This window comes from Methanoregula sp., assembly GCF_023227875.1.
Lineage (GTDB): Archaea > Halobacteriota > Methanomicrobia > Methanomicrobiales > Methanospirillaceae > Methanoregula.
This window is the reverse complement of the sequence record NZ_JALOCH010000010.1, coordinates 1-57671: the sequence shown is the minus strand read 5'-3', so window position 1 is coordinate 57671 and position 57671 is coordinate 1. Positions and strand designations below refer to the sequence as shown.

General features: G+C 53.9%; 53 protein-coding genes (1 of these 53 running past the window's edge). 30 read left to right on the top strand and 23 right to left on the bottom strand.

The features are described from left to right. The 4 genes from M0R30_RS10975 to M0R30_RS10960 form a co-directional block, all read left to right on the top strand. On the top strand, positions 1 to 316 hold the 3' portion of the coding sequence (locus M0R30_RS10975; protein WP_292546806.1) for an alpha/beta fold hydrolase. 479 nt of this gene lie to the left of the window's left edge; 316 of the gene's 795 nt are visible here — the last part of the coding sequence; the start codon falls outside the window, past its left edge; the stop codon is at positions 314 to 316. A gap of 134 nt (positions 317 to 450) precedes the next feature. Beyond that, complete coding sequence (gene ercA / locus M0R30_RS10970; protein WP_292546804.1) at positions 451 to 1614, top strand: alcohol dehydrogenase-like regulatory protein ErcA; 1164 nt, start codon at positions 451 to 453, stop codon at positions 1612 to 1614. After that, positions 1598 to 4117, top strand: coding sequence for a PAS domain S-box protein (locus M0R30_RS10965; RefSeq protein WP_292546802.1), 2520 nt, complete (start codon positions 1598 to 1600; stop codon positions 4115 to 4117). Before ercA ends, M0R30_RS10965 begins: the two co-directional genes overlap by 17 nt. 95 nt (positions 4118 to 4212) lie before the next feature. Then, complete coding sequence (locus M0R30_RS10960; RefSeq protein WP_292546800.1) at positions 4213 to 4698, top strand: TspO/MBR family protein; 486 nt, start codon at positions 4213 to 4215, stop codon at positions 4696 to 4698. Positions 4699 to 4738: 40 nt separating this feature from the next. Here the strand turns inward: M0R30_RS10960 and M0R30_RS10955 are convergent, their stop codons facing one another. Beyond that, positions 4739 to 5134 (bottom strand): YkgJ family cysteine cluster protein, encoded by a 396-nt coding sequence (locus tag M0R30_RS10955; RefSeq protein WP_292546798.1) that lies wholly within the window; start codon positions 5132 to 5134, stop codon positions 4739 to 4741. A gap of 141 nt (positions 5135 to 5275) precedes the next feature. Between M0R30_RS10955 and M0R30_RS10950 the strand changes: the two genes are divergently transcribed. From M0R30_RS10950 to M0R30_RS10920, 7 genes are all read left to right on the top strand, one after another. Continuing rightward, positions 5276 to 6454, top strand: a complete 1179-nt coding sequence (locus tag M0R30_RS10950) for a response regulator (protein WP_292546796.1) — start codon at positions 5276 to 5278, stop codon at positions 6452 to 6454. Positions 6455 to 6544: 90 nt separating this feature from the next. Beyond that, positions 6545 to 8461, top strand: a complete 1917-nt coding sequence (locus tag M0R30_RS10945) for a hybrid sensor histidine kinase/response regulator (RefSeq protein ID WP_292546794.1) — start codon at positions 6545 to 6547, stop codon at positions 8459 to 8461. Next, positions 8458 to 8850 (top strand): response regulator, encoded by a 393-nt coding sequence (locus tag M0R30_RS10940; protein WP_292546792.1) that lies wholly within the window; start codon positions 8458 to 8460, stop codon positions 8848 to 8850. Before M0R30_RS10945 ends, M0R30_RS10940 begins: the two co-directional genes overlap by 4 nt. Continuing rightward, the gene (locus M0R30_RS10935; RefSeq protein WP_292546790.1) at positions 8847 to 11630 is read left to right on the top strand and encodes a PAS domain S-box protein; all 2784 of its coding nucleotides are present in this window, start codon (positions 8847 to 8849) and stop codon (positions 11628 to 11630) included. The genes M0R30_RS10940 and M0R30_RS10935 overlap by 4 nt, the downstream gene beginning before the upstream one ends. A gap of 12 nt (positions 11631 to 11642) precedes the next feature. Further along, on the top strand, positions 11643 to 17114 hold the full coding sequence (locus M0R30_RS10930) for a PAS domain S-box protein (protein ID WP_292546787.1): 5472 nt from the start codon (positions 11643 to 11645) through the stop codon (positions 17112 to 17114). Then, a complete protein-coding gene (locus M0R30_RS10925; RefSeq protein ID WP_292546786.1) occupies positions 17111 to 18049 on the top strand; it encodes a response regulator in 939 nt (312 codons plus the stop codon). The genes M0R30_RS10930 and M0R30_RS10925 overlap by 4 nt, the downstream gene beginning before the upstream one ends. A 505-nt stretch (positions 18050 to 18554) precedes the next feature. After that, positions 18555 to 19628 (top strand): AI-2E family transporter, encoded by a 1074-nt coding sequence (locus M0R30_RS10920; RefSeq protein ID WP_292546784.1) that lies wholly within the window; start codon positions 18555 to 18557, stop codon positions 19626 to 19628. Positions 19629 to 19658: 30 nt separating this feature from the next. Here the strand turns inward: M0R30_RS10920 and M0R30_RS10915 are convergent, their stop codons facing one another. Then, positions 19659 to 20246: a hypothetical protein gene (locus tag M0R30_RS10915; RefSeq protein WP_292546782.1), complete on the bottom strand. Its 588-nt coding sequence runs from the start codon at positions 20244 to 20246 to the stop codon at positions 19659 to 19661. A gap of 102 nt (positions 20247 to 20348) precedes the next feature. Here M0R30_RS10915 and M0R30_RS10910 point away from each other — a divergent pair, with 102 nt between their 5' ends. Both M0R30_RS10910 and M0R30_RS10905 read left to right on the top strand, forming a co-directional pair. Further along, a complete protein-coding gene (locus M0R30_RS10910; protein WP_292546780.1) occupies positions 20349 to 20864 on the top strand; it encodes a protease inhibitor I42 family protein in 516 nt (171 codons plus the stop codon). A 125-nt stretch (positions 20865 to 20989) separates the two neighbouring features. Beyond that, positions 20990 to 21388 carry a hypothetical protein gene (locus M0R30_RS10905; RefSeq protein WP_292546778.1) on the top strand — a complete coding sequence of 133 codons (399 nt, stop codon included), beginning with the start codon at positions 20990 to 20992 and terminating at the stop codon, positions 21386 to 21388. 41 nt (positions 21389 to 21429) lie between these two features. On the opposite strand, the gene uvrC is transcribed toward M0R30_RS10905, so the two are convergent. Then, positions 21430 to 23025 carry an excinuclease ABC subunit UvrC gene (gene uvrC, locus M0R30_RS10900; protein ID WP_292546776.1) on the bottom strand — a complete coding sequence of 532 codons (1596 nt, stop codon included), beginning with the start codon at positions 23023 to 23025 and terminating at the stop codon, positions 21430 to 21432. A 234-nt stretch (positions 23026 to 23259) separates the two neighbouring features. Between uvrC and M0R30_RS10895 the strand changes: the two genes are divergently transcribed. Continuing rightward, complete coding sequence (locus M0R30_RS10895; protein ID WP_292546774.1) at positions 23260 to 23511, top strand: tetratricopeptide repeat protein; 252 nt, start codon at positions 23260 to 23262, stop codon at positions 23509 to 23511. A 38-nt stretch (positions 23512 to 23549) separates the two neighbouring features. Here the strand turns inward: M0R30_RS10895 and uvrA are convergent, their stop codons facing one another. The 3 genes from uvrA to M0R30_RS10880 form a co-directional block, all read right to left on the bottom strand. After that, positions 23550 to 26372 (bottom strand): excinuclease ABC subunit UvrA, encoded by a 2823-nt coding sequence (gene uvrA / locus M0R30_RS10890; RefSeq protein ID WP_292546771.1) that lies wholly within the window; start codon positions 26370 to 26372, stop codon positions 23550 to 23552. A gap of 633 nt (positions 26373 to 27005) precedes the next feature. Beyond that, positions 27006 to 28112, bottom strand: a complete 1107-nt coding sequence (locus M0R30_RS10885; RefSeq protein ID WP_292546769.1) for a Fic/DOC family N-terminal domain-containing protein — start codon at positions 28110 to 28112, stop codon at positions 27006 to 27008. A gap of 304 nt (positions 28113 to 28416) precedes the next feature. Continuing rightward, on the bottom strand, positions 28417 to 28626 hold the full coding sequence (locus tag M0R30_RS10880) for a hypothetical protein (protein ID WP_292546884.1): 210 nt from the start codon (positions 28624 to 28626) through the stop codon (positions 28417 to 28419). A 243-nt stretch (positions 28627 to 28869) separates the two neighbouring features. On the opposite strand from M0R30_RS10880, the gene M0R30_RS10875 reads away from it, so the two are divergent. Together M0R30_RS10875 and M0R30_RS10870 are read left to right on the top strand one after the other, a co-directional pair. Then, positions 28870 to 29016 carry a hypothetical protein gene (locus M0R30_RS10875; RefSeq protein ID WP_292546767.1) on the top strand — a complete coding sequence of 49 codons (147 nt, stop codon included), beginning with the start codon at positions 28870 to 28872 and terminating at the stop codon, positions 29014 to 29016. A 74-nt stretch (positions 29017 to 29090) separates the two neighbouring features. After that, positions 29091 to 29588 (top strand): GNAT family N-acetyltransferase, encoded by a 498-nt coding sequence (locus M0R30_RS10870; RefSeq protein WP_292546765.1) that lies wholly within the window; start codon positions 29091 to 29093, stop codon positions 29586 to 29588. A gap of 74 nt (positions 29589 to 29662) precedes the next feature. Here the strand turns inward: M0R30_RS10870 and M0R30_RS10865 are convergent, their stop codons facing one another. The 3 genes from M0R30_RS10865 to M0R30_RS10855 form a co-directional block, all read right to left on the bottom strand. Further along, positions 29663 to 30523, bottom strand: coding sequence for a hypothetical protein (locus M0R30_RS10865; protein WP_292546763.1), 861 nt, complete (start codon positions 30521 to 30523; stop codon positions 29663 to 29665). A 270-nt stretch (positions 30524 to 30793) separates the two neighbouring features. After that, positions 30794 to 31141 (bottom strand): DUF86 domain-containing protein, encoded by a 348-nt coding sequence (locus M0R30_RS10860; RefSeq protein ID WP_292546761.1) that lies wholly within the window; start codon positions 31139 to 31141, stop codon positions 30794 to 30796. Next, positions 31138 to 31428 (bottom strand): nucleotidyltransferase family protein, encoded by a 291-nt coding sequence (locus tag M0R30_RS10855; RefSeq protein WP_292546743.1) that lies wholly within the window; start codon positions 31426 to 31428, stop codon positions 31138 to 31140. The genes M0R30_RS10860 and M0R30_RS10855 overlap by 4 nt, the downstream gene beginning before the upstream one ends. A 972-nt stretch (positions 31429 to 32400) precedes the next feature. On the opposite strand from M0R30_RS10855, the gene M0R30_RS10850 reads away from it, so the two are divergent. The 3 genes from M0R30_RS10850 to M0R30_RS10840 all read left to right on the top strand — a co-directional run bounded on the left by M0R30_RS10850 (position 32401) and on the right by M0R30_RS10840 (position 34405). Next, positions 32401 to 33159, top strand: coding sequence for a type IV toxin-antitoxin system AbiEi family antitoxin (locus M0R30_RS10850; RefSeq protein ID WP_292546741.1), 759 nt, complete (start codon positions 32401 to 32403; stop codon positions 33157 to 33159). Beyond that, a complete protein-coding gene (locus tag M0R30_RS10845) occupies positions 33156 to 33938 on the top strand; it encodes a nucleotidyl transferase AbiEii/AbiGii toxin family protein (RefSeq protein WP_292546739.1) in 783 nt (260 codons plus the stop codon). The genes M0R30_RS10850 and M0R30_RS10845 overlap by 4 nt, the downstream gene beginning before the upstream one ends. A gap of 302 nt (positions 33939 to 34240) precedes the next feature. Then, the gene (locus tag M0R30_RS10840) at positions 34241 to 34405 is read left to right on the top strand and encodes a hypothetical protein (protein WP_292546737.1); all 165 of its coding nucleotides are present in this window, start codon (positions 34241 to 34243) and stop codon (positions 34403 to 34405) included. A gap of 196 nt (positions 34406 to 34601) precedes the next feature. On the opposite strand, the gene M0R30_RS10835 is transcribed toward M0R30_RS10840, so the two are convergent. Next, positions 34602 to 36041: an MDR family MFS transporter gene (locus M0R30_RS10835; protein ID WP_292546735.1), complete on the bottom strand. Its 1440-nt coding sequence runs from the start codon at positions 36039 to 36041 to the stop codon at positions 34602 to 34604. Between the two features lie 135 nt (positions 36042 to 36176). Between M0R30_RS10835 and M0R30_RS10830 the strand changes: the two genes are divergently transcribed. Continuing rightward, positions 36177 to 36824 carry a TetR/AcrR family transcriptional regulator gene (locus M0R30_RS10830; RefSeq protein ID WP_292546733.1) on the top strand — a complete coding sequence of 216 codons (648 nt, stop codon included), beginning with the start codon at positions 36177 to 36179 and terminating at the stop codon, positions 36822 to 36824. 231 nt (positions 36825 to 37055) lie between these two features. Here the strand turns inward: M0R30_RS10830 and M0R30_RS10825 are convergent, their stop codons facing one another. From M0R30_RS10825 to M0R30_RS10810, 4 genes are all read right to left on the bottom strand, one after another. Beyond that, positions 37056 to 37262, bottom strand: a complete 207-nt coding sequence (locus M0R30_RS10825; protein WP_292546731.1) for a hypothetical protein — start codon at positions 37260 to 37262, stop codon at positions 37056 to 37058. Between the two features lie 5 nt (positions 37263 to 37267). After that, on the bottom strand, positions 37268 to 37615 hold the full coding sequence (locus M0R30_RS10820) for a hypothetical protein (RefSeq protein ID WP_292546728.1): 348 nt from the start codon (positions 37613 to 37615) through the stop codon (positions 37268 to 37270). Beyond that, positions 37608 to 37910: a winged helix-turn-helix domain-containing protein gene (locus tag M0R30_RS10815; RefSeq protein WP_292546726.1), complete on the bottom strand. Its 303-nt coding sequence runs from the start codon at positions 37908 to 37910 to the stop codon at positions 37608 to 37610. The genes M0R30_RS10820 and M0R30_RS10815 overlap by 8 nt, the downstream gene beginning before the upstream one ends. A 373-nt stretch (positions 37911 to 38283) precedes the next feature. Then, the gene (locus M0R30_RS10810; RefSeq protein WP_292546724.1) at positions 38284 to 39195 is read right to left on the bottom strand and encodes a class I SAM-dependent methyltransferase; all 912 of its coding nucleotides are present in this window, start codon (positions 39193 to 39195) and stop codon (positions 38284 to 38286) included. Positions 39196 to 40452: 1257 nt separating this feature from the next. On the opposite strand from M0R30_RS10810, the gene M0R30_RS10805 reads away from it, so the two are divergent. Next, complete coding sequence (locus M0R30_RS10805) at positions 40453 to 40824, top strand: hypothetical protein (protein ID WP_292546722.1); 372 nt, start codon at positions 40453 to 40455, stop codon at positions 40822 to 40824. 268 nt (positions 40825 to 41092) lie between these two features. Then, the gene (locus M0R30_RS10800; protein ID WP_292546720.1) at positions 41093 to 41923 is read left to right on the top strand and encodes a DUF3821 domain-containing protein; all 831 of its coding nucleotides are present in this window, start codon (positions 41093 to 41095) and stop codon (positions 41921 to 41923) included. Positions 41924 to 41927: 4 nt separating this feature from the next. Here M0R30_RS10800 and M0R30_RS10795 read toward each other — a convergent pair whose 3' ends face one another. The 5 genes from M0R30_RS10795 to M0R30_RS10775 form a co-directional block, all read right to left on the bottom strand. Beyond that, positions 41928 to 42653 carry a hypothetical protein gene (locus tag M0R30_RS10795; RefSeq protein WP_292546717.1) on the bottom strand — a complete coding sequence of 242 codons (726 nt, stop codon included), beginning with the start codon at positions 42651 to 42653 and terminating at the stop codon, positions 41928 to 41930. Positions 42654 to 42771: 118 nt separating this feature from the next. Beyond that, positions 42772 to 43557: a hypothetical protein gene (locus tag M0R30_RS10790; RefSeq protein WP_292546714.1), complete on the bottom strand. Its 786-nt coding sequence runs from the start codon at positions 43555 to 43557 to the stop codon at positions 42772 to 42774. 256 nt (positions 43558 to 43813) lie between these two features. Further along, positions 43814 to 44521: a hypothetical protein gene (locus tag M0R30_RS10785; RefSeq protein ID WP_292546712.1), complete on the bottom strand. Its 708-nt coding sequence runs from the start codon at positions 44519 to 44521 to the stop codon at positions 43814 to 43816. 336 nt (positions 44522 to 44857) lie between these two features. Continuing rightward, on the bottom strand, positions 44858 to 45274 hold the full coding sequence (locus M0R30_RS10780; RefSeq protein ID WP_292546710.1) for a hypothetical protein: 417 nt from the start codon (positions 45272 to 45274) through the stop codon (positions 44858 to 44860). Positions 45275 to 45695: 421 nt separating this feature from the next. Next, entirely contained in the window at positions 45696 to 46133 is a 438-nt protein-coding gene (locus tag M0R30_RS10775; protein WP_292546708.1) for a hypothetical protein, read from the bottom strand. Between the two features lie 290 nt (positions 46134 to 46423). Here M0R30_RS10775 and M0R30_RS10770 point away from each other — a divergent pair, with 290 nt between their 5' ends. After that, on the top strand, positions 46424 to 46639 hold the full coding sequence (locus M0R30_RS10770) for a type II toxin-antitoxin system HicB family antitoxin (RefSeq protein ID WP_292546707.1): 216 nt from the start codon (positions 46424 to 46426) through the stop codon (positions 46637 to 46639). A 110-nt stretch (positions 46640 to 46749) separates the two neighbouring features. Continuing rightward, positions 46750 to 46971 carry a type II toxin-antitoxin system HicA family toxin gene (locus M0R30_RS10765; protein WP_292546705.1) on the top strand — a complete coding sequence of 74 codons (222 nt, stop codon included), beginning with the start codon at positions 46750 to 46752 and terminating at the stop codon, positions 46969 to 46971. 166 nt (positions 46972 to 47137) lie between these two features. Here M0R30_RS10765 and M0R30_RS10760 read toward each other — a convergent pair whose 3' ends face one another. Next, positions 47138 to 47533, bottom strand: a complete 396-nt coding sequence (locus tag M0R30_RS10760) for a helix-turn-helix domain-containing protein (protein ID WP_292546703.1) — start codon at positions 47531 to 47533, stop codon at positions 47138 to 47140. A 97-nt stretch (positions 47534 to 47630) separates the two neighbouring features. On the opposite strand from M0R30_RS10760, the gene M0R30_RS10755 reads away from it, so the two are divergent. The 3 genes from M0R30_RS10755 (at position 47631) to M0R30_RS10745 (ending at position 49312) form a co-directional block, all read left to right on the top strand. Next, positions 47631 to 48617 carry a cation diffusion facilitator family transporter gene (locus M0R30_RS10755; RefSeq protein WP_292546701.1) on the top strand — a complete coding sequence of 329 codons (987 nt, stop codon included), beginning with the start codon at positions 47631 to 47633 and terminating at the stop codon, positions 48615 to 48617. Positions 48618 to 48824: 207 nt separating this feature from the next. After that, complete coding sequence (locus M0R30_RS10750; RefSeq protein WP_292546699.1) at positions 48825 to 49025, top strand: hypothetical protein; 201 nt, start codon at positions 48825 to 48827, stop codon at positions 49023 to 49025. After that, complete coding sequence (locus tag M0R30_RS10745; protein ID WP_292546697.1) at positions 49022 to 49312, top strand: type II toxin-antitoxin system RelE/ParE family toxin; 291 nt, start codon at positions 49022 to 49024, stop codon at positions 49310 to 49312. The genes M0R30_RS10750 and M0R30_RS10745 overlap by 4 nt, the downstream gene beginning before the upstream one ends. Positions 49313 to 49561: 249 nt before the next feature. On the opposite strand, the gene M0R30_RS10740 is transcribed toward M0R30_RS10745, so the two are convergent. Next, a complete protein-coding gene (locus M0R30_RS10740) occupies positions 49562 to 50896 on the bottom strand; it encodes an agmatine/peptidylarginine deiminase (RefSeq protein ID WP_292546695.1) in 1335 nt (444 codons plus the stop codon). Between the two features lie 414 nt (positions 50897 to 51310). Here M0R30_RS10740 and M0R30_RS10735 point away from each other — a divergent pair, with 414 nt between their 5' ends. Continuing rightward, positions 51311 to 52162 (top strand): type II CAAX endopeptidase family protein, encoded by an 852-nt coding sequence (locus M0R30_RS10735; protein WP_292546693.1) that lies wholly within the window; start codon positions 51311 to 51313, stop codon positions 52160 to 52162. Between the two features lie 32 nt (positions 52163 to 52194). Here the strand turns inward: M0R30_RS10735 and M0R30_RS10730 are convergent, their stop codons facing one another. Together M0R30_RS10730 and M0R30_RS10725 are read right to left on the bottom strand one after the other, a co-directional pair. Next, positions 52195 to 53757, bottom strand: coding sequence for a serine hydrolase (locus M0R30_RS10730; RefSeq protein WP_292546691.1), 1563 nt, complete (start codon positions 53755 to 53757; stop codon positions 52195 to 52197). A 338-nt stretch (positions 53758 to 54095) separates the two neighbouring features. After that, positions 54096 to 55301, bottom strand: coding sequence for a C45 family peptidase (locus M0R30_RS10725; RefSeq protein WP_292546689.1), 1206 nt, complete (start codon positions 55299 to 55301; stop codon positions 54096 to 54098). Positions 55302 to 55916: 615 nt separating this feature from the next. Between M0R30_RS10725 and M0R30_RS10720 the strand changes: the two genes are divergently transcribed. Together M0R30_RS10720 and M0R30_RS10715 are read left to right on the top strand one after the other, a co-directional pair. Beyond that, on the top strand, positions 55917 to 56735 hold the full coding sequence (locus tag M0R30_RS10720; RefSeq protein WP_292546687.1) for an EFR1 family ferrodoxin: 819 nt from the start codon (positions 55917 to 55919) through the stop codon (positions 56733 to 56735). A gap of 24 nt (positions 56736 to 56759) precedes the next feature. Continuing rightward, positions 56760 to 57491 (top strand): TetR/AcrR family transcriptional regulator, encoded by a 732-nt coding sequence (locus tag M0R30_RS10715; protein ID WP_292546685.1) that lies wholly within the window; start codon positions 56760 to 56762, stop codon positions 57489 to 57491. Positions 57492 to 57671 lie beyond the last annotated feature (180 nt).

The window sequence follows — 57671 nt, the reverse complement described above, 5'->3', positions numbered from 1 at the left end:
CCGGCCGGACATCACGTACCGGATCATCGTGACCGCAAATCCCGGCGAAGACCCGGCATTCTTCCCCCTCTTTGAGGGCAGGACCTGGGAGCAGGACCCGGACGGCCGGTACCGGACCACCTTTGAAGGAGACGGGATCGTGACCCACGGGGAATCCGCTCTCCCGGGTATTTCCCTTGACATCATCCCGGCAGTGCAGGAAAACGGCACCCCCCTCCCGGAAGCCGGCCAATACTGCCACATCAACCTGCCCCGGAACCCGGTGGTCATGGAACGCGTCCTCCGTTACCTTACCCTGCCCTGCGGGAAATCCTGAACACATTTTTTTCCGGGCCCATGTGGTCCGGTGTACAAACGGACGTACAGCCTTTTTTCGTTTCAACGGCTATCGTCCAAATCTTAAAATATAATGATACCGTGTTAAGACTTGTAATAAAAAGGGATAATATCGTGACCGGAGACAGGTTCGAGCTCAGGAAATTCGTTGCTCCTGAATTTGTGATCGGGTCGGATGCCCGCCTCCTTACCGGGCGGTACGCGAAAAATTTTGGTGCACGGCACGTGCTGGTCGTGACCGGGCCCAATATCATCCGCGAGGGATGGGTCAGGGACGTGACTGCCAGCCTCAATGAGGAGGGGATCGCTCACACGGTCTTTTCCAGCGTATCACCAAACCCGCGGGACACGGAAGTCATGGCAGGGGCAGCGATATACGCGGAATCCGGCTGTGACTCCATCGTTGCAGTGGGCGGGGGCAGCCCGATGGACTGCGCAAAGGGCATCGGGATCGTCTCGTCGAACACAAAGAACATCCTGGAATTCGAGGGCGTGGACAGGATCGCTGTCCCCCCGCCCCCGGTGATCTGTATCCCGACAACGGCCGGGACCGGGGCTGATGTCTCGCAGTTCGCCATCATCAACGACACAAACAGGCGGGTGAAGATTGCGATCATCAGTAAGAAGATCGTGCCCGACATTGCCCTCATCGACCCCCTGCCCCTCACCACCCTGACACCGGAACTGACCGCTTATACCGGCATGGACGCGATCACCCACAGCGTGGAGGCTTATGTCTCCAATGCCAGTTCCCCGGTAACGGACATCCATGCGCTCGAATCGATCCGGCTGATGCAGGCCCACCTCCTGCCGGCCTGCAAGAACCCCAAGAATACCGGGCACCGGTACCAGACCATGCTCGGCAGCCTCTGTGCCGGACTCGCCTTCTCCAACGCAAGCCTCGGGGCCGTCCACGCGATGGCCCACAGCCTCGGCGGGTTCTCGGACCTCCCCCACGGCGAATGCAATGCCCTGCTGCTCGAACACGTGATGGCATTCAATTTCCCGTCATGCCCGGGCCGGTACGAGGCGATCGGGCACGCGATGGGTGCGGACCTTTCGGGACTCCACTCAAACGAGAGGAAAGAGAAGGTCATCGCAGGCATCAGGAGCCTGCGGGAGACCCTCGGTATTACTGAAACGCTCGGCGACCTGGGCGTGACAAAAGAGAAGATCCCGACACTTGCCAGAAATGCGCTGCAGGATCCCTGCATGGCAACAAACCCCCGTCAGCCGACAGCACACGATATCGAACGGATCTATGAAGAAGCACTCTGACGAAAAGCCCGACTGGCAGGAGCAGCGGGACAAGATCATCGGTCTTGGAGAGACATCGCTCCGCAAGAGTTACTATCCCGAACTCCGGGAAAAAGTCCTGGAACTTGAGAGAAAGAATGAGGAACTCCATGCCGCAAATGAACAGCTTGCTTCAAGCGAAGAAGAACTGCGGCAGAACTACGAAGACCTGAGTGCCAAGGAGCATGATCTGCGGGAGAGTGAAGAGAAGTACCGGAACCTCATGGAGAATACCTTTGATGCTGTGGTGATCCATAAGAACCGTGTCATCGTGTACGCAAACCAGACCGCGGTCAGGGTGTTTGGCTGCACCAGCGCATCCGATCTGACGGGACGGTCCATATTCGACTGGGTCCACCCGGACTACCGGAATGTTGCAGCAGACCGGTCAGCCGGCGCACTGGAATCAGCCCAGATGCCCCGGCACGAAACGTTCCTGCACCGTGACGGAACCATGTTCGATGTCGAAGTGGCCGCAATTCCGACCATATGGGAGGGATCGCCTGCCGTCCAGGTGGCGATCCGTGACATCACGGATCGGAGGAAGGCGGAGCAGGCCCTCCGTGAATCCGAGATGTTTTACCGGACGGTCTTCAACACGACCGGTTCGGCATCGGTCATCATTGAAAATGATACCACCCTCAGCCGGGCCAATGAAGGTTTTGCCCGGTTGTCGGGATATCCTGTAAGCGAGATTGAAGGAAAACACCGCTGGACCGAGTTCGTTGTTCCGGACGACCTCAAACGCATGAAGGAGTATCATGACGACCGCCGTAACGCTCCCGCACATGCACCCGACACCTATGAATTCCGGTTCATTGACCGTAAGGGGGAGGTCAGGCACTGTATCAGTTACGTGGCAATGATCCCCGGGACAACCCGGAGCATTGCATCGCTTGTCGATATCACGGACCGTGTTACCGCAGAGCAGGCGCTTGAAGAGAAGAACCGGGAAATTCACGCAGCCTACGAGGACCTGTTCCGGAACGACGAGGAACTGAGACAAAACTACGAGGAGATCCGCACCAATGAACAGAAACTGAGGGAGAGCGAGCACCGTAATGCAACGCTGCTCAACGCCATCCCGGACATGATGTTCGTCATCTCGCGGGACGGGGTGTACCGTGATTTCAATGTACCGGACCCCGGCATCCTTGCCCTGCCCGTGGACCAGATCGTTGGTAAAAATATCCGGGACACGGGGTTTGGGGAAGAGCCGGCAGCGGCGATCATGGAGCATATCGGGCTGGCGCTGGAAACGGGAGCACTCCAGCAGTTCGAATATGAACTTTCCCACCCTCATGGCACGCGCCAGTACGAGGCACGGATGGTGGCGCTCCATGAAGATGCGGTGCTGGGCATTGTCAGGGATATCACCGAACGGAAATGGGCTGAAGAGGAACTGCAGCGCAATTACGATGAACTGAAACGAACGGAGCAGGAGCTCCGGATTACGAAAACGCATCTTGAAGCGATCTACGAGGGATCACCGGATTTGATCTTTGTCCATGCCAGGGACGGACGTATTATCGATATAAATGAAAATGTCCTCAGGGCCTTTGGGATTACCCGCGAGGAAGCACTGTCGGCAGACCCCGAGACGATGAGTGGCCGGGGATATGGGCCTGACAGGGCTATGGGACACATACGGACAGCACTTGAGACAGGTAAAGCGGACTTTGAATGGGTCAGCAGGAGGAAGAACGGCGAGGAATTCCCGGTTGAAGTCCGCCTGCGCAGGATCGAGTCGGTAAATGAACGCGGGGAAACGGAGCCCCATGTCCTTGCCATTGTCCGGGATATCAGCGAGACCCAGATGGCCCAAAGAGCGCTCGAGCAGGCCCGGAAAAAACTCGGCCTCCTGAACACGGTCATCTTCCAGGACATCCAGAGCACGGTCTTCGCGCTCTCGGCATACCTCCAGCTGGCAAACAACAACCGGGACGAGACAAAAGTAACATCCTATGCAGAGAAAGAGGCGTTCCTCATCCACAAAATCGTCAGTTCGTTAAACTTCACCAGGAACTACCAGGACATGGGGGTGCATCCCCCTCGCTGGCAGGGGGTCAACCAGGTCTTCCTGTACGCGATCTCCCACCTTGATTCGCTGAAAGTCACGCGGGATATCCGGGTGGATAACCTCGAGATCTTTGCCGATCCGCTCCTTGAAAAGGCGTTTTTCAACCTGAGTGAGAACACCTTCATCCATGGCCAGGGCGCGACCGGCATCTCGCTCCATTACGAAGAGGCGGACAACGGTCTCCTGATCATCTATTCGGACAACGGGATTGGCATTGCTGCTGAAGAGAAACAGAAGATCTTTGAGCGGGGGTACGGGAAGAACACCGGCCTCGGCCTGTTTCTTACGCGTGAAATCCTCTCCATTACGGGAATTACCCTGCAGGAGACCGGAGAGGAAGGGAAGGGCGTACGCTTCGAGATGTTCGTGCCGAAAGGTACGTACCGGTTCGCTGAGAGAAAGTGACCGTACGTATACCATCCTACCGCCATTCCGCGGAGGATGAAATGATACCATCCCAACCTTCATCACCTCCCGCGCCCCTCATTTCCTGATCATCGATGCAATTCCCTTCTGCCCGTTCCACGGGACTGGTCATCCTCTGTATCGCCATCCCGCTTGGTATCGGGATCATTGGTTCTTTTTTCACCATGCCGGATATCGCCGGCTGGTATGCCGGGCTCCAGAAACCTTCGTTCAACCCGCCCGCATGGATCTTCGGGCCGGCCTGGACACTCCTCTACATCCTGATGGGGGCATCGCTCTGGCTTGTCGTAAAGGATGGTATTGCTGATCGGTCGGTACAGTACGCCGTGATCCTGTTTGGGGCCCAGCTTGCGGCGAACCTCGCCTGGTCGATCATCTTCTTTGGCATGCACCTGATATTCGTGGCATTCGTGGAGGTTCTCGTGCTGTTCGCGCTCATCGCAGCAACAGCATTCGCATTCAGGAGGATCAACCCGGCTGCGGCCTGGCTTCTCGTGCCCTACCTCTGCTGGACCGCCTTTGCATCGGTCCTGACCGGGACGATCTGGCTCCTCAACTGAATTCTTTTTTTACCGCAAGGGCATACAGGGCGAACCCGCTCTACGGCGCAGTGTCCCGGCACGCCGGGCAGTTCAGGGCATAGTCGCGGATGCCCTCGTTCCATGGCGTAAAGCCGATGCAGACGGCAGGCTTGGCCAGGTGGATGCGGCAGTACACCTTGCCGTCCTCTGCCCGGAAAAAGAACGGGCAGTGCGTCAGCTTCCTTCCCTGCGGGTCAACCCAGTAATAGATGCGGGCGACCCGGGGCAGGTCGGCAGCAGTAAGATCCCGTCCGGTCGAGCGGCTCCCGTCACGGAACGTGACCGAGACATGCTGCAGGATGTCGGTGCGGCTCTCGGCAATCCACGGGACGAGATCCTCCGGTATCCCCGACTGGTCCCACCCCCACTTCTCGCAGCACTTCCCGCACTGCCGGCAGTCCTGTTCATCCGGCATGTATCTTCCGGATAGTATTTGGCCCGGGGGTTTTTAGGTATTGGTTTCATTGGATTGGACCCTTACATTTTTTATAAATCCGAAACATTTACCGTACAATTCAGTAAACAGGAGGTGTTGGCCATTTCCGGTGTGGAGTGCATGTCGCGAATCCTGATCGTTGATGATAATCCGCAGAACCTGTACCTGCTGGAGTCCATTCTCAAAGGGAACCATTTCCTGGTGGAGTCCGCCCGCAATGGCGCCGAAGCACTGGATGCGGCACGGGACAGGCCGCCTGACCTGATCATCGCCGATATCCTGATGCCGGTGATGGACGGGTTCGAGCTCTGCCGGCAGTGGAAGGCGGACGAGCGGCTGAAACATATCCCGTTCATATTCTATACCGCAACCTATACCGATCCAAAAGACGAGCAGTTTGCCCTGAGCCTCGGGGCAGACCGGTTTATTCTCAAACCGCAGAAACCCGAAGACATGAGCCGGATTGTCGGTGAAGTGATCGAGGAATTCGGGCAGGGCCGGCCCGATGCCAGGGAACCTACCCTTGATGAGATGGAAAGCCTGCGGCAGTATAACGAGGTGTTGTTCCGCAAGCTGGAGGCAAAAGTGAAGGCCCTGGAAGACGAGATCGCTCTCCACAGGGAGGCAGAAGAAAAGATCCTCCTGGCAAACCGTAAACTCGCCCTCATGACAGAGGTCACGTACCAGGATATCCAGAATAAGGTAACGGCACTCCGGGGATATATCGAGTTATCCCGGAGGCCAGAAAATGAAAGAAAACAGATCGACTTCATGGGAAAACAGCTGGAGATCCTCGGGACGATCCAGAACCTGATCAAAAACACCAAGGATTACCAGCAGATGGGGATGGTCCGCTCCCGCTGGATTGCACTGGAAGAGACCATCCGGGTGCAGATGGCGCTCCAGAGCCAGGAACACACCGTACCGCCAGCCTGCGATCTGTCCGGGCTTGAAATTGATGCCGATCCCCTGATCGCCCGTGTCTTTTACAACCTTATCCATAATTCCATCAGGTACGGGGGGACGCACACCCGCATCTCCATCTCCTGCAGGGAGGACCCCACCGGATTGTGTATCATCTTTACGGATACCGGCGGGGGAATTCCCCTTGATCAGAAGTCCCGGATCTTTGACCGTATCGCCGGGGGAGAGGGGAAATTCGGGCTGTTCTTTGCCCGGGAATTTCTCACCTTATCCGGCATGACGATCGTTGAAAACGGCACACCCGGCCAGGGCGCACGTTTCGAGATCACGGTACCCAAGGGGGCTTATCGGTTTACCAAAAAAACCGTAGCCTGATCTTTTTTTGCGCACTCGTTTTTATACATCCCTCTTACCTCCAAGAATGGGGAAACGCTTATCATACCAAAAAGGATACTCCCCATACCCATGAAACTCCAGTCACGGGTCCTGATCCTGTACCTTTGCATAGCAGTACTGGTACTGGTGCTGATTGGCGGGGTGTTGCCCTCGACCCTGCACAAGCAGAACCTTGACACGATTTCCGGGGATTCCATCAACCAGCTCAGGCATATCGAGTTTGCCCTCTCCAACTTCATCAGCGCTGCGAAATATGATGTCCTTGCACTGTCGCTCGATGACCGTGTCCAGACACGGGATGATGAAGGATTCACGAATTTCCTGAATGCCACAGAAGAGACATTCCGGTATTCCATCAGAGAAGAGGAACAGCAGGTCATCGATATACTGAGAGATTACCAGACCTCGCACCCGTTTGTCAGCTCGGTATACATGGGCAGGGAGAACGGAGCGTCTGTCCGGTCATATCCACGGGCGCGGCCTACCGCATATGATCCCCGTGAACGGCCCTGGTATATCCTTGCAAAGGAACACCCGGGCACAGTCTCCGTAACCGATCCCTACAAGGCGGTCACCACGGACGATGTGAACATCGGGATTGTAACACCGGTCCTTGACCACAACGGGACGATGATCGGGGTCGTTGGTGCCGATATCACCCTTGCCAACCTGACCAGTTACATCTCCACGGTTGGCAGTGTGGATGGCAGTGAGATGATCCTTGTCGACCGGCAGGGCACGATCCTTGCCAGCCACGATTCATCCCTCCTGTACAGAAATATCAGCCTTCTCCTTGGCGACCAGACCCCGGTGTTCCTTACAACACAGGAAGGCATGCTGGTACTCAACGGGACGTACCTGATGTACTATACGTCCCCGGAACTCGGGTGGAAGATCGGTACCTTTGTCCCGTTCAGTACCATCGAGCAAGCCATCAACGACTCCATCCTGCCGATTCTCCTCTTTGTCCTCTTGGCCCTCGTGCTGCTCAGCGTAATTACCCTTATCGCCCTCAACCTTACCGTCATCCGGCCACTCACCAGCCTGACGGAAGTGAGCCGGAGGATTGCCGAGACCGGTGACCTTGACCAGACCATCGAAGCCGGGGGGGCCGGGGAGATCGGGAGCCTTGCCCGTTCGTTCAAGGCGATGGTCGGGAAGATCCATGAAGAAAAGCAGGGACGGGAGCAGGCACTTCTCGAGCTGGAGGCGTACCGGGACCATCTCGAAGATCTCGTTGCCGAGCGCACCCGCGAACTCGCCCAGGCAAAGGAAGCCGCAGAATCTGCGGACCGGCTCAAGTCCGCGTTCCTTGCCACGATGTCCCACGAACTCCGGACACCGCTCAACTCCATCATCGGGTTCTCGGGGATCCTCCTGCAGGAGATGGCCGGGCCCCTGAACGAGGAACAGAAGAAACAGCTCACCATGGTCTCGGACAGCTCCGAGCACCTGCTCGCCCTGATCAACGACGTGCTGGACCTCTCCAGGATCGAGGCCGGGCAGCTGAAGATCGCAAGCGAACGGTTCGAGATCAGGCCGGTGATCGATAAAACCGTCCGGACCATCCGGCCCCTGGCGGAAGCAAAGCACCTTGCCCTCGTTCTCGAAGTTGCACCGGAGGTGGGGATGGTCACGGCGGACAGCCGCAGGGTCGAGCAGGTCCTCTTAAACCTGCTCTCCAATGCGATCAAGTTTACCGAACAGGGAGAGATCCGTATCACCTGCTCGCTGCAGGAAACATTTGTCCGGATCAGTGTTGCCGATTCGGGCATCGGGATCAAAAAGGAAGATCTGGAGAAGTTATTCCGGCCGTTCACGCAAGTCGAGACTGGCCTGACCCGGAAGTACGAAGGCACCGGCCTCGGGCTCTCGATCTCGAAACGGCTCGTCAGCCTGATGGGCGGAACTGTTGACGTGGAGAGCGAACCGGGCAGGGGCAGCATGTTCAGTTTCACAGTCCCGGCTTACAGGAGTGAATCATGACGATCAAAGTGCTCTATATCGAGGACAATGACCAGAACTACTACCTGGTGAACTTCATCCTGAATGCAAAGGGATATGCAGTGGTACGGGCGCATGACGGCAGGGAGGGTATCGGCATGGCAACAAAGGAGATGCCTGACCTGATCCTGCTCGATATCCAGCTCCCGGTCATGGACGGGTACGCAACCGCACGCGAACTGAAGAAAATTCCTCACGTGGGCATGATACCCATTGTTGCCCTCACCTCCTACGCAATGGCCGGGGACCGGGAGAAAGCACTTGCCGCAGGATGCTCCGGGTATATCGAGAAGCCGATCAACCCGAAGACCTTTTCCGACCAGATCGCCCGGTTCATTCCTGCCGATAGTTCCCGGGGTGCCGGTGGATGACCCGGATCCTGGTCGTGGATGACATCGAGCAGAACCGCTACCTGCTGGAATCGATCCTGAAAGGAAACGGTTTTCTCGTAACTTCTGTAAAAAATGGTGAAGAGGCCCTTGCTGCAGCAAAACGCGATCTGCCGGATCTCATCATCACCGATATCCTGATGCCGGTGATGGACGGGTTCGAGCTCTGCCGGCAGTGGAAGGCCGATGACCGGCTGAAACATATCCCGTTCATATTCTACACGGCCACCTATACCGATCCCGAAGCCGAACGGCTGGCATACAACCTCGGGGCTGACCGGTTCATGGTCAAGCCGCAGAGACCGGATGTCCTCGTAAAGGAGATACGCGAGGTCCTTTCGGAATACCGGCAGCAACCGGCAAAATCACCCGCAGCCCCCCGGAAGGATGAGAAGGAGATCCTGGTGCAGTATAACGAGGTACTGTTTAAAAAACTCGAAAAGAAAGTGATGGAACTCGAAGCCGATATCGCCAGGAGCAAAGCGGCCGAAAAGGCGCTCAGGGACGAACAGGAATTCACTCACCTGTTACTGGATACGTTGCCAACGTTTTATGTTGCCATCGGGACGGATGGCAGGACGATCACGATGAACCGTGCCCTGCTCGATGCGATGGAATACACACTGGAAGAAGTGCAGGGGAAGGATTACCTGACGACCTTTGTCCCGGCGGAAGACCGGGAAGACCTGACCAGGGTATTTGAGGAGATCACCGGTGAAGGGAAGGCAACCACCAGCGTGAACCGGGTCATCGGCAAATCCGGGAACAGTTTTATCGTCGAATGGCATGGCAGGCCCGTGAAGCAGGGGGCCGGGAAACCAGACTTTTTTGTCGGCATCGGGATTAACGTTACGGAATGCCGGCGGGCAGAAGACGCGTTGAAGAAGAGCGAGGAGCGGTACAGGAATATCGTCCAGAGCCAGACCGAGTTCATCTGCCGGTTCCTTCCTGACGGCACGCACCTCTTTGCCAATGAAGCGTATTGCTCCTATTTCAACAAACGCTGCAGCGAGATCATCGGGAACCGTTTCCGGCCGGAGATACCTCCTGAAGACACGCGGGCACTCACGCAGTTCTTTGCATCGATCACCCCCGATAACCCGGTAGGCACGATCCAGCACCGGATTATCATGCCGGGCGGGGAGATCCGGTGGCAGCAGTGGACGGACCGGGGAATATTTGATCGCCGGGGAGTGTTGACCGAATACCAGTCCGTGGGCAGAGATATCACCGAGCGCATGAAAGCCGAGGAGGCACTGCGCGAGAGCGAGGCGAAATACCGCGAGTTCTTTACCACGTCCCGGGACTGCGTCTTTATCACTTCACCGGACGGCCGGTGGATTGATTTCAACAATGCAGCCCTGGAGATGTTTGGCTATGGCAGCAGGGATGAGCTCATGCCGGTCCCCATCTCCAGCCTCTACGAGCGGAGTGAGGAGCGTCCGGTCTTTCTCAAAAAGATTATACAGGGAGGATATATCAAAGAATTCTCGGTCCGGCTCCGGAAAAAAGATGGCACCATCATTGATACCCTGATTACCGCGATCCCCGTACGCGAAGCGGATGGTTCGGTCAAGACACTGGTTGGCACGATCCGGGACGTCACTGACCGCAAGAAGGCGGAGGAGGAACTCAGGAGGAGCGAGGCACAGCTGAGACTCGCTCTCGAAGGAGCGGATGCGGCACTCTGGGACCTGCACCTTCCCGAGGGAAAAGGATTTTTTAGCGACCGTTTCTTCACGATGTGCGGGTACCAGCCGGGGGAATTTCCCCCCACCTACGACGCATGGCTTGACCGTGTCCATCCCGATGACCAGGATCAAATGATTGCGGGCCAGATGCAGCAGATCGCGGAGAAAGTCCCGGTCCTGGAACTCGAATTCCGTTTCCGGGCAAAGGACCGGACATGGAGATGGATTCTCGCCCGGGGCAAGGTCGTTGACACGGACGCAGAAGGGCATGCGGTGCATGTGACCGGTGTTGCTCTGGACATTACCGGCCGGAAGCAGATGGAATCTGAGATCCGGGCGCTGAACGCAACCCTTGAGGAACGGGTGAAAGAGCGGACTCTGGAACTCCAGAAAACAAATGAGTCCCTGCAGGAGGAGGTCAACCAGCGCCTCAAGGCCGAGAATAAACTCCGGGCATCGCTTGACGAGAAGGTCATGCTCGTAAAGGAGATCCACCACCGGGTCAAGAACAACCTCCAGATCATCGTGAGCCTGCTGAACCTCCAGGCCCGCTCCATTACGGATGAGGCTACCCTTTCGGTGATCCGTGACAGCCAGAGCCGGGTCAAGGCAATGGCGCTTGTCCACGAAAAACTCTACAAAGCGGAGAACATCGAGAGGATCGATCTCAGGGATTATCTCCGGTTCCTTGGCACGGGCCTCTTCCAGTCTTATGGGGCAAAAGCGCAGGGGGTTACCTTCAAAACGGATATCGTTGGCGTGGAAGTGGGTATCAGTAGTGCAATCCCGCTGGGTCTGATCGTGAATGAGTTAATTACCAATTCACTGAAATATGCATTTCCTGGCGGGAGACCGGGCGAAATTGAGGTCAGTGTAAGGAAAGATGCCCACCTCCTGAACGTCCGGTTCCGGGACAATGGCATCGGGATACCGGAGACCCTGGACTGGCGGAATGCCCCGTCGCTTGGACTCCGCCTGGTCAACACGCTCGTGGACCAGCTCGACGGGACAATCGAACTCGACCGGACGGCCGGGACACAATTTACCATGGTGCTGCATGAGAAGAAATGACGTGAAGGTAGTATGACCGTTTGCAGGCTGACAGGATTCGTGATAACCGAGCGCATGTGGCGGGTGTCGATACTATCCCTGTCGGCTATTGTCATTATTCTCACGATCTGGTGCCTGACGCACGGGATCACCACCATCTTCATGCACCTGTACTATTTCCCGATCGTCCTTCTTGCGTACCGTTACCGCTGGAAAGGATTCGGTCCTGCCACGCTCCTTGCCCTTGTCTACCTCGGTCTGGTCATTGTTTTCGATACCGGCCAGCCGGATATTATTCTCGGGGCAGGGTACCGGGTCCTGGTCTTTATCGGGGTTGCGGCGGTGATTGCAAATCTCTCGGGGCGACTTGCCCTTGAAAAGAGATCTGCACAGGAATCCACTGAGATCCGGGAACGGTACCTCTCCCTTGCGCCAGCAATTATTCTCGCGCTCGATCGAAACGGCGCAATAACATACCTCAACAGGAAAGGCGGGGAGATCCTTGAATGCAACCCTGAGGAGGTTGCAGGTATATCCTGGTTTGACCATTTTCTGCCGGAAAAAGACCGTGAACGGGTGAAAGAGGTATATTCACAGCTGATGGCCGGGCAGGTCGAACCAAACAGGGTTGTTGAAAACCCGGTACTGGCCCGTGGCGGGACAGAGAAGATCATACGGTGGTATAACACCGTGCTGCACGACGAGGACGGGGCGGTTGCAGGCACGCTCGGATTCGGGGCTGATATCACCGAGGAGAAACGGGCACAGGACGCTCTCCAGAAGATGCAGCAGTTCCAGGAGAGCGTGATCGCCAACGCCAATGTCTGGATCTCGGTCCTTGCATCTGATGGCAGCACCATCCTCGTCTGGAACGATGCTGCCGAGGCCATCAGCGGTTATAAAAAAAGCGATGTTGCAGGGAAAAACACCATCTGGAAACAACTCTACCCGGACAAGGAATACCGCAGGAACGTGACCGGTGAGATCCAGCGGGTATTAAGGAAGGATGACTTTCTCCAAAATTTTGAAACAGAGATCCGGTGTGCGGACGGGACAAAAAAGACGATTGTCTGGAATACCCGTGCCCTGCGGGATGAACGGGGACTTGTCACCGGATTTATCGCAATCGGGCGCGATGTAACGGCCCAGAAATCCGCCGAGTTCCAGGCCGGGGAAAGCTCGCGGTTCCTTGGCACCATGATCGACACCCTCCCCATGCCGATCTTCTTCAAGGATACGGACGGGAAGTACCTGGGGTGCAATCCTCCGTTTGAAGCGTATATCGGGATAAAACGGGGGGACCTTACGGGGAAGACCGTGTATGATATTTCCCCCAGGGACCTCGCCGACAGATACGCTGCTGCCGACCAGCAGCTCTTTGACAACCCGGTTCCCCAGCAGTACGAGACGCAGGTGCAGTATGCCGACGGCACCCGCCATGATGTAATCTTTTACAAGGCGCCGTTTTTTAATCGTGACGGTAAAATTGCCGGCCTGATCGGGGCATTTATAGATATCACGGACCGCAAGCTGGCGGAAGAGGTACTGCGGGAGAGCGAGGAAAAATTCCGCCTTCTCTTCAGGTACATGACCGCGGGGAGCGCACTCCACGAGATGATGTATGATCCCGCTCAAAACCCCGTTGATTACCGGATTCTTGATGTAAATCCCGCATTCGGGCGCATCCTCGGGCTGAAACGGGAGGATATTATCGGAAAAACCAGCCGCGAGGCGTACCATGCTGATATACCCCCGTTCCTTGATGCGTATGCCCGGGTTGTGTCTACCGGTAAGCCGGAAGAGTTTGAAGCGTATTTTGCACTCATGAAAAAGCACTTTGCAATCTCGGTATACTCTCCCGGCGCAGGAAAGTTTGCCACAATATTTGAAGACATCACGGAACGGAAGGTGGCGGAAGAAGGGATCCGGCTCTCCAATGTGATCCTGAGCACCCAGCAGGAGGCCTCACCCGACGGTATCCTGATCGTTGACGAATCCGGAAAAATTCTCTCGTTCAACCGGAGGTTCACTGAAATCTGGGGCATCCCTTCAGACGTCATCACCTCCCGGATTGACGAGCGTGTTCTTTCGTTCGTTCTGGAAAAGCTCATCAACCCGGAAGAATTCCTTGCCCGGGTCCGGTATCTTTATGATCACCGGGAGGAGAAAAGCCGGGAAGAGGTCCTGTTAAAAGACGGAAGGGTGGTTGACCGGTATTCCGCCCCGATGTTTGGTGAGAATAACCGGTATTTCGGCCGGGTCTGGTACTTTCACGATATCACCGAACGCAAGAGCAGTGAAAAGACCCTGCGGGAAAGCGAGGAGAAGTTCCGGGCGTTCTTTACCACGTCCCGGGACTGTGTTTTCATCACAACCGTTGATGGCAGCTGGCTGGATTTCAACGACGCCGCAGTGGATCTGTTCGGGTATAAAAGCAGGGATGACCTGCTGAAAATCAAAGTCTCCCAGATGTATGCAAACCCGGACGAACGGGATGCCCATATCCGGTATATCCGGGAACACGGGTACTCGTTTGAATACCCGGTTGATCTCAGGAAAAAAGACGGGACGATCATCAACGCACTCATTACCACGACCGCAAGGAAGGATGCATCCGGTACGGTCATCGGTTTCCAGGGATCCATACGGGATATCACTGAACAGAAAGCGATTCAGGGCCACATGCAGAAACTGCTCCGCCTGCAGGAAGAGCAGGTGCGGATCATCAACACCAGCCCGGCGGTTGCTTTCCTGTGGCGGGCCGAGGAGAACTGGCCGGTTGAGACGGTGAGCAAAAATATCTCCTATTTTGGTTATTCTGTTGACGATTTCGTATCGGGCCGTGTTGTATACAGTTCTATCATTCACCCTGACGATCTCGGGCAGGTATCTGCCGAAGTCGAATCCAACAGTAAGGACCATGTCGATGATTTCAGGCAGATCTACAGGATCTTCGGGAAGGACGGGTCGGAATACTGGATCGATGATTTCACCCATATCCGCCGCGACAACGAGGGGACAATCACCCATTACGAGGGACTCATTCTCGACATCACTGACCGCAGGCGGGCAGAGGATGCCCTCGCGCTGGAAAAACAGCGCATGGAGTCCCTGCTCTCACTCAGCCTGATGGGCCAGAAACCGGGTCCGGAGATTATCGCGGAAGTAGTCGAGGATGCAATACGGCTGACCGGGAGCACGATCGGGTACCTTGCCACCCTGAACGAGGACGAATCGGTCATGACCATGCAATACTGGTCCAAATCTGCCCATGAGTCCTGTAAGGTCATCGACAAACCCATCGTGTACCCGGTAGAAAAGACCGGCTTATGGGGGGAAGCGGTCCGTCAGCGAAAACCCATTGTCACCAATGACTATGCCGCCGACAGCCTGTTCAAACACGGTATCCCCACGGGCCATGTCCCCCTCGTACGGCATATGAACATCCCCGTTTTCGATGGCGATCGTATTGTTGCAGTCGCCGGTGTGGGCAACAAGGGAGAGGATTACAACGAGGGGGATGTCCGCCAGCTCCAGCTCCTGATGCAGGGCTGGTGGCAGATTACCGTCCGAAAACGTGCTGAAGAAGCGCTGTGGGAAAGCCGGGAGCACTATCGCGCATTAATAGACTACAGCCAGCTGGCGATTGCCGTAGTGGATGTCAATCACAAAATAATCATGGTTAACCCACGGTTCAGCACGTTATTTAAAAAGCCTGTCGGGGATTTTGTGGGTAAATATTGTTATAATGAGTTTGAGAAACGTGCGACAGTCTGTCCACATTGTCCCGGGGTGCGAGCTATGGTTTCCAGGAAACCCGAGGAAACTGAAACCGAGGGCGTGCTGGATGACGGCAGTCGCTTTTCCGCCCGTAACCGTGCCGTTCCCTTCTTTGGACCGGATGGCGCGGTTAAGGGATTCGTTGAGATGGTCGAAGACATCACCGAACGCAAACGGGCAGAAGAAGCAATTATCCAGAGTGAAGAGCGGTACCGCACCCTTGCCGAAGCATCACCCGATCAGATCTTTATCAATGACAGGAACGGGACCATATTGTACGCCAATACAACGGGCCTGAAATTATTCGGCCTGCCGTACGATCAGGTTGTCGGAAAACAACGAAAGGATTTCTTCCCGCCGGAAATGGTCAGGGAACAGAATGATGTCTATGACAAGGTTTTCGATTCAGGAGAACCTGTCCGCCGGGAATCGAAGATCCGGTTCGGTAACCAGGAACATTGGATCGATACGAACCTCGTGCCGTTAAAAGATACGGCAGGCAAGGTCACCGCGGTACTCGGAGTGGCGCGGGACATCACCGAACGCAAACGAATGGAAGATGTACTCCGGGAGTCCCGGCAGCTCTTCTCGGATATCATCAGTTTCCTGCCCGACCCCACGTATGTCATCGATCATCGTGGAAACGTACTGGCATGGAACCGTGCGCTCGAACAGCTCAGCGGCATTCCGGCAGGGGATATGCTGGGAAAGGGTGATTTTGAGTACAGCATATGGCAGTACGGGAAACGCCGCCCTGTGCTCATCGATCTTGTCCAGAATCCTGATCAGGATGCAACCCGGATGAATTATCTCAATATCCATCGCGAAGGAAAATCGGTTATGGCCGAGACGCAGGTGACCTTGCCATCAGGAAGAAGTGCTGTGCTGTCTCTGGTAGCCTCACCACTTTATGACACAACGGGATCTATTACCGGCGCCATCGAATCCATGCGGGATATCACCCGGATCAAGGAGACTGAAGCGGAACTTGCCCGGCTGAATACAGGCCTCGAGGAAATTGTCAGGGACCGGACAAAAGCACTGGAAGACGAGGTGATTGTGCGCAAACTGGCCGAGAAGGCGATCCGTGCATCGCTGGATGAGAAAGTGCTGCTCCTGCGGGAGATCCATCACCGGGTAAACAATAACCTCCAGATCATCATCAGCCTGACAAAACTCCAGATACGCACACTGGAAGATCCATGGATGAAGCAGGTCCTGGCAGAGATACAGAACCGCGTGCGGGCAATGTCCATTGTCCATGAAAAACTCTACCGGTCGGAGAGTCTCTCCTCTATCGACCTGTCCGATTATACGCGGTTCCTCGCAACCCAGCTCTTCTCCTTTTACGGGATCGACCACCGTCGGGTTGCACTCCAGATTGAAATCGGAAAAATCCCGCTGGACATCGACACTGCGATCCCGCTCGGTCTCGTCATGAACGAACTCATCTCCAATGCACTCAAGCATGCGTTCCCGGGCAGTCGGCCCGGCACCCTCAGTATCAGCGGCCATCCTGACGGGAATGTGCTGGCCGTGGTTGTCAAAGACGACGGGGTGGGCTTGCCGGCCGGTTTTGACTGGAGAAATTCGGAATCGCTCGGTCTCCGGCTCGTGAACAGCCTTGTCGACCAGCTGGGGGGGACCATTGAGAAAGGACCCGATCCAGGAACAATGTTTATTATCACACTGCCCAGTAAATCTACAGGAGGGAGTACAACGTGACCGGCCCAGCCATTTTCATTGTTGAAGATGAAGCGATCGTTGCCAGCGATATCAGGGAGACCTTGATCAGCCTCGGGTACCGTGCCGCAGGAATTGCAAAATCCGGGGAACTCGCGCTGGATAAGATCAAAGAGAGTCACCCGGACCTCGTACTCATGGACATCCATCTTGCCGGCGAGATGGACGGGGTCGATACCGCAGGAAAGGTGCACGTTCTCTACGATATCCCGGTCATCTATCTCACGGCCTATGCCGACAAGGCCCTCCTTGACCGGGCAAAGATCACCGAGCCCTACGGGTACGTTGTCAAGCCATACGATGAACGGGAACTCCACTCCGTCATCGAGATGGCGCTGTACAAGCACCGGGTCGAACACGAGATCAAGAAGCGTGATGCAATCCTGTTTGCCGTAAGCTCGGCGGTGGAATGGCTGCTCCGGGTGTCCCGGGAGGACCCGCCTGCAAACCACCCGGTCCGCGATTTCAACGCCTCCGATATCCGCGATATCCTTGAACCCATCGGCCTTGCGCTGGATGCCGGCGCCATCGGGATCTTCAGGGTGAACGCTGAACCGGGGGGTCCCGAAACGGTCAGCATGATCTATGAATGGGGATGCCCGAGCTATCACTCCTGTCTTTTCAAACCGGAACTGAAGCAGTTCACGTTCGGGGCGTTCGGGATCTCCCGCTGGCATGACCTGCTGATAAAAGGCGATGTCGTCCCGGCTGCGATCTCCACACTTCCTGAAGGAGAGAAAAAACTATTCTCGCTGCTCGGGGTCCGGTCCGGGGTCATCCTCCCGATCTTCATCCGCGACAGTCTCTGGGGGTTCATCGGCTTTTTCGATCTGACCGAGCGTGTGCGTTCTCCGGATGAGGTGGAGGCACTGAGGATCACGGCCAACCTCCTTGGCGCAGCGATCGGGTACCGGTAGGTGCATGGCAACCGCCTGCACCGCATCTCCACCGGGCCGTACCAGCGATTCAAATCACCTGGCCGTCGTGAACCATATCCCGCAATACGCGAATAACAGACGTAACGAGCAGAAAGCATATAAAACAAAATGTCAAACATACATTACATATACCAGTGCGTAACTGCACAGGTATTGTCGTACAGCAATACGAACACCAGAAACACGAGCAGTAAGAACACCTGTCAATGTCCATTGCGGGATACACCCCCGTACAAAGACACCATAATCCTCACCCCTCCAGAGCACATGGACGGGTCTCCTCTCCCTTTTTACCGGCCCACGGTACAGGCACAACGCGGGCCGGGAATTTTTTTCCGGGACAATGACCTGTCATTTCGCCGGTCATGATCCCTCACCACCATCAATAATCGTGAGTCGCGAAGTGGTGCACTCTCCCTGCCCGGGCAACGGCGCCGACCAGAGGATAAGCTTTGTATGATCATCCGTCCGATACAAATGTGCTATGGCTCTTCCAGACTCATTCCGGATTGAGCGCGCTCTTTTGATCATCGCGCTTGTCTTTATCATCATCATTGCGGTGAAGGTGACCACATACCTCGTCAGCCTCATCCTGATGGCCATCATCCTCAGCCTGCTCGTCCTGCCAGCGGTGAACTGGCTGAAAACAAAAGGGCTCTCGAATTTTTCTGCGGTGCTGGTTATCACCCTTATTGCGGCCCTCATCATACTGGGGGGCGTTTTCATGACCGCATTATCGCTCAACTCCCTGGTCTCGGATATCCCCCAGTACCAACAGGAGCTCAATGTCCGGATCGCCGATATCTCTGCCCTCCTCGTTTCGTTTGGCTTCCCGGGGGATACACTCAGTCCCTCGTCATTTAATATCGGGGATATGATGGGATACGCCGTATCGGGAGCAGCCAGTTTCGCCGAAGGGCTCATGTTCCTCTTCTTTGTAGCGGTAACCACCTTCTTCATCCTGCTGGACTCGCCCCGGATGCTCACCCAGGTCGAGAGCTCGCTCGGAAAAGACGCAGAAGCACTCCGGAAGTACTCCCGCATGTCCGGGTACGTCATTGACTTCATCGTTGTCAGGACCGAGACGAATTTCATCCACGGCCTCCTGTTTGGGGGGTTCCTCGGGATCATGGGGGTCCACGGGGCGATCCTGTGGGGCGTCCTGACGTTCCTCCTCGGCTACATCCCGTACTTCGGGCTCATCATCGCAGCGGTCCCGGCGCTCTTCTTTGCATGGCTCCAGTTCGGGATGCCGGGGGCAATCGCGGTCATCGTTGCAATCTGCATCCTCAACCTGGTCGTGGAAAACCCGGTCTACTCCTTCCTTGCCGCACGGAAGTTCGAGATGCCGGCCCTCATCGTTATCCTCTCCGTGATCTTCTGGGGCTGGCTGCTGGGCATCGTCGGCATGTTCTTTGCGATCCCGTTCACGCTGATGCTGCTCCTCGTCTTCGAGTCCTGCGACGAACTCCGCTGGATCAATACAATGATGGGAGTCGGCCGCCTGTTTGGGGAGAAGGAGCAAAATAAGACCGGTGATGCAGTTCCAGATAATTAAAAAAAAATTCTTATTACATTTTTTTGAATGTTACCGGGCGTCCTGCACGGTCACCGCGTAATCGCTGTCCCATGCCAGGGTCACGGATGATCTTCCCAGCACGGTTCCCGAGGCCGGGTCTTTTGCGATCACGGTAATGACCACCGGTTCCGTGGTTGATGCAGGCCTGTCAATGAACGACCAGTAGAGTTTTCCGCCGGAGTTGGTAATTGTTGCACCCTGCTGGTTCACGGTATAATCAGGTGCATTCCAGGAAAGGAACTGTCCGTAGCTGGCGTTCCACGTAAACAGAGCAGAGGAAGCATTAAAACCGGTGGCGTTCGGAACAAGACCGACACCCGGCGTTGACGACATCATTGGGGAATACCGCCGGGGAGATGCCTCGATGCGGAGGGACGTTTCCTTCTCTCCAGACAGTGCAGGCGGGATGAACGGACACACGTCATCTGAACACCCGTCAGTGGTCACGCTGGCTGCGGGAGCTGCCGGGAGAGTGGGGGATGCAACCGGCACCGGGGTCTGCGTGGTCGTTACGGGTGCCTGCAACGTGTCCGTGCACCCTGCAACGATGACCGCTGCGATGCAGGCCATCAGGAGAAGTCCATATTTGAAATCCATTGCATGATCCATCGCTGCCGGAAATAATAAACCCGGCGAACACTGCGAAACGATTGGCAGTCAAAGAAGTCTTATTACGAGACCATGGGTAATGCTGTACGCATGACACAACCCCGTCATTCACCATGGCACGTGCCCGCAGTCCTTGTACTCCTCGCGATCACCGCAGTCCTCGTGCTCTCCAGCGGGTGCACCCAGCAGGCCCAAAAGACCCAGGATAGTATCGCAACCATCCAGACAACAGCAGCGCCCGGTACACCGGTCGCGGCGACAACAGTACAGGAAGGAAAGAAGATGGTCACGTTCACGGAAAAGGACAACGGTACAACCGCAGACATTGCAGAAAATACCAGGTTCGCAGTCCAGCTTGAAGAAAATCCCACCACCGGGTATTCATGGAATGCCAGCACCAGTTCCGGCCTGACGATCCTCTCGTCAGATTACCAGGAGAACAAACATGCCGGGGGCATGGTGGGCGTGGGCGGGATCCGCACATGGGTCCTGCAGGCCTCCGGCAGCGGGGACCAGACGTTCAATGCAGTGTATGGCCGTTCGTGGGAACCGGTCACCGGAAACGAGACCGCCTATACGATGAACATCCGTATCGTCTCCTCCTGATAAAGAAATAAATAAATCCAGGAATACAGTATCTCCCTTTTTCCTGAAAACCCGAAAAAGATCCGACCGCCAGGATCAGCGCTTCCATTCAGCAATTTTATAAAAACCGACGCTGATTAGAGTATATGAGATCTGATGTATCTGAGCTTCCCCATTCTTTCCTGTACCTGTCAATGGCTGCGGCACTGGTGCTCCTGCTCATTTCCGGAGGGTGCACCCAGCAGGCAGGAAACCCGGCGGAAGCAACATCCGGAATAACCGTGACCAAACCGGATGATTCCCATATCACTATTGCCTTTGTCGGTGCGCCGGGCATGGACAACCTCATTGAACTGGAGTATACCGTCACGGACGACAATGGAAAAATCAGGACCACGTCGGATGGGTCCCGGCTTGCCACAACACCCATCCAGGTCCATGCAACCGAATCATTCACCGGGGCGTACAGTGGCAAAAACCACGTCCTCATCACGGGATACTTCTCTGACGGGAGCCACCGGGTACTGGTTGACAAGGACATCTGATTTAAGAAAAACCGGGAGGTAAGGCCCACCCCCATCCCGGTTCAGCTGTTTTTCTTTTTCCGGCTTTTCCCGGGCTTTGGACTGCCGGCTACTGCTGACTTGTTCCGCAACAGCCGGTTGTAGGCAATGGCAAACCGGTGTGCCTCATCGCGGATCTCCTGGAGGTAATGCAGGGCCATCGCCTTTTTGTCAAGCTGACGGGGGAGGGTTTCTCCGGGGAGGTATACTTCCTCTTCACGTTTTGCCAGGGCGATGACCGGGATCGTGAGATCGAGGTCACGCAGGCTGTCACCAGCGGCCGAGAGCTGGCCCTTTCCGCCATCGATGATGATCAGGTCCGGCATCTCTGCATCTTCGCGGATCAACCGGTCGTAACGTCTCTTCACGACCTCGGCAATGGATGCGAAGTCATCGATCCCTTCAACGGTCTTGATCTTAAATCGCCGGTAATTTTTCTTGTCCGGAACCCCGTTACGGAACCGGACCATCGACCCGACCATCGCCGTCCCGGACAGGTGCGAGATATCGAAACACTCAATGACATCCGGTGCGTCGGCAAGCCCGAGGCTGGACTGGAGGTCTTTGACTTTCAGCTCGTTTTTCAGGAACGCGTGTTCAAGGTTCTTTTCAACAAGGTCGAGCAGTTTTTTCTTCTCGCCGATCTTTGGTATGGTCACCTGCACAGATTTCCCCTTGCGCTCTGACAGGTATCCTGCCATTGCCTCGTCAACATCGTGGGGCAGGATCAGTTCTGAGGGAGGGATGCGGTCCGCATAGTACTGGACGAGAAATTCCTCAAAGAAATCCTCGCGGTTCTCAAAGGAGTATTCCTGTTTGCCGGTGAGCAGCCCTTTCTCCACGGAGAAGACCATGAGGTACACCGTATCGTCCGATACCGCATAGCCGATCACGTCCTGGTCCGTCTCCTTCGGCCGCTCGACATGCTGGCGCTCTGCAAGGTGCGTGACCGCGGCTATCTGGTTGCGCAGCGAGAGCGCCTTCTCGTATTCCTCGCGTGCCGAATACCCTGCCATCTCTTCCCGCAGCGAGAGGAGGAGCTCGCTGCTCCTGCCCTTCAGCAGCGACGCTGCCCGTTCTACCTGGAGATGATACTCTTCCTCGCTGATCGCGCCGACACACGGTGCGCTGCAGGTGTGCATGTGGTGCCGCAGGCACGCCCGTTTCGGCAGCCTCCGGCAGGATCGTAAGAGGAAGACTTTCCGGATGATGCGGATCAGGGCATCGCGTTCCGCGGCTGAAACAAACGGCCCGAAAAAGGTGGACTCCCCTTTCCCGGTGCGCCGGGCAATACCGATGCGGGGGAATTGTTCGCGGGTGAGTTCGATATAGGCATACCGCTTGGCATCCTTGAGGTCGATATTGTATTTCGGCTGGTGCTTCTTGATCAGGTTGTTCTCTAAGAGGAATGCCTCGGTCTCGGTGTTGGTCACCATGACACTGACACGGGCAATGGCCGCGACAAGGTTCAGGGTCTTTTTGTCGTGGTCTTTCTTCTGGAAGTAACTGCTCACCCGCTTCTTCAGGTTCTTTGCCTTCCCGACATAGATGATCGTCCCGCCATTATCATAGAACAGGTAACAGCCGGGGGTGCCGGGAAGGGTGGCGGTATCGAACATTTCCTGTACTAGCGTCTGGGTGTGCTTGCTATTAAGGAATGGGGATGAGGAAAAAGGGAGGCGATCCGGTATGAGTCCGCGAGGGTAATCCGACAAGCATCACGGCAGGGAGCGTGTGATATTTATAAATGGAGAGAATATCGTTCCGCATGGAGAACAAATATTATATATTCATAAAAATAATCAGGATCTCTTACTCATGCTCCTGCAAGGGAACCTGAGAGAAGATGGCTCATGGAATGGCTCTATGCAAAGGGGATTCCGATCGAGGCCCAGATCCTGTACCGGAAAGCACTGGACCTGTCCCACCGGGGAGATGATGAGAGCGCCCTGAAATATTTCAGGCAGGTCGTTATCATCGCGCCACGCTATTCCACCGCATTTTTCGAGATGGGAGACTGCCTCGCACGGCTCGGACGGTTAGACGAGGCCCGGGAAAAATACCGGCAGGCAACCCGGACCGGTTCCGGGTCACCGCCCCCATAACCGTACGGGTCCTGTCCATTTCCCAAAAAGAGGAGAGATCAGGAGGCCACGGAAGATTTCCGGCCGAGCATCTCCTTCAGGAACTGCCCGGTGTAACTTCCCTTCACGGATGCGACCTTTTCCGGTGTCCCGGTTGCCACGATCTCCCCGCCGGCATCGCCGCCCTCGGGTCCGATATCGATGATGTGGTCGGCCGACTTGATCACGTCCAGGTTGTGCTCGATCACGACAACGGTATTGCCCTTCGCCACGAGATCGTCGAGCACTTTGATCAGTTTCTTCGTGTCGTCGAAGTGGAGCCCGGTGGTCGGCTCGTCCAGCAGGTAGAGCGTCCGGCCCGTGGCCCTTTTTGCCAGCTCGCGGGTCAGCTTGATCCGCTGGGCTTCCCCGCCCGAGAGTGTGGTGGAACTCTGGCCGAGCTTGATGTAATCGAGGCCGACCCGTGAGAGGGTCTCCAGCTTGGCCCGGATCGAGGGGATGTTCTCGAAGAGTTTCAGCGCCTCCTCGACACTCATGTCCAGCACATCGGCGATCGACTTGCCCTTGTACAGTACTTCAAGCGTCTCGCGGTTGTAGCGCTTGCCCTTGCACTCCTCGCACTCGATGTAGACATCGGGCAGGAAGTTCATCTCGATCCGGATCAGCCCGTCGCCTTCACAGGCCTCGCACCGGCCGCCCCGGATGTTGAACGAGAAACGGCCCGGCTTGTAGCCCCGCATCTTCGCTTCCTTGGTCTCCGCAAAGACCGTGCGGATCTCGTCAAAGACCTTGGTGTAGGTGGCCGGGTTGGACCTGGGGGTCTTTCCGATCGGCGACTGGTCGATCACGATCACCTTGTCGATATCGGAATCGAAGACGATCTTGTCGTGCTTTCCGGCCTGGTCACGCGAGTGATGGAGGATCTGCATCATACCCTTGTACAGCGTCTCTTCGACCAGCGTGGATTTGCCGGAGCCGGAGACCCCGGTGACCACGGTCAGGAGCCCGATGGGAAATTTCGCATCGATCTTCTTGAGATTATTCTCCCGGCACCCTTTGACCGTGAGGTAGTGTTTTGGTTTCCGGCGGCTCTTCGGGATCCCGATGCTCCTGGTGCCGGCAAGGTACTGGCCGGTGAGCGACTTCTTGTTCTTCTCGATCTGTTTCGGGGTGCCTTCCGCAATAACCGCCCCGCCATGCAGGCCGGCGCCCGGTCCCATGTCAATGACATGCTCTGCGGACCGGATCATGTCCTCGTCGTGCTCCACCACGAGCACCGTGTTGCCGAGATCGCGGAGCGTCCGCAGGGTCTCGATCAGCTTCCGGTTGTCCCGCTGGTGCAGGCCGATGGATGGTTCATCGAGCACGTAGAGCACGCCCATCAGGGTCGAGCCGATCTGGGTCGCAAGCCGGATTCTCTGCGCTTCGCCACCCGAGAGCGTGCCCGCATTCCGGGAGAGGTTGAGGTACCCGAGGCCGACCTTTTCAAGGAAGTCCAGCCGGGACCGGATCTCTTTTAAGATCTGCTTTGAGATCTCCCGTTCCTTGTCGGTCAGTTTCAGGCCGTCGAAGAACTTCAGGCTCGCGGAGACGGAGAGGTCTGTGACATCGATGATGGACTTGCCGTTGATCCGGACCGCGAGGATCTTGTCCTTGAGCCGCTTCCCCTTGCAGGACGGGCAGTCTGAGACCCGCATGTAGCCTTCGAGCTCGCGCTTCCGCCAGTCGGACTTGGTCTGGGCATAGAGCCGGGCGGTCTGCGGGAGGAGACCTTCCCACTCGCCGTTATGCGACCACTGGGCATCGCCGTTCTTTGCGCTCATCGAGAAGTGCATCTTGTCGGTCGAGCCGAACATCAGGCCATTGTACTGCTCTTCGGTCAGGTCTTTGATGGGTGTCAGGACCGAGAACCCGAAATGTTTTGCAACCGTGGCAAGGTACTGGCCCCGGAAGCCGTCCATCGGGTTGCGGTACGGGGCAACGGCACCGTCCGCGATACACCGCTCCTTGTCCGGGATGATGAGGTCGGGGTCGAACTCCATCTTGACCCCGAGGCCGTGACATTCCTCGCAGGCCCCGAACGGGCTGTTGAACGAGAACATCCGGGGCTGGAGTTCCTCGAATGTTATCCCGCAGACCGGGCAGGCCATGAGCGAGGAGTACGTTGATTCCTTCTCCTGCTCGTCAACAACGATGATGAGCCCTTCAGATTTTTTTAAGGCATTCTCGATCGCTTCCGTGAGCCGCGAGCGATCGCTTGTCTCCAGCCGGTCGATCACGATCTCGATATCGTGTTTCTTGTACCGGTCGAGCGTGATCTCCTCATCGGTCCGGATAATCTTGCCGTTCACCCGCACCCGGGCATACCCTTCCTTGTTCAAATCCTTCAGCAGCTGCTGGTACGTTCCCTTCTTCTGCCGGACAACGGGGGAGAGAATCGTGACCTGGCCGGGCTGCCCGGCAATGATCTGGTCAGCGATCCGGTCCGGCGTCTGCGAGGCGATGGGGATATTGTGCTCGGGACAGAACGGGGTACCGATGCGGGCATAGAGGAGACGGAAGTAATCGTAGATCTCGGTCGTTGTCCCGACCGTTGACCGGGGATTCTTGGAGGTGGTCTTCTGCTCGATGGCGATGGCCGGCGAGAGCCCCTCGATGTGGTCCACATCGGGCTTCTGCATCATGCCCAGGAACTGCCGAGCATAGGAGGAGAGCGATTCCATGTACCGGCGCTGGCCTTCCGCATAGAGCGTATCGAACGCGAGCGTGGACTTGCCGGAGCCGGAGACACCCGTTATCACCACGAGCTGGTCCCGGGGGATGGTGACGCTGATATTTTTGAGGTTGTGCTGGCGGGCACCTTTGATGATGATATCTTTCATGGCTGTGTGCTCAGTCTGTTTGGCACCGGTAGTTAAAGGAGTAAGGTTTGGGGCATGAAAGTGAACGATAATAGAGGTCTCATTTTTATATCATTTATCGGAAAATGATTCCCCTTCGGGAGCGGCATCATGCCAACAGGATACTCCGGAAAACAAGAGGAGTCATGTGAACCGAATCGGAGTGACGTGAGCGGGAAGCGAGCGGAACGCAGATGCGTGAACATGACCGACCGATCTCCTGCCAACCGGACACAAGGGTCCCCGCCCTCGTTGTGGTGGGCGGTCCGGAGGATAACCACCCGTTCGCACGAAAGCGCACGAAGGGGGGTGTAATTGTGGGTGCAGTGAACCCACAATATTGGTTGGCGACCGGGCTCCGCCCAGTTACATGCCCGTTATCATGATAAAGATGAAACGGAATAATGCCGCAATCTGCCCTTCTTTCTTTCGCACCTGTGGCATGCCAGTTACATTGGCTGACAATTTTCTTGTGTAACACAAAATAAAAAATATGGTACGCAAAGCCCCCTTGTGTATCACCGGTGTTACGCAAGGCATCCCAGCGCATCATAGATTGGTGCTGATGTTACGCAGACATTTTCCCTCGTGCTGATATCAGGAGCCGGGCAGATTTTATCCGCTGCTCGTCTCTGTGATCGAAATCAGGCGGGAGAACCGCAGGATCGTCGGGCTCGTTCCTTTCCCTTCCCGGGTTACGATAAGGATTCCTCCGTCAGTCAGTTTGCGCAGGATACGGTGAGCGCTTTGTTTTGGGATTCCCGATTCCGCAATAAAATCGGCGGTCTTGAAGATCGGGCGCGAGAAGAGCGTATCGATCGCCCTGATTGCGTACTCAGAGTGTGTCACTTCCGGGACATGTTCTTTCATTTCCTCGTACAGATCGATGATCGCTGTTGCCTTCTGGTTGTTCTCCGTTGCCTGCTCGATGAGAGCCTGCAGGAAGAACGCAATCCAGCCGTTCCAGTCGTCGTCGCGGGAGACCGCAAGAAGACGCCGGTAGTATTCGTCCCGGTGCTGTTCCAGGTATGCACTGATATAGAACATCGGTGTTGACAGGATCTGCTTATCGTAGAGGATGATGGGAACCAGCATCCGCCCGATCCTTCCGTTGCCATCGCGGAACGGATGGATGAGCTCGAACTGCGCCTTGAGAACCGCGAGCTGCACGAGCGGATCCAAATCATCGGTATGCAGGTAATTCTCCCAGTTGGTGAGCGCATCCATCACATGGTTGGGGGCAGGAGGAATGAACGTGGCCCGTTCGATGGGCGTTCCGTATGGAGCAATGTAATTCTGGATACGGCGGATCTCTCCGGGCTCCCGGTCCCGTCCGCGGACACTGGCAAGCAGGACGCGGTGGAGGTCCCGGATCATGTTGGTGCAGATCGGCCGGTTCCCGAGGTCGACGACTGCTGCTTTCAACGCGGTCCGGTAATTGATAATCTCCTGAATATCCAGCCGTTTTTCCGCAGTAATTTTGTGTGCCTGGTCAGCTTCGAATTGCAGGACATCTTCGAGCGATGCCTGAGTACCTTCGATACGTGACGAGAGGACCGCTTCACGGATAGTGAGCGGGGAGAGGAGAATTTCGGGATTGATGATGCCCAAGAGCAGGCCGTCGTACCGTGCGAGTGCCGCATTCGCTTTGCCGATACGGGAGATGTGCGAGGTCCAGTCGATGTCATCGATCGGCAGGGTCCGGGGGATGTAGGGCTCCATTTCCGTTTTAGTATAGTGTCTGGGAGATTATTAGCATTGGCAAGGGTTGCAAAACCTTCGTGGATAAACCGCCATAATTCCGCTGCGTCCCCGGGCTAAACCCGCCATGAACGGGACCGGTCGGGAACCAGACCGGCGGAACCTCAAAAGTCTGGTCGACAGGAATATTTTTGCCATGACGGGTATCCAAAAAGAAATTTTTTATGTCATCAAGCCACGTCAATGAATCAATCGCATGACGAAAAAATGACGCATATCCGGTGAAAGTGACGCATACTGGATCTCGTCCGGATTCATCATCTCCTCAAAGGGGCGGGATTGGGACACGGTCGGGGGATTCGAGCCGGTCAATCATGATCTCAATAACGTGTTTCTTGTACCGGTCGAGCGCGATCTCCACATCGGTCCGGATTATTTTTCCGTTCACCCGCACCCGGACATAGCCTTCCTTGTCCAGATCTTTTAAGAGCTGCTGATAGGTTCCCGTCTTCTGCCGGACAATGGGGGAGAGGATGGTAACCTGGCCGGGATGTCCGGGTTGTGCTGGCGGGCACCTTTGATAATGATATTTTTCATGTTACATGCGGTGCAGAGTGTTGCCGGTATTCAGAGAGGGGTAAATTGGGGAAGGTGAAGGTGAAATGTATTATAGCCCGTGGAGATTACAGGGCGTAGTAACGAAGCGAAGTGATACGTTGACCACAATTTTATAATATGCAAACGAACTTAGTTACCATTATAACGAAGGTGGACAACCGTGGCAAAACCAATTGAACCGGGTCTCATCCTTGATAGGGAAGAGTCTGTCAGGTTCCAGAAATATATTGATAATCCGACCTACACCGAGGAAGGACGTAAACTTATCAGGGAAGCAGCCGATCTGGCTGAACGATTGCGTTTCTAAATGAGTATCAGCCTCGATGATCTTGAATTTGTAGTTTTAACTGCCGATCACGATCAACAGATTTCAACATTCAGATGCAGGAATCCCGAGCTGAAAGATTTTTTTCAGAAGATGCTTACCAGAACCAGCTGGACCGGATTTCCGTTACCCGGCTGGTTTTCTGGCAGGGTCGTCTTGTCGGGTATTTCACGCTTGTCACGGATGTGATCAGGAAGGATGAGCTTGCAGAAGACGATGGCGATCCTGGTTACCAGTACAAAACATATTCGGCTCTGAAAATTGCCCGGCTTGCGACCCACAAGGAATTTGAACACCAGGGTGTAGGCAGCTCAATGCTGCTGAAAATTTTTTCCATCTGGATACGGTTCTCGCGGTATATCGGGTGCAGGATCATTACGGTCGATGCAAAACCCGATGCCGTGGGATTTTACGTAAAATTCTCTTTTCATGAAGCTATTTTCGATCCGAGAAAACTGAAGGGCAGGGACACCGTTCCCCTGTATATCGACATCCACAAGGAACTTGAGAGGATCGGGAAGAATGCGCCATTAAGCGATTATGATGAACGTTAGTATTCCCGCAAAAATGATCCCGTCCTGACGGGGTTATCAATACATTTTTGTGAACGGGGCCGACATTTTCTCGTCTATTCAAAGCTCATCGATATATTTTGCATCAAGGCGTCAATTGCTTTCGAATCTTTAATCAAACCGATAAATTGTTTCTTACTTGGCCCATAGGCTCCTCGCTTTCCTTCGTAAATTCCTCCATTTTCTTTTTCAAGAATTATTGGGTCCCATTTTCCACCAAGTCCATACACAGCATTAAATTTTAAAGGAAGTTTATAATCGGAGATTTTCCAGTCCCACTCTTCAGGATTGAATGACAGTTCGATTTCATCAATCCGTTCAGTTATCATCTTCACCTTAATATCTTCTTCAAATTTGGAGAACCGGTCTAATGCTTCTCTTATTTCCGAAATTTTATCAAGAGTTCCTTCTGGATGTAAAAATTTTACAACGTCCTTAATTTTTTCCTCAAAATTCTGTTCATCATTTATTTCGGAGATTGCATCATATTGAACGATAAGAATTCCACTGAGATCAATTGGGTAGCCTTTCTTCAATTCCTCAGCATGATTTGGATTGTTTAATAAAATTACTTCTTTCCCGAATCCAAAAGCCAATCCGATCTCAAGCATAACATTTGGATTTCTCTCTGTTATATCAAAGACAGAGAAGGCGGTCTCTTGAATTTCTTTGCAAACCTTACAAAGAATAACTCCTTTCTTTTGAGTTTTGGCAGGATATAACGGTTTGAGATGTAGACGGTCGGCGACTAGATCAATTTTCTCTTTGAGGTCTTTTGTATATTGAGGTTTGAAAGGAAAACCAACAAAAAATGTGTTCGGTTTAAGATCCAATTTTTCGGGACAAATACCGTGATGAATTAAACATTTTTTTGGTAAAAAATTCGTTTGTTTTGAGTTATCGATTTCATTTTTCATAATTTTTCCCAGATGTGGAAATTGTCCTTTGAACTTATTATTTTGTCTAAACTTACCTTCTTACAGGTTTTTGTAACAGCGACGAGCATCACGCGAAGCGTTATGTGAGAGCGAATCGGACTGCCGCTGTCCGCACACATACTTCCTAACCATCCGTTACCAGAGCTCCTCAGTGCCCTCAGTACCAACCGGTCCCGGGTCCGCCAAACCACCACAAGCCCGGCCCCACCCTACCGCATGCAGCCGACATGGAAGGGGATGACTCGTCGGTCACCGGGAATATTCCCGGAGAATCTCGGCAATCTTTCCCTTTGTCGCCGGGATATTCTTCGTGACAATCTGCCAGATGACTTCGTGATCCACGGCAAAATAGTGGTGAATAACTTTGTTTCTTAAGCCCACGATGGTCTTCCAGGGAACTTCGGGATGCCGGTCCCTGACATCGTCCGGGATTGCAGCTGCCGCTTCACCGATCTTCTCCACGTTGCGTTCAACTGCATCGATCAGCTGCTCGTGGACGATGAACTCTTCATAGGAGATTCCGGCAACGTAACGCTCGATCTTTTCCATCGAGGCGAGGATCTCTGAAAGGTACAATGCGGGAGACCGGGCTGTCATGCGTACTGTACCTCGGAGAGGATCGTGTCGCGGATGAGCGGGTGAAGGGATCTTCGTATGACAAGATCGACCTTGTGGTGGAGAATAGATTCGAGATAATCTGCAAGGTCAACCAGTTCCCACCCGATCGGCCGGTCGAATTCTACAATAATATCGATATCACTTGAAGAGGCTGCCTCTCCGCGTGCATAGGATCCGAAAATGCCGATGGAAGTCACTCCGTATTTCTGTCGGATCTCCGGCAGGCATTTCCGCAGGACTTCCCTTATCTCCACAGCCGATGTCATGGTTCCGATAAAAGATGATGGACTTCCACGGTAAAAAAATGCATGGTCTTCTCCTGCTTCGCTCTCCGACCCGTTCCGTACCTCTTCTCAGTGCCCCCGGTTCCGGAGAAGCACGACGGCCCCGGTACTAAACCGGCCAAGGGTCCGCCCCCTCACCACAAGCCGGCCCCGCCCCACCGCATGCGGCCGGGAGTTCGCATCGGGTTGCTCTGGCTTTTGAAAAAAAAATCCCGGCAGAACCGGTTCGTGCAAAAAAATTTCCGGGCCGGTTACGCTCGCGCCAAAATTTTTTCCGGCCAGAACCGGCACGGGCAACAATATTTTTTGCCGGGCCCGGTCCGCAATAATTTTTTTGTCCGGGCCTTGTTCGCAAACTCCCGTCCCCCTCAATCGCATCCCTGGGACTGCCCCCTCTTTATATACCCCCCGTATGGGGAAGAGAGTAAGTCCCCTGCACCCCCTCTCACGTCGGAGAAATCCCGGGGCCGGATCCCAAAAAAATTCGGCAGTGGAAATGGTGCCAACGCCGCCAGAGATTCTTCGTTTAAACCGTTGTTTTTCGAAAATACCCGTTTTAATCAGGAAAAAACCGTGCTCTTTAGCAGCGTAAGAAAATGCGCAAAAACCGGACAACCTGTCGTCTGTCCCAAAGTCATGCGCCCACCGGCGGCTGCTATGGCCCGAAATAAAGGGAGTCCTTCCGGCACCGGAAAACCGATGTTTTTTCCCGGGAAACCGGGGAGATCCGGGTGCCGGCGCTGCTGGTTTGGCGCCGGAAGGCAGCCGGGATTTGGGATCATTGCCCGGATGGCCCTCTGGATGCCGTCGGCTGACGATGGGGCCATCCACAGTCGGGCCCGAGATCCGCCCGACGTTAATGCGTCAAACAGGGAACCCGGATAATTCCCCCTCCCGTACGCAAATATTAACATAAATGTTAACATTAATGTATCTAAGGGGGAACTCCGGGGAATGACCATTGAAATCCTGAAGTCCATGGCAAAAGAGAACCAGGTCTTCTCGTTTGACCAGCTCTACCAGAAGACGCACATTAGTAAAGGAACGCTCAGGGTCATCCTCTTCCGGCTGGAGGAGAAAGGGTTCATCGAACGGATTGACAAGGGTAAGTACCTCATCATTCCGCTCAGGAGCGAGAAAGGAAAATACACGCTCCACGAATTTGTCATCGCGTCGTACCTTGTCGAACCGTACGCGATCTCCTACTGGAGCGCTCTCCACCACTACGGTCTCACCGAGCAGATCCCTGCCACCGTATTTATCCAGACACCTGCACGCAAAAGCAAAAGCACGATGGAGATTTTCGGAGTGAACTATCAGATCGTGCGGGTGAAGGAGGAGAAGTTCTTCGGAATCCGTAAGGAATGGATTGAGGAGACTTCGGTCAGCATCACGGACAAGGAAAAGACGATCATCGACTGCCTCGATAAGCCACAGTACGCCGGGGGAATCATCGAAGTCGCAAAAGCGCTCAAAAGCGGTTCGCTGGATCGCGGCCGGCTCACGGACTACGCCATCCGGATCGATAACTTCGCCGTGGTCCGGAGGCTCGGGCACCTGTGCGAGAAACTGGGCGTGCAAATCGATCTGCCGCCGCCGCGTTCGAAAAAATACCTGCTGCTGGATCCTACGTTGCCGGCAGAAGGAAAGAACGATCCGAAATGGCGGCTCGTGATCAACCACGATGCTGTGCTGCCGGAGTCGCTTGAATGATTACGGCCCTTGAGATCAAGGAACGCGCCCGGGAATTCGGCGTTCCCACCTCAACCATCGAACGGGACTATTGCCAGAACTGGCTCCTGTCCGCACTTCGCCCAATCAACATGGCATTCAAGGGAGGGACCGGCATCCGGAAAGTGTTCATCGAGAACTACCGGTTCTCCGATGACCTCGATTTTACCCTTCTTGAACCGGTCGATGCCGGTGCATTGCAGGCAGCGGTGAGCAATGCAGTACTCCGGGTTCGTGAGGAGAGTGGCATCCTGTTCGAAGACAATCCCGGCTTCCGGGAAACTAAAACCGGTTATAAGGCAACGGCCCGGTTCCGGATCCTGAACCGCGGCTCGGCATCCCCGGTGAAAATCGATCTTGACCTGACCGGCCCGGGCCAGGAGGATGTCCTGCTTCCGGTCAGCGAACGCCCGGTCTTCCACCCGTATTCCGACGGGCTCTCTCTATCCGTGACTTCGTATGCGCTCGAAGAGATCATGGCAGAGAAGATCCGGTCGCTCTTCCAGCGGAGCCGTTCACGCGATCTCTATGATATCGTGCAGCTGGCGGATCGGGTTGACCGCAACGATGTGAAATCCATTCTTACACGGAAATGCGAGGTGAAGGGAGTTGTTGTCGATACCACTGTGCTGACAGGCAGGCGCGAACACTTCAAAGCGCTGTGGCAGGTTTCTCTTGGTCACCAGATGAACGGGGTTCCGGATTTCGATGAGTCGTTTGAGAAAATGCTGGATGAAATAGAGGTGTATTCACAGGGATAATCCATTTCTGCCGGAATTTTTTATCCGGAGTTACCATCGCAGCATAACCAGAAAAAACCGGCGGTAGATCTCCTGCGGGCATCTGACCGGTTCAGAGAAACGGCGGCAGAATAGTTAAGATTGGTTTCAGCATGCCGGTTTTCACCGGTTTCCAGAACCTGGCGGGCCGGTTAAAAAGTCCGGACCGCGACTGCGATGGTGTGTCAGGGGCTGTACGGCGTCCCAATGCGGGCAAACAGGGTGACCCTGATTTTATCAAACGGAACCAAACCGGGTTATCACTATAACGATGGTGGGCAACCGTGGCAAAACCAGTTGAACTGGGTCTCGTCCTGGATCGGGAAGAGTTTGTCAGGTTCCAGAAATACATCGCTAACCCGACCTGCACCGGGGAAGGACGTAAGCTCATCAGGCCGGCAGCCGATCTGGCCAAACGATCGCGTTTCCAAATGAGTGTCAGCCACTAAAGATCAATACCAGCACTGCTCAGTGCCCACATTCCCGGCACCTGACGACGGCCCCCGCCGCATCCGGCCCCGGGTCCGCCATGCAAAAGAGAGCCCGGGCCCGCCCAAGCGCCGGCAACGATGCACTCTCACTCTTTTTGGGGGATTGCCTGAATTCTCTGAAAAAAATGATGAAGATTATCATGTATTCCCTGCCCTATGTAATCGCCAGACCGGTTTTTCGCATTGGCAGGAAGAGCGCAACAATAGCCGCAATCAGGGTAAACCCAATCAGCCACAGGAAGGTAACATCGTATACGCCTGTAACTGCCGGGATATCCGATGACGGATAGGCGAGTAGCTGGTGTTCGATAATTACCGCAAGCACGGCAGAACCAAATGCTCCGCCAAGTTGTTGAAAAATTCTTGTTGCAATACTGGCCTGGGGGATTTGCTCCCTGCTCAATCCCTGATAGGCAGAAACCATGATGGGAATAAGCACACCTCCCAGACCGGCTCCCCGTACAAACAGTGCCACGGCCAGTAAAACCGGGCTTGTTTCAGGACCTGCAAAAACAAAGGGTAATGTACTGACGATCGTTACCATGAGACTTATGATAACAATTTTACCCGGACCTGTGCGATCTGTCAGGATCCCGAGCCAGCGTCTGGTCAATAACATACCTGCACCCTGGGGGATCAGTAAAAGGCCGGTACATAAGACGCTTTCACCCCGCACCTGCTGATAAAATAACGGGAGAAGAAACATGGCTCCCGTAGTGATGATTCCGGAGAGGAAAAGTAAAACCGCTGATGCAGAAAAATTACGCGATTTGAACAGGTGCAGGTCAATCACCGGTGTATTTTTTGTACGCAAGGCATAGACAACAAAGGAGGCCATCAGGAGCAGACCGATCGCAAGCGGAATGATCGTTGCACTGCTTATGACCCCGCCATGGGAACCAACCTGGCAAATGGCATAAATAAACAGGGCAAACGCCGGGGAAAGCAGCAGGATGCCGATGATGTCAATGGACTGGTTATTCGTGCAAGGTTCGTCCACTGGTAATCCCCACCAAGCCAGTAATAACGCTATCATGCAGATCGGAATATTGACAAAAAAAATCCATTGCCAGCTTAAGTTGTCGACAATAATCCCACCCAGCACCGGGCCAAGAATCGGTCCCAGTAATGCGGGCAGGCTGATAATCGACATCACCTGCCCAAGATTGCGACCACCGGACGTCTGGACAACTAATGTCTGCATGATTGGATAAATCAGGCCGGCACCAACACCCTGAATGAGACGAAAAACAATCAGACTGCCGACATCCCTGGACAGGGCCGAAAGCACTGAACCTGCCAGGAATACGATGAGTGCAAACATCCACATCCGCCTGCCGCCAAAACGATCGACCGCCCAGCCCGACAGGGGAATGGTCATGCTCAGCGTCAGCAGATATCCTGTTATAACCCATTGAATACTCGAAACGGTAGTATGCAGACTGTGGGTCAGTGTGTTGACTGCCACATTCATGATCGTCGTGTCAAACAATGGTGCGAGTGCACCGACCAGGAGAATTAAGGAGATTTTGAGTACCGCCGGGTCAAGTTTTTCGTTGTGAGCCGCTGGGACAGTTGCGGTTGTATCTGCCATGAGGATATTCCTCTTACAGGTGAATAAGGTACTATTAGTTTCTTATTTCTATAAGAAACCGATCGTTTCTTATGTTCATAAAAGATACTAAATCTGCAGGAGACGCACGAGAAATTCAGGAACCGGGAATTACCTATGGATGAGCAAAAGATCAAAGAGCAATCACGGGTGGGCGGTGCCGGGAGTAAGGTAGATCCTCCCAGAGAGACGAGACGCCGCGGTGAAATTCTCGAAACCGCAATACTTCAGGCCGCTTGGGATGAACTCTCCGATGTTGGTTATACTCATCTGACAATTGAGGGTGTTGCTGTACGGGCACGAACGAACAAGGCAGTTGTTTATCGTCGCTGGGGAAATAAGGCAAAACTTGTCGTTGCAACATTACAGAGATATTTACCCAAACCTCCCCGGGATGTCCCGGATACCGGAAATCTGCGTAATGATATGCTTATTCTGCTCCGCGGAATAGCTCAGCCTCTGCAAACTGTCGGGGCTGAAACCATACAGGGTCTTATGGCTGAATATCTTAGTAAAGATCTCATCGCTTCAATTCCGCAGATAATGCATCCGGGAACCGAAAGCAAATCGACTATCGCGATGAAGACAATTCTGAAACAGGCTGAATTGCGGGGAGAGGTCCATCTGGAAAACCTGAATCCCCGTATCATCTCGCTACCCATTGATTTATTACGATATGAAATTCTCATCACCCATGAACCGATATCTGATAGAACGATTCACGAAATCGTTGATGATATTTTTTTACCTATTGTTCAGGTATAATTTACTAAAATATGAATCTGGATAAGGGCATGGTGGAAAAAAATTTAGATCATTTTTTGGGGGAACCTGGCATGTCTGAACCAGCCACTCCTCAGTACCCTTAGATTACACCAATTGACGACGGGGCCGGTACTAAACCGGTCCCGGGTCCGCCACGCAAAAGAGAGCCCGACACCCATAAGGGTCTCACCTTTCGAGGACGCATTATCTCTTGTTTTTTAGTCAGTCCCCTTAATCCGACACCTTTTCCAGGATCCGCTCGATATTATCAATTTTTTTATGCATTATATCAACAGTCTGTCTGAGCAATGCAATCTCGGTTTTAATATCAGCCATCTCAGTTTTCCTGTCTGATACCGATCCGATCTGTTTCTCTATCCATTCCTTAATCTCCTGCGTATCTCCTGGATTAATAATTCCAGTAAGTTTTGTATCCATTCATCTCACTCCGCTACCTTCTCAAGGATGCGCTCGATATTGTCCAGTTTCTTCTGCATGGCATCAACGGACTGCCGGAGCTGGAGTATCTCCGTCCGGATCTTTTCCTGTTCCGTCGAGTTTCCGGTACTCTGTACTTCCTGGATTCTCACCCATCTTCCCAGATAATAGATAACCAGTGCAAGGAAGACGCAACCGGCTACCATGATAGCAATCAAAGGAGTGAATATATACATAACGTTGATTTTAAGGACATTCAACACGAACAGGGCGAGAACCAGAACAAGGATTACAATGACAATCCTTGTCAGCCAATGAAATTCTTTGAAGGTTTTGAAATCCACATTAATCATCTCCAAGTTCCCGGATGAGGTCCAGGTTCAATGCAAGCTCAAAGGGCACCGCCTTGTAATACCGTTTCAGGTATGGCGGCTCTTCGGCAACGCGATTGGTACCAATGACGAGCCCGGCCTTTTCGAACTGCTTTAAGTATATGTTCACAAGAGGTCGTGAGATCCCAACCTCTTCTGAGATCTCCCGCGCAAACTTCTCGTCGCGGGCGATCGTCCTGAGAATGTTGAGCCTCTGCTCGTTCCCGAGAAAACCAAGGAGTTTTGCCAGTTCCGGGACTGATGACGGGCTCAGCATGCTTATGTGTTTAATTATTTTTACACATGATATTTGTTTTGTTTCGGGTCTCAGAAAACTGCTGATAGGATTTTCTCTGGCTCTTTTGGGCACGAATTAAAAAAACATTTACATCCCAACAACCTGCGATCAGATCGCGAACACCCGGCAAGGATCGCAGCCATCCCAACCCCCTGCATACTTGCCCATTCTCATCGCTCTCGATTTCGGCAGTTGACGACGGCCTCGGTACTAACCGGCCTCAGGTTCGCCCGACCACCACAAGCCCAGCCCTGCCGCACCGCACGCAGCCTCTCCGGCCCTTCCGTTTCACGCCGTCATCATCGTTCTGTGCGCCCCCGCTTTTAAATGGAAGGGTCACCCGTCTCTGCTGTCAGGGGACTTCGGCAATGGCAAACGTGATGAGATCGGTTGTCGCCCGACCGGCATTACTGCCGTGGAAATACAGGGCCCGGTACTCAGCTTCGCAGATGTTCCTGGTATTACAAAATCCCCGTCCCTCAAGGAATGGGGAGATCTCGTTATCCGGCACGCCAAACCGCACGGGTTCGCCCGCCCTGGCGGAAAACTCCCGGAGATTCCGTGCAATCTCCCGCTGGTCCATGCCATTCACGAGCGACAGCGGGTAATAATCGAAGAGGATGATGCTGCCCGTCCCGGAATTTTCAGCAATGAAGGACAGGATACCATCGACCACCGCGGGGGGAAGGTACATGACCAGCCCCTCAAGGATATAGAGCGTTTTTTCTGTACGATCGTATCCTGCTTTTGCAAGACCGTCTGTGAGACTGTCGCGCCCGAGATCGGCCGGCACGTATGCGACATGAGCCGGAAGCGAACCGAAGATCTCCCGGATCTTCTCTTTCTTGGGCTGCTGGGTAAGGGGGTGATCGACTTCGAAAACTTGGATATTGCCCTCAAGGCCCGGAGTCCGGTACGCCCGGGTATCGTAGCCGGCCCCGAGGATGACCAGCTGCCGGATGCCCGTGGCTGCTGCGTTCGCAACGAAATCATCAAAGAACCGTACCCGGGCAAGGATTGAACCCGCAAGGCCCGGAAACGTACGTGCGACTTCCGCTGCCTTTGCCCGGGCCGCTTCGGGGTTCTCGTGTATAGCCCGTAAGAATGCCGGATTGATAAACCGGACTGCGTAGGGATCGTAACAGATCCGCTCCCCCTCCGGGCGCATGGACTCGGTTGCCCGGCGCATGGCGATCAGTTCTGCAGTCCTGCTGGGATCACTCTCCTTTTCCCGTGTCCCGAATTCCTGCACGATCTCTTCCATGTGTGATACCTTCTCCCGGGGAGTTATCCGCCCCGGTCATATCAGGATAGATACGGGGCATGACACGTTAAGAGTTTTCACACCAGTCCATCATTCCACGCGGCCGCGAATCCGCATCGGGTTGCTCTGGCGTTTGAAAAAAAATCCCGGCAGAACCGATTCGTGCAAAAAAAATTCCGGGCCGGTTACGTTCGCGCCGGAATTTTTTCCGGCAAGAACCGGTACGTGCAACAATATTTTTGCCGGGCCCGGTCCACAACAATTTTTTTTGTCCGGGCCTTGTTTGCAAACTCCCGCCCCCCTCAATCGCACATCTGGCACTGCCCTCAGGATACCAGCGACTGACGATGGATACCTCCCTCCCCGGTGACCTTGCCAGACGACACCTCCGCCGGTGACCCCCCTCACAGAAAGCGGGGAAGCACCCATGGGAATTCTGGTACAACGGAGCCTGCTGCGAGCCCGGTTGTACCTCTTTTCCCAAAAGCACCAAAATCAGAGGTCATAATTCGCAAAAACGCGGAACCGGGCCTGGAAAATTGAGAGGTTTATCGACGGGAATAATTGAGGTCACATATAGCCGTATTCCAGCACACGAAGACCGGACCGGCCAGGGTACCGTGGGCCGGATCAGCCGGCGGGGGATGTCCCGGGACCCGTTCCAGCGGAAGGTCACACCGGTTAATCACATATAGTTACCATTTTTGCGCAGTGCCAATCTCAGTGCATCGGGCCCCGTTACCGCTCAATCGCGAGCAAAACTCCCAGATTTTGTGTTTCCGGATTTATTCATACAAGCGCTTATATACCCCGAGCTAATTTGATTCTGTCCAAGGCGTTCTGCAGAACCCCGTGGACGTGAAGAATGCCGATGGTCATCCGAATCTCGAAAGTCATCAGACTTGAGAGAGGAGAAGAACAGAGTTCTTCGACCTGAGGCATGAGAAGACAGCATGTCTTCGAATGTGTCAATATTCTTCGCTGTCCTCCAGTGGACGAGAAGAATGTGTCAGCATTCTTCGCTGTCAAAGGGGCCCCGGCGACATCAGCGAGGTTCAAAGAATCCGAAAGATTCGTCAGAACCTTGAGGAAGAGAAGATTTCTGTAGGAGATCTTCGAACCTCGGTGAGAAGAAGGGAGGCATCAGCCGACCTTCAACCTCACAACAGAAAGGAGGTAACAACAGATGAGAAAATCCAAAACCCTGCCGGTACAAAATCCGGCAACCAACTTAAAAACCACCGGGAGGTGCTTCCGGTGAGCCGCGGACCGCGTCCGCACCGGGCGCTCGCTGCGGCGATGCCCATCGCTCAACTGCGCGGCGTCTTCCAGATGTCGGGTCTCGGCCCTGAACGGATCTATGACATATCCATCATCTCGAAGATCCCGGTCACGTTCGCACGGGTGATGTTTGCACCGCAGATCCTCGTGGCGATCGAACAGATTGCCGGGGATTTCAAAGACGAGATCGACAAGCTCCGGATCATCGCCCGGGACGCTGCCATATCGGCCGAACTCTGGCTCCGGTCGAAACACGGGACATGGCGGTTCTTCCTGATCACCGGCACCGGACTGATCGAGATCGACCGGGACGGGAAGCCGCTCGCGGCCGGTGGGATGCCTGCATGATTGCCGGGAAAAATTTCCCGGAACTTTTTTTTCCCGCACCGTATTTTGCGGCCGTATTTTTCCGGTAAATTTTCTAAAAAGCGATCCCCTCTCCACACGGGGAATCCCGATGTTCCGGAACCTGACGACGGGTCCGGTACTACACCGGCCCCTGAGTCCGCCCGATCACCACAAGCCCGGCCCCGCCGCATGCGGGCAGGAATGGAGAACGGGGCGCCGTAAAGATGCGGGCACAAAATATAACGTTCCCAAAGCCTGATACTCCATCATGAGACGGATGATTTTCATCAGCATCCTCTTCGTTTCTCTCATCCTCGCAACAGGGTGCATTTCTCAGGATGCCGGTCCGTTGCTGGCAACCAGCTCTCCACCCGGCGCCTCCTCCGGATCATTCGTCCCTCCGGGCGGGTCCTCGATAGCAATCGCATTCAAAACCGACGAGATATCAACAACCTCGCCCGAGGCAAAGGAACAGTTCATCAAAGGGCTGACGTACTCGACGCAGTACGCCCGGTACAATGAGTCGCTGGCTTTTTTTGACGCAGCCCTCGCGATCGACCGGAATTTTTCACACGCATGGATAGCAAAGGGAGTTGCCCTTCACAATATGAAGCGTTATGATGAAGCGATCAAAAACTATGACAAAGCTCTTGAGATTAATCCGGATGATGCGGGTGCCTGGTCCGTGAAGTGTATAACGCTCAGGGACTCAGGAAAAACGGCGGAAGCGGCGGAGTGCAACCAGAGAGCCGGCGAGTATGATGCCGGATACCGGAATAACCCGGGACCCACAATCACGCCGGTCCGGACAGAATCCTGCGATGGTTACTTTCCTCTGGTACAACCTGGCGGGAATGTGTGGATTGGTGAAAAATGTCTCAATGTGAGTGCCGGAGTGTCTTCCGGTCAGGTAATTTCATGGTACAAAAACGGCCACCCGGGGAATGCCACGCCGGATGCAAGGCGGATCGTTGGCGATGCAGGGAATTTCTTTGCAGATCCCAGGGAATTTCTTGGATACGAAGGGACCTGGTACATTGGAACTACGGATAAGATCGCGTTCGTGGTCAGGGTTCCAATCCTTGACACCCAAAAATAGAGATCTAAATCTGTCCAAGGGGCCTTACCACACCCCTGAAGGTATAATAACCATTATTTTCAGCCATCAATAGTTTCAGAGACGGGGTCGCAGATGAGGGTGTGTTGTTGGTGACCACACCGTAATACATGAGGTAGTAATCTTCCCGGTCAAGGGAGATCGGCCGTTGTATCACAAAAAAATATCCCGCGGTCTCATTGTCCGAATATGCCGTTCCCTGCACGGTCTGCGGTATCATTAACCGGGATTCACGCGGGTTCTCCAGGTTCCTTTTTTTTATGACCTGCTGCTCGGCACTAAAATCAAGTTCTCCCTTGTTGATTATCCCATGATCCTGCAAGTACTTCACCAGTTGTCCTTCCTTCAGGACAAAATCGTTCTCCCGTTTAAAGTACCAGACCGCAATCACCATGCTCTCTCCGGATCCGGTATTCCCGAAGATCCCATACCGGCTCGATGGAGAGAGTTCCGGGAAATGTGGATAATTTCCTTCCCGGATGGAATCAACACAGAGACCCGGGGGAGTTTTGGACCCGTTCTGGATGAGTGGACATCTCTCAAAGGACGGCCCCTGATCTGAAAGCATCAGGTAGGACATATCGGCGTCCGGTGGGATGCCCGGCCCAATCATAACTGATCGCACGGCGATAATTGCGATTACCCCTATGAGAAGAACGAGGAGGATTGCCCTTATTGTTATTACCCGGTTTTCTTTTTCAGGGTTTTTCATGGTGATCGTATCCCCCGGTTTTTTCAGCCGGATTCACTCTGAACCGTTGGCAGATGGCAATTGCAGCACAAAATCCCAAAAGACCGCAGATTGCCTGATGCTTTTTTTGAACATTTTCCTACCAGTATTTTTTCCAGTCCACAAAAGACACATTTCCAGGCTGACCGCGGGCAGGATCTACCGTAACAGATACCAGCCCGTTCTCCGGCGACATTGCCGACCCTGCTGTCATAGACAGATGAACAATACCTGAGTATGGGTATGCCCACCTTGCCGTTATCGGACCGTGGGGACCATTCAGGTAGGTTTGGAATTTTTTTGAGGTCGATGCAATCCTGATGGCAGTCTCTTTTTGCCCGGAGGTTAAAGCGGGGGCGTTTGTATAATCCAGAAACTCCCGGGCTGGCGGATACGGGCTGGAGGGGTTCACCTCTATGGTAACGTTTCTACCGGAATTGAACGGTCCCGTAAAAGTTTTGAACGGGAGGGTGAGGTCCGGGCTTCCGGCAATCGAAACGGAATTCTGCAATGGCCAGCCGGTCACTCCATACCCGATGACCGGGCCGGGCTGTCCCGGACGAGTTGCGTTCACATTGTACACGATCATAACCGTGAGCGGGGATTCGCACCGGGTGAACGGGAAGAGGCAGGGCCGGGGTACCATGCAGTTGTTCCCGCACCAGGTTACGTTCGGGTAGAGCCGGGCTGTCGACTCATTCATGGTCACGATCGGTTCAGGCGGGGGTATGTTGCTGTACCGTGACATGTCCTTCTGGCCGGCGAGGGTTTCGGCATGGGTCAGCAAATAGATCGTGTCCATTGTCTGGTTTTCGGCTCCTGCACCCGGTACCAGGACAATCACTGCCAGAATAAGTGCGATGAAAGAAATCAAATGAAATTTCATGTTTTTTACTCCCGATCAGTAACTGCACCCGGTAATATCGGTTGATATCCATGTACCTGTACCAGGAGAAAAACGATGCCCCGGGCTAACGACAAGCACGACGACCCCGGAAATGATAATTTCGCAGCTCGCGGCAACCACGATCTTTTTCCACAGTCTCCGGTTGGAAAGATTCACGAATTTTTCCTCCTAGATAATATGAAACGACGCGAGAATCCCGAGCGCCTCGAGCGCCGCATCCGGGTCGGCCTCCAACTTACCCCGGTATCCAGATAAACTTAGCCCACTCGGAATATTGTCCATATTCGGACATTACTACAGGATTATAACCATAGGTCAGCTTGAAATTTTGTATTGGATCTGACATATATCCGTGAGTAACTGTATCTCCCGCTTTGGAGAACTCCAATAATAGAGATGTCCTGCTTTCATAGGGTTTGTTATGGATCGGATTGTAAACAATTGTCGTTACGGTTGAGGGGAAAAACGATGCTGCAATCTGGGGAGAGGGTAAGAATTTGTTTCCAATAGCATTCTCCTTTTCGAGACAGAATGAAATCGTATATTCCTTACCCGCTGGTGGAGAATTAGGTCGCACAAGTATCATTGTGCCATTCTCTGCGTCCACATAACTGAGATTGAGATATGACGATTTTCCATAACTATTTCGATTGAATGTATCGCCTCCGCATGAATAAGCACTTGATAAAGCGTATGTTAAATCCTGATCTGAAAAAACAAGCGCTCCACTTTCATTCACTACAGTTGGAATAAGAATTCCTTTATCACTCGGGAATGGATTATCCAGTGAGCCACTCGTTGTAACACGATATACAATCTTATCTGGCCCGGTTACACTCCCTTTTCCATAAGAACCGGTGCTTGTGATTAGAAGGCAGATACTAATGTAAACTATTAAAAGTCCTAAAAATATTAATAATAGTTTTCGCCATCTAAAACTCATCGGCACACCTTAATAATATTTTTCAGAGATTCTTAATAATAATTGGTAAATTTAATGTCATATAATGCCATCGCAATGAAATCTTACATGCAATAAAAATGCAAATGGAGACTAATAAACAGAGTAAATAATTTCACCTTTTTACCGTATGAAAAAAAAATTCAATCCATCCCGTACGATCGACATCGTAAATTACTTGGAAAAGCTGAGGAATTTTCCTCTGCATCTTGCAATCACCCCCCATTCCTGTAATAATCCCCACAACCTCCCGTGCCGTCGCCTTTGTCCACAACCTGTGCCAGGGCCCCGCCATCGCGACGAAAAAGGAGTCCAAACCTATGGACATTTTAGCTTTATGTCCTGATCTATTACCATTTCTCCATCGGTAAATGTGGAAGCAACGATAACCCGGTGTTCTTTCATCTCACTTCCGGCAACCAGTGTTATCATTTCCTGTGAGCCGATGGTCAGGTTCAAGGAGTGTGGTTGCATGGCGTCTACCCAGACACTAATGCCGGTGAGACTTGCTGCATTGGGTCCGCCACGGTAATTTACGACAATGGCATTTCCCGAACAAGCAGCCGTGGTAAGCGAGGGATTTTCAGGTGTGATGGCATGGGGGGATTTGTAGCCGTTGTTGAACTCCGGGATGACTCCCGCTACGAGGATGATGAGAAACAATACAATCACGACAAATACTCCGGCCGTAACAGTCCGGAGATTTCTCTTTATTGCATCTTTCCAATCAGTCACACTGACAGTTGAAATTCAACTGCTAAAAATATTCGTGAATGATACACCAGTCCGCACCGGCACTACTCAGTGCATTCAGTACCAGAAATTGACGACGGATCCGGCACTGATCCGGTCCCGGGTCCACCCAACCCTCACAAGCCCGGCCCCGCCCAACACGTATGCGGCCGGGTTTACTCGGAAAGATCCCCGGTGACCTTGCAAGACCCTCCGCCGGTGTCCCCCTCACAGAAAGCGGGGAAGCACCCATGGGAATTCTGGTACAACGGAGCCTGCTGCGAGCCCGGTTGTACCTCTTTTCCCAAAAGCACCAAAATCAGAGGTCATAATTCGCAAAAATACGGAACCGGGCCTGGAAAATTGAGAGGTTTATCGACGGGAATAATTGAGGTCATATTTAGCAACGTTACTATGGCATAAGTCAGGGCCGGATGGTGGAGTCTTGGTTTACTACGTCCGGAGAAGATACCGGTGGAGTTACTTGCACGGCCTTCTCTTCATCTGAAGAAGATGTTGGCTGCACGCCTTTCACAACACTCTTAATTATCGAAGAATCCTGAGTATCAAGCGTGAAAGTAAGGAACGAGCCGTCTTTTCTGGATTGTTCCATTAACCCGATATAGGACTTGTAGTCCGGAATATTTTTTGCAAGTGTATAGATGCGTGCAGAGGGAGTGAGCCAGACCGTAGTATATTCAGCATGTGCATGTTCGTCCACCATGACAACCTGCATCGTTACCTGGTTTGCCTGATTTACTACATCCGGAGGAGAAACCGGAGTCGCCGGAACGGTATTCTGTATCCCAGAAAATGCACCGGTACATCCGGCACTCAGCAGTACAACAAAGAGTATCCCCATGCAAGGGAGAATTCCGGATCGTATACCGGATTGTGATTGATTTTTATCGGACATTATCTCCTACCTGAACCATCATGGGATGTTCAATGAAAAAACATTTCCCGCACAACTCTTAACGGCTTCTGATATTCCTGTGCAGCTTGCCAGGAATGACGACGGCCCCCACCCATCCGGTCCCGGGCCCGCCCAACCGCCACAAGCCCGGCTCGCTCGCGGCCGTCACGGAAGGAGCACCGGACCGTTGATCCCAGCGGAAAAATTGTATACTCTTTCGTGAATAATGTGTACCTATGAAATATACGGTGGTGCTCGAACCCCAGGAAGAAGGCGGTTTCACGGTCCAGTGCGTGGAGATCCCCGGCGCGATCAGCCAGGGTGAGACCCGGGAAGAAGCCCTCGCCAATATCAAGGAAGCAATAGAGTTGGTTCTCGAAGTCCAGCGGGAAGAACTTCACCGGAAATCCCCGACACACCACTGCGAAATCTCCCAAGTCGAAGTCTGCTGATGCAGACTTCTCATCCTCGGATCCTGATGAATCACTCGGAGGTCGAAGTCTGCTGATGCAGACTTCTCATCCTCGGATCCTGATGAATTACTCGGAGGTCGAAGTGGCGGATGTCGCATAAACTCCCGGTCATTGCCGGGGAAGATCTGGTCAAGTACCTGTCGAAGCAGGGATTTGAAGCTAAGCGGCAGACATCAAGCCACGTTGTCGTACAGAAAGAATGGCGCGTCTTTTCGGTTCCTCTTCACCGCGAACTGAAAAAAGGAACATTGATGGGGATCCTCAAGCAGGCCGGAATCGAGGTCGAGGATTTCAAACAGGGATTCCGGTAAGAAGGAACTTTGAAGATCGCTGTCAGATTTTTTTAAAAGTGATCTCGTAGTATCTGCCATTTTTAGTGCCCCCGGTTCCGGAGATTGACGGCGGGTCCGGTACTAATCCGGCCCCGCCGCACCGCACGCGGCCGAACGGATTGGCCGGGAATAGTACATCCGCCACTCACCGGTTTTTTTTCAGGTTGCCAGGAATGTTCCTCGCCCGTATCGGGCAGCCCGGCATATCCTGTCCGCCGCGTTCCGAGACCCAGACCAGCATCGGGACCAGGTGCCCCCGCAGTTCCCGGCCATCCGGGGTGAGTGAATATTTCACGGTCGGGGGCGATGTCGCGAGGACATTCTTGCTTACCAGCCCGATACGCTCGAGGTTTTTCAGCGTGTCCGAGAGCGGCTTGGGGCTGATACAGCCAAGATCTTTTTTCAGTTCGTTGAACCCCTTCTCCCCTTCGTTGCCAAGGATCGCGATAATCAGGAGCGCCCACTTCTTCGCTATTACGTCGAGAATCCCCGACAACGGGCAGAAACATATTCCATCGGCAATGGCTGAAGGTTTCTTCATGGATACTACCTATCGGTTCCGTTACTTTTCTTCTTATTAACTATTAAACGGATACTATCTATCAGGAAATAACCGCACATAACCGGAGAGTCAGCGTATGGGTCATTCATATCCAGAACAATGCACTGGTGGCGACAGCGAAGAGGGCGCAGGGCATTCACATAATACCCTTCATTCAGATGACACCAGCCCGCACAGTACCGGCCGGGACTACCGGAGAGCGATGAAGATCGCGCTCATCATCACGTTCATTTTCTTTCTCGTGGAGGTAGCCGGAGGACTGCTCTCAGGATCGCTTGCCCTCATCAGCGATGCGGGGCACATGTTCAGCGATCTCCTCTCGCTGCTTCTCTCCCTCGGGGCGATGACCCTCGCCCTCCAGCTCCCCACCAAGGAGCGGACCTATGGATACCACCGGGGAGAGATCTTCGCAGCGTTCATCAACTCCCTGCTGCTGATCGGTGTAAGTGCCGGTATCCTGTGGGAAGCATACCAGCGCCTGCTCAACCCGGCCCCGGTGCAGGGTGGGCTGATGTTTACGGTTGCCTGTGTCGGCCTTGTCGCAAATATCGCTGTCATGTTCCTCCTCCACGGGAGCCATAACCTGAACGTGCGGAGCGCTTTTTTACATGTGGCAGGAGACCTGGTCTCCTCGCTGGCGGTGATTGGTGCAGCGGTATGGATCTCGTTCACCGGGCAGGTGATTGCCGATCCCATTCTTTCGGGCGTCATCGCGGTCCTGATCGTGATCTCAGCCGCAAGAATATTCCGGGAAACCATCGTGATCCTTCTCCAGTTCACGCCCCAATCGGTTGATTTCGATGCGGTCGTTGCGGACATGGCATCGGTGAAGGGAGTGGATGGTGTGCACCATGTCCATCTCTGGAGCCTCTGTTCGGATATCAATGTCCTCGATGCCCATGTGTATTCCTGTGAAAAGGACGTGGAAAAAATTGATCTGATAAAACGGGAGATCAAGCAACGACTGAAGAAGTACCGGATTCTTCATTCAACGCTGGAGTTCGAATGCAATGAGTGCAAAGAATGCGCTCTCGTGGAGTATATCGGGAACCATCCCGGTTGATTGTTACAGCGGGGAATAAAAGCGGGCGAAAACTCTGGTATTCGAAAATTCACCCGTCCGACGGGGGTCGGGACCGGCGCTCATCAGTGCCCTCGGTTCCGGCAATTGACGACGGCCCCTCCCCTACCGGTCCCGGGTCCGCCCCGCCCCACCGCACGCAGAAAGTCGGCCAAAAATATTCATACTTACAAGGCTTACAATCTGATCATGTCTGCGGTAAAACGGATACCCGTCACCGAACCGGTGTGGAAGGACCTTGCGGAGATGCGAGCGGCCGGCCAGACCTATACAGATCTTCTTTCAGAGATGATCGAGGACCGGAAGAAGCGCCGGTTGGAAGAAGATGTTAAAATATGGAGTGGGCGTAAGAAAAAGGGGTACGTTTCACTTTCGGAGATTAAGGATTGACATTCTCCCTTGTGCTCTGGCACGAGTTATCTGATGAGATCAATCGCCTGCCGGAGAAGACGCGGAGAATCATAAAGACTGCCCTGAAAAAACTTGAAAAAGATCCGTTCCCGGGAAGCCCGGGAGATAAAGAAAAACTGGTTTTATGGGGCGGGGTCATCATCTACCGGCTTCACATCTCCCACAGTTACATCGTATTTTACGAAATCGATACTGAGGAAAAACTGGTGATCGTCCAGGAGATCCTGCCCATTGAGCAGGCTCATAAAAAATACGGGTATTATTAATTTCAGTTCTTTCCGGTTTTTCCGGCATTCCTTTTTATTAAGAGTATTCTGGGTGATGAAGTCGGCCGGTTCTCTTCAACACCCTCGGTTCCGGCCATTGACGATGGGTCTGGTATTAACCCGGTCCCGGGTCCGCCACTCAATAGAGTACCCGGCCCCGCCCCAACGCACGCGGCCATGTGTTCGCATCAGGTCCCTCTGGCTTTAAAAAATTCCCGTATTGATTTGTTCATGAAAAATGACCGGGAATCAGAGTATTTCGGCCTTTGGCTCCTGTTGTGTCAGACAGTGGATGCCGCCTCCCCCGAAGTTTACCGGTATGGTATTTACCATGACAACCTTCCTGTCCGGGAACAGGCCCCTGAGGATCTCTTCGGCTTTCTGGTCCTTCGCCTTCAGGGAATCGGGCATTCCGGTGCCCTCCACGTAGTACTTCTGGCCAAGGACAAGATTGTTGGTAATCAGGAAATTGCAGTAGCTCGTTGCCGGCACAACCGTTACCGGGTCGCCGAAGGGAAACGATGTCCCGTCCATTGAGTGGTAGAACGATGAAAGGCTGAAATATGCCTCGTCAGCAGGAGTTGCGGTAAAGTAGATCATATCCGGAACCGGGATCCTCACGATTTTAAACGGCCTGCCGTCCTGATCAACCGCGTTTTTGAGGATCCTGTAATTCTCCTCCAGCCGTATCCGGTTTTCCGCCGCAACCGGATCTCCGGCTGCTTCTTTCTCCGTCACTTCTGCAAGAAGGATCGTGTCGGGAGATACAAACCGGCAGTACTCGTCCACGTGGTTATCTGCCGAGCCGGCACGGTATGCAACCCCCACTCCTCCGGGCCCGGGAATGGCGCCGGCATTAAACGGGTCGTCTTCAACCGTGCCTTGTTTCAGCCAGATTATGTTTGTCACACCAAAAAGCCGTTTGAATTCGTTCTCAATCTCTTCCCTTGCAACATTCGGATTTCTCTGGAATTCACAGGCTTCAGTTACAATAAGCGTGCCTTTCCCGTTGAATTCACGGTCCCCGCCCTCGCTGGTGATCCGTGTCATCTCACTCTCAATGCCGAGATATTTGGCTGCGTCCCGGTCAATCCTTTCCATCATCAGTGCCTGGGTATCCGATGCCGCAAAATAGCCCCAGAAGTTGAAGTTGAAATCGTTGATCCGTTTTTTGCCGGTGTTACTGGTTACAAAAACCGGGCCGAAGTCCCGCCAGTAGGGTATGGTGAATTTCTGGACATAAAAGGAAATATTCGTCATCGGGACATTGTTCGTTGCCAGGATCTCTTCCACATATTCTTTCTGCGCATCATCCGGTACACAGATTATCGTGTGAACGTTGGGCTCGAGTTCCCGGACCAGCTGCAGGAAAACATCGTCGGTATAATATCCTCGCAGGTACTCTTTGGAGAGCCATCCGATCCATACCGCATCATGTTCTTCAAATTCGCCCGGAAAACGCCATTTTTCTTCCGTTATTCCATCATCTCCCGTGATGCTTTCTCCTGAAACCGGAATCATTGCCATGGCAGGGAGGCAGACCATAACGATAATTGCCAGAGATACTATCATTGTCCTGTTCATAAAAATCCTCATTACCGGTGAATTACCCAAATTGGATTTACCCTGCGTTTGGATTAACTCCTTAAACATTTTCTGATTTATTGAGTATAACCGTGGATTGGCACCGGGGGAACTATTCCTTTCACCAATCTGAGATATATGCAGCACCAGATCCCCCTCCTGCGGTCTTCCTTTCGCGGACCCCTTGTGCCCATAAAAGCCCGCATGCCACACCGCCCCCTCACAAAGAAAGCAACCGGGCCGTGCCAGAGGATTCCCGGACCCGGGTCTTCAATGACGGGCTTTGCGATGAGATTTTTTCCGGATCAATGACGCACCGTAAGGAATTGTACCCGGCAGCGTCCGGAGGAATATCCTGTCGGCAGGAAAAATTATTTCGACAGGCTAATCTCCTCCTGTTCACAAGTCAGAACCATGGCAGAACCGGCATCCAAACCCCTGCTGACCAACCCGAAACACGTTATTGCAGCATATCTCGTCCTCGTGTTCGCACTCTCGTCTATTTTCTGGTACATCATCGTGGTGAGACCCCCGTTTGCGGTGGACACCGGGCTCCTCCGGTATTCCAGTTCCCTCCTGATGTGGTGCCCCGCGGTCGCGGCCATCGCCACCCGCTTGTATTTCCAGCGGAACCTTGACGGGTTCGGGTTTAAAATCGGCGAGCTCAAGTGGTGGCTCCTCGCAATCGTCATCCCGGTCGCGGTCGGGCTCGTAATGTTCGGCACCGCGTGGGTCACGGGCACTGCACCGTTCCTGTCGGACAAGGCCGCGGCCATGCTCGCGCTCCCGCAGGGCGTCATCACGGCGCTCTGCCTCAGTATTGTCCTGGCAACGGGCGAGGAGATCGGGTGGCGGGGGCTGCTCGTCCCCGAACTCGGCAGGTTCACCACGTTCACCTGGATTGCAATCATCTCCGCGTTCATCTGGTTCTGCTGGCACCTGCCGCTCATGCTCGCCGGCGTGTACGGCGACGGGTCGGCCTACTCGATCGTCATGTTCTTCATCTCCATGATCGGCGGCTCGACGCTCTTTGCCTGGATCCGGCTCCGGTCCGGCAGCATCTTTACTGCCGCCCTCCTCCACGGCTTCTGGAACTATTCCATCGAGAAGTTCTACCCTGCACTCACGGCAACGACCGAGGCCGGGAGCGCGATGCTCGGCGAGTTCGGCTGGTTCGCACTCCTCATCAGCATCGTTATCGGGCTCCTCTTCTGGCACCTGCGGTATATGCTTCCAACAATGCCAAAACCGGAAGGGGGGCTGTAGGGCCGGTCCGGCGTATCAGGGAAAAACGGGGATTACGAGGTGACCCGGACAAATGCCCCGCTGCGCCCGGGTGTCTCGTACCGCCCGAACCAGACACGGGTTGCGGTTGCATTGGTGCCGGTATCGAACCTTACCAGAGCCATGCCGGATTCCTCGATGAAGGTGTCGCCGTCAAACGGCTCGAGGCCGAACGGCGTCGTGCTTCGGCCCGGGTAGACGAGGAGTTTTCCAGAATCAGCCTCGACCCTGACCGTGCCGTAATAGTCCTGGGTGTACGAGCCGGTGTAGTTGTCAATGTCGCGGGCGGGCCGCGGGTCTGCCGGTTCCGTTACCGGTTCCGGTGTCTGGCTATCGATCCATTTCTGCAGGTTCTGCTGCGTATCATCGTACCAGTCTTTCTGTATCCTGCCGTTGTAGTACAGGTCATTCCAGCCGTTGCTGAGACTTCCCGTCAGGAAATTCCCCTCCGGAAAACCGTTCGTTAAGACAACGAGCGCCATCCTCTCTTCGGGCCAGACCGTAATTATCGTGGCCACGCCGGCCGAAAACATGCCGTCCTTCTCGACACGACTCTGCCCATTCCCGAGGAAGGTGTTCCAGCCAAGCGCGGAACCGGTCATTTTCGTGTCGGAATATGTCCTGATGTACTGGGGGGTGTGGGTCTCGCGGAGGGCGCTGGCATTGATCACCTGCTTCCCGTTAATCGATCCCCCGTTCGCCTGCATGCGGGCATAGCGGATCATGTCGTTGAGCGTGGAGCTCACCCCTCCGGCGGGGCTGTTGATGTCATCGTTATAGGACGATGCGGCAACGGGCGTCCCGTCCTGCAACTGGTACGAGTCCGCACGGTCGGACGAACCGGCAAAGTCTGTGAACCGTGCACTCGTGTTGTACATGCCGGCGGGAATGAAGATCCGCTCAGCGACAAGTTCCTCGTAGGGCATGCCCGCCTTCATTGCCGCGGCATCCCCCGCGACCGTGATGCCGACATTGGAGTACGCGTATGATGAGCGGAAGCTACCCGTAAGACCAAGGTACCGGAGCCGGCCCATGATCTCCGGCTTGGAGTACCCGAAGGCGTTCTGGAGATCGTCACCGCCGTATTCCGGCAGGCCCGAGCGGTGAGAGAGGAGGTCGCGGTAGGTTGCGTGTTCCGTGACGTAAGGATCGGAGAGCATAAAGCCGGGGTTTGCCGATACGATCGTGTCGTCCCACGAGAGTTCGCCGTTCCCTGCCATTGACGCGATCATGGTCGAGGTCACGGACTTGGATATGGACGCGAGCTGGAACCGGGTGTCCGGGCCGACGGGTTCTTTCGTGGTGATGTTCCTTATACCAAAGCACCGGGAGTAGACGACCTTATCGTCCCTGATGATGGCGACCGCCGTCCCCGGGACGCCACTCTTATTGAAGGTCTTTTCTGCATAGGCATCGAACTGCAAAACAAGCGTGCTGATATCCGCTGCTCCGGTTCCTGCAGGGGCGCTGACTGTTGCCGGTGCCTGCAGTGGGACGGACTCCTGCCCGGTGCACCCGGCAGCAAGCACGGTCACACATGCGAGGAGAATGACAAAGAGACCGAATTGTGCTGACATGCTGGAAACATCCAGTTTTATATTTTTTAGCATAGATAAACTGAGTGATTTATCTGCAGGAATGGCTCCCGCCGGAAAAGCCTGGATCTCCCGGTGGTGCCCGATCCCGAAAATGTGGTAGTCCCGCCTTTCGGGTGGGTGCAGATACCGAAGATCGCCTGCGAGTCCTGCCCGGAGAACCCGATGATATTGTCATTTGTGTATTCGAAGATCACAGTCACAAAAGAGTAAATCCTTCACCCGTTTTTTAGTAAACAATCGTGCGGGTTCACCGCTTTTGTGTCACAACCGTAAAAAAATGATGCCCGGCGGGTCTCCGATAAGACCAGCCACTCTTGTTAATTGCCAAACAGGGGAGCTAGTTCCACCTTCTGCCACGGCCCGTCCATGACATTCATCCAGAGCGTCCGGGTCCCGGGCACGTAGACGACCTGGTGGTTGCTCGAATACGGGTTTCCCCCCAAATCCCTGTGACAGAACTTGGAGCCGCCGTTTTCCATACACACGTCGCGGATCGCCATCATCTTCTCTGCATCAATCGATCCCTTTGCAACGTCCGCCTGGCGAAGGAGGTTGTTGTAGCGGGAGAGCGTGTGTTCGGGCGGGGTCGCGAAGTTCCATGACGGGTCGATGAAATGGTTGGCCGCTGCAACCACCCCGTCCCCGGTCCTCAGCAATGTCCTGTTGGTAGACTTCTCGTACACGTATGCCACGTCCGGTCCGGCGACATCCACGATCCATGCATAATCCGGGGCGGTACCGCGGATGCCGGCATCAAGCGCGTTCAGGTCAGAGTAATCGAACATGAACCGGAAGTATTCCGTGATGAATTCCGGCCGGGTCTCCGGCGCAGCATCGATGATGCCTGCGTTGTCATCGGCAAGGAACAGCCCCTTACTGTTCATGAAGGTCTCGGGCCGCGCTCCTGCGGGGCTCCAGGTTGCAACAGCGTTGCTGCCGTCCGTGGGGCGGTACACCGTAAGGACATACCATTTTGTTAACGGCTGCACCAGGTCGGCAAGGTCCCAGTTGCGTGAGACAACCATGGAATCGTCGGTCGTGTAGTTCCCCCATGTGGCAAGGTACGAGCAGGACACCGGGGTGACGGGTGCGGCCGAGATCAGGAAGATCGGCCCGTACCAGAGGACCGCGATATCATCCTGTGTCAGCCCCGAGGTCTCCGACATACCGATAAAGATCTCCTTAACCCGCTGCGGGTAATACGCGGTAACTCCCCGACCGTCTTTCCGTATTTCTTCCCTGGTATACCCCCGGCTGACGAGGGTGTCCATGAGGAAGGTATACTCCTCGTTGAGTTCGGTCTTCATCAGGCCGCCGTACTGCCGGCCCATCTCGCGGTAGGAGCCTGAGAGGACAATGACCGGGTAGTTGCCGGCCTGGTACCGCTGCCCACTCTCGAACGTGGCAACGAGCGGGAGGTCTGTTGCGGACGTGCCGGCAAGGAACGGTACCTGTGGCAGGGAGAATGCGGCAGCAGGAACGATCAGGATACCGAGCAGGAGAATGAGGAGGAAGGTTTTCATAGTGGTTTCTGTTCTTCTCCCGGTAAATAAATGTCGGTGATTTGCATCCCGCAACGCAGGGTCGCATAATCCCGAAGTCAGAATGATATATTTCTACGACGGATGAATATGACTCTCCGACATGAGCATGATTGGAAAACAGGGGTTCTTTTCATTTTCCACCATCCAATAGCGATCTTATCGAGATCGGCCGCTGTAACTCTTCTATTTACTGCTTTTTCCGGGGCCGGTTTATTGGGATTCCCGCCAAACAGAGCACAAAATAAGCGTTTCGTAAAACAACCATGTCGTTTTTTCGCGATACTATGTCGGTCCGGAGGGTCCGTCAGCCATACCTCCCGGAGTTCTACGACGGAGAATGGTCATACGCGGAAGGTGTGTCCGGTACGACTACGGGCCACGGGAGATGTAGCTGACCGGGAACTCTCCTGCATGATTGCCCACAACTAATACTGCGGGTTACAAACTAACCGATAGTTATAATTTAACCAAGAGTGATAACTATGGTGCAAGTTCGATGGATACCAAGATCATTCATGAGACCAGCAAAGGGGAATTGAATCAGGGTCATTATCCGGAGAGGGCCAACAGTATCAAGGAAGGAATCTTATGAAAATGGAATCAGTAAAACTCGTATATTTCTCACCAACGGGAACCACAAAAACGGTTGTCCGGGAAATTGCACGCGGAATACATCCCGGCAACGTGGAATTACTGGATATCACCAGACCCGATACGAGAATTCAACCACTACGGACATCAGAAAAAGAATTACTCATTATTGGTGTTCCGGTGTATATGGGAAGAGTGCCGGCACATGCAACCGAATGGCTGCATACGATGCAGGCACATAATACACCCGCTGTCTGCGTTGTCGTGTATGGCAATCGCGCGTATGACGATGCCCTGCTCGAACTGAATGATATTCTGATCGGGCGTGGATGTAAACCGATCGCCGGTGCAGCGTTTATCGGGGAACACTCCTTTTCCACTGCCGAAACACCGACTGCTGTGGGTCGTCCGGATACTAGCGACCTGAAACACGCAGAATTGTTCGGGCAAAAAATACAGGAAAAACTCAACGCCATTCCCTCCGTGGACCGGATCACTCCGGTAAATTTACCCGGCTGCCATCCTTACCGGGGAGACCCAATTCATCCTTACCGGAAAGGCACAGTGTTCTGGAATGTCGATTTTATTGCCGTGAGCGATGAGTGTGTCCAGTGCGGGACTTGTGCAAAAGGGTGCCCTGTCGGTGCAATCGATCCGGAAAACAGCAGGGTGATCGACACGGAAAACTGCATCACGTGCTGTGCCTGCATCAAACACTGCCCCAAGCACGCGAGAACGATAAAACCCGGCCTGGTCAGGGAGGCTTCGTTGCGCTTATACACATTGTATAACGAGCGAAAGGAGCCGGAATATTATTTATAATGAGTAAATTCATGGTGTGGTAAAATGGGAATCTCCGACAGAAGACAACGGGAAAAGGAACAGCGGAAGACCGAGATCACCGATGCAGCTGAGCGTCTCTTTTTTTCCCGGAGGTACGAGGATGTCTCCATGGACGAAATCGCCAATGAGGTCGAACTGAACAAGGCTACCATCTACCTGTATTTTGAAAACAAGGAGGCACTTTTCGCTATGATTGTTCTCCGTGGCATCCGGATCCTTCAGGAAAAGTACCGGGAATGCATGGAAAAGCAGGTTCCCGGCATTGTCAAGGTTGCCCTGATGGGACAGGCCTATTACCAGTTTTCGCAGGAACAACCGGATTACCTGCGACTGATCCATTTTTATGGATCTGAACGTTTTTCCAGGGAGAACCCATATACCGCAGAGATCGGAAAAGGGTATGGCGCGTGCCGGATGGTCCTGCAGGATGCAGTTAAGGAGGGTATCAATGACGGTACGATCAGGGACGATCTCGACCCCTTCCTAATCTCGATGTACCTGATGATCTCCTTCATGGGTATCCTGTCCATGGAAGATAAGTGGAAACGGGTGATCGAGGCGGAAGGGTTCAGCTACGAGCAGTACTCCCGGGAATTCTTCCGGTTCATTGCTCCTGCGGTTTCTTCCGGTGAGAAATCTCACAAAATGAATGTCGAGGATTTCGCATCATTTGGGTTCTTTTTAACAGACCCTGTGGTGCCTGAGAAGAAAAAGAGAGAAAAATCTAAAATTTAAAAAAATTTATGTTGATTATTATCGATGGATCTTGTGTATCCTTTTGGTTATCCTGCTCTGTAGAAAACCTTCACGAAGAAAAATTGTAAGAACCTGTGAAGGTTACAGACAATCATTTTCAAGGAGATTTCTTTCAGTTGTATAAGAAATCGTCGAGCTTTGAGATCACTCCCGAACTTT

Bases quoted from the DNA above. Each gene is read 5' to 3' on its own strand.
- M0R30_RS10965 (WP_292546802.1), top strand. From the start codon at position 1,598: ATGAAGAAGCACTCTGACGAAAAGCCCGACTGGCAGGAGCAGCGGGAC.
- M0R30_RS10960 (WP_292546800.1), top strand. From the start codon at position 4,213: ATGCAATTCCCTTCTGCCCGTTCCACGGGACTGGTCATCCTCTGTATC.
- M0R30_RS10955 (WP_292546798.1), bottom strand. From the start codon at position 5,134: ATGCCGGATGAACAGGACTGCCGGCAGTGCGGGAAGTGCTGCGAGAAG.
- M0R30_RS10950 (WP_292546796.1), top strand. From the start codon at position 5,276: ATGTCGCGAATCCTGATCGTTGATGATAATCCGCAGAACCTGTACCTG.
- M0R30_RS10945 (WP_292546794.1), top strand. From the start codon at position 6,545: ATGAAACTCCAGTCACGGGTCCTGATCCTGTACCTTTGCATAGCAGTA.
- M0R30_RS10940 (WP_292546792.1), top strand. From the start codon at position 8,458: ATGACGATCAAAGTGCTCTATATCGAGGACAATGACCAGAACTACTAC.
- M0R30_RS10935 (WP_292546790.1), top strand. From the start codon at position 8,847: ATGACCCGGATCCTGGTCGTGGATGACATCGAGCAGAACCGCTACCTG.
- M0R30_RS10930 (WP_292546787.1), top strand. From the start codon at position 11,643: ATGACCGTTTGCAGGCTGACAGGATTCGTGATAACCGAGCGCATGTGG.
- M0R30_RS10920 (WP_292546784.1), top strand. From the start codon at position 18,555: ATGGCTCTTCCAGACTCATTCCGGATTGAGCGCGCTCTTTTGATCATC.
- M0R30_RS10915 (WP_292546782.1), bottom strand. From the start codon at position 20,246: ATGGATTTCAAATATGGACTTCTCCTGATGGCCTGCATCGCAGCGGTC.
- M0R30_RS10910 (WP_292546780.1), top strand. From the start codon at position 20,349: ATGACACAACCCCGTCATTCACCATGGCACGTGCCCGCAGTCCTTGTA.
- M0R30_RS10905 (WP_292546778.1), top strand. From the start codon at position 20,990: ATGAGATCTGATGTATCTGAGCTTCCCCATTCTTTCCTGTACCTGTCA.
- uvrC (WP_292546776.1), bottom strand. From the start codon at position 23,025: ATGTTCGATACCGCCACCCTTCCCGGCACCCCCGGCTGTTACCTGTTC.
- M0R30_RS10895 (WP_292546774.1), top strand. From the start codon at position 23,260: ATGGAATGGCTCTATGCAAAGGGGATTCCGATCGAGGCCCAGATCCTG.
- uvrA (WP_292546771.1), bottom strand. From the start codon at position 26,372: ATGAAAGATATCATCATCAAAGGTGCCCGCCAGCACAACCTCAAAAAT.
- M0R30_RS10885 (WP_292546769.1), bottom strand. From the start codon at position 28,112: ATGGAGCCCTACATCCCCCGGACCCTGCCGATCGATGACATCGACTGG.
- M0R30_RS10870 (WP_292546765.1), top strand. From the start codon at position 29,091: ATGCAGGAATCCCGAGCTGAAAGATTTTTTTCAGAAGATGCTTACCAG.
- M0R30_RS10865 (WP_292546763.1), bottom strand. From the start codon at position 30,523: ATGAAAAATGAAATCGATAACTCAAAACAAACGAATTTTTTACCAAAA.
- M0R30_RS10860 (WP_292546761.1), bottom strand. From the start codon at position 31,141: ATGACAGCCCGGTCTCCCGCATTGTACCTTTCAGAGATCCTCGCCTCG.
- M0R30_RS10855 (WP_292546743.1), bottom strand. From the start codon at position 31,428: ATGACATCGGCTGTGGAGATAAGGGAAGTCCTGCGGAAATGCCTGCCG.
- M0R30_RS10850 (WP_292546741.1), top strand. From the start codon at position 32,401: ATGACCATTGAAATCCTGAAGTCCATGGCAAAAGAGAACCAGGTCTTC.
- M0R30_RS10845 (WP_292546739.1), top strand. From the start codon at position 33,156: ATGATTACGGCCCTTGAGATCAAGGAACGCGCCCGGGAATTCGGCGTT.
- M0R30_RS10835 (WP_292546735.1), bottom strand. From the start codon at position 36,041: ATGGCAGATACAACCGCAACTGTCCCAGCGGCTCACAACGAAAAACTT.
- M0R30_RS10830 (WP_292546733.1), top strand. From the start codon at position 36,177: ATGGATGAGCAAAAGATCAAAGAGCAATCACGGGTGGGCGGTGCCGGG.
- M0R30_RS10825 (WP_292546731.1), bottom strand. From the start codon at position 37,262: ATGGATACAAAACTTACTGGAATTATTAATCCAGGAGATACGCAGGAG.
- M0R30_RS10820 (WP_292546728.1), bottom strand. From the start codon at position 37,615: ATGATTAATGTGGATTTCAAAACCTTCAAAGAATTTCATTGGCTGACA.
- M0R30_RS10815 (WP_292546726.1), bottom strand. From the start codon at position 37,910: ATGCTGAGCCCGTCATCAGTCCCGGAACTGGCAAAACTCCTTGGTTTT.
- M0R30_RS10810 (WP_292546724.1), bottom strand. From the start codon at position 39,195: ATGGAAGAGATCGTGCAGGAATTCGGGACACGGGAAAAGGAGAGTGAT.
- M0R30_RS10800 (WP_292546720.1), top strand. From the start codon at position 41,093: ATGAGACGGATGATTTTCATCAGCATCCTCTTCGTTTCTCTCATCCTC.
- M0R30_RS10795 (WP_292546717.1), bottom strand. From the start codon at position 42,653: ATGAAAAACCCTGAAAAAGAAAACCGGGTAATAACAATAAGGGCAATC.
- M0R30_RS10790 (WP_292546714.1), bottom strand. From the start codon at position 43,557: ATGAAATTTCATTTGATTTCTTTCATCGCACTTATTCTGGCAGTGATT.
- M0R30_RS10785 (WP_292546712.1), bottom strand. From the start codon at position 44,521: ATGAGTTTTAGATGGCGAAAACTATTATTAATATTTTTAGGACTTTTA.
- M0R30_RS10775 (WP_292546708.1), bottom strand. From the start codon at position 46,133: ATGGGGATACTCTTTGTTGTACTGCTGAGTGCCGGATGTACCGGTGCA.
- M0R30_RS10770 (WP_292546707.1), top strand. From the start codon at position 46,424: ATGAAATATACGGTGGTGCTCGAACCCCAGGAAGAAGGCGGTTTCACG.
- M0R30_RS10765 (WP_292546705.1), top strand. From the start codon at position 46,750: ATGTCGCATAAACTCCCGGTCATTGCCGGGGAAGATCTGGTCAAGTAC.
- M0R30_RS10760 (WP_292546703.1), bottom strand. From the start codon at position 47,533: ATGAAGAAACCTTCAGCCATTGCCGATGGAATATGTTTCTGCCCGTTG.
- M0R30_RS10755 (WP_292546701.1), top strand. From the start codon at position 47,631: ATGGGTCATTCATATCCAGAACAATGCACTGGTGGCGACAGCGAAGAG.
- M0R30_RS10750 (WP_292546699.1), top strand. From the start codon at position 48,825: ATGTCTGCGGTAAAACGGATACCCGTCACCGAACCGGTGTGGAAGGAC.
- M0R30_RS10740 (WP_292546695.1), bottom strand. From the start codon at position 50,896: ATGAACAGGACAATGATAGTATCTCTGGCAATTATCGTTATGGTCTGC.
- M0R30_RS10735 (WP_292546693.1), top strand. From the start codon at position 51,311: ATGGCAGAACCGGCATCCAAACCCCTGCTGACCAACCCGAAACACGTT.
- M0R30_RS10730 (WP_292546691.1), bottom strand. From the start codon at position 53,757: ATGTCAGCACAATTCGGTCTCTTTGTCATTCTCCTCGCATGTGTGACC.
- M0R30_RS10725 (WP_292546689.1), bottom strand. From the start codon at position 55,301: ATGAAAACCTTCCTCCTCATTCTCCTGCTCGGTATCCTGATCGTTCCT.
- M0R30_RS10720 (WP_292546687.1), top strand. From the start codon at position 55,917: ATGGAATCAGTAAAACTCGTATATTTCTCACCAACGGGAACCACAAAA.
- M0R30_RS10715 (WP_292546685.1), top strand. From the start codon at position 56,760: ATGGGAATCTCCGACAGAAGACAACGGGAAAAGGAACAGCGGAAGACC.